Source organism: Martelella sp. AMO21009 (genome assembly GCF_053484295.1).
Genome location: NZ_JBAKFR010000013.1, coordinates 56,879 through 113,143, shown reverse-complemented (window position 1 = coordinate 113,143; position 56,265 = coordinate 56,879). Strand labels below are relative to the sequence as shown.

The window sequence follows — 56,265 nt, the reverse complement described above, 5'->3', positions numbered from 1 at the left end:
CTCGTCGAGCAGCGCTGGAAGGTGCTTGCCGCCTACCGCACCCAAGGCATGCGCCACGAGCGCACCTATTGGCGCAATGGCTGGGTGACGTTACTGCTGAGAGGGTAGCCCCTCTCTTTCGGGAAGGCCGTGAGCCGCGGCGCTTGCTCCTAAACCGCAACCCCGATCGCGCTTTCCCGCACTGACATGCGGGCCTGTCGGCGCTGGGCGCGTTCCTGCTGGGGGGAACAGTGGTAGATTTCGCGGTAGCATTTTGAAAAATGCGAGGCGGAGACGAAACCGCAGGCAACCGCGACATCGACGATCGGCATTGTCGATTGCGCCAGCAGACGGCGGGCGCGATCAAGGCGGATTTCGAGATAGTAGCGCGCCGGGGAGCGGCCCATCTCCTGGCGGTAGAGCCGCTCGATCTGGCGGCGCGACAGGCCGACAGCATCGGCGATCTCGATCAGCGACAGCGGCTCGGCGAGATTGGCCTCCATCAGTTCGATGATCTGCAGCACCTTGCCGTTCTGGACGCCGAGACGGGCGCTGAGCGGCAGGCGCTGGCGCTCGGAGGACAGGCGCACCCGGTCGGTGAGCGCCTGTTCGCAGATCGCGTTGACGAGGCCTTCGCCGAATTCCCGGCCGATCAGGTGCAGGATCATGTCGAGCGAGGCGGTGCCGCCGGCCGACGTATAGATGTTGCGGTCGATCACGAAGAGGTCGGCATGGGCGTCGATTTCCGGCCAGGTTTCGGTAAAGCCCGGCATGTTTTCCCAATGGATCGCGCAGCGGCGGCCCTTGAGCAGGCCGGCGCGGGCCAGAAGGTGGGTTCCCGTGCACATCGCGCCGATGCCGCAGCCGCGATTGTTGAGCTCGCGCAGCCAGGCCTCGAAGGATTTGTTGTAGTAGTCCTCGACGTCGATGCCGGAACAGACCAGCACCAGATCAGGGCGTTTTTCGCCCATCAGGGCGCGGCGCTCGTCGGCGAGCGAGGTATCCGGCTCGACGGCGATGCCGCTTGACGAACAGACTTTCAGCCCGCTGTCGGAGGCGATCCGCCAGCGATAGGCCTCGTAGCCGAGCATCCTGTTTGCGATGCGCAGCGCCTCGATCGCGCTGGTAAAGGGCAGCAGCGAGAATTGCGGAACGAGATAAAAGACAAACGATCTTCCCATGATGGACACCGCCGCGCTGAGAGCCGGATTCGACACTTGAGAAAATACAATTTCCGCAAGAAACCGGGTCGCCAATAGTCTGTTTACGACATTGACACAGACAAATGCGGCGGGAAAGAGCACGACAGTTCGAATGGATCGAATTTTCCGGTCGGCCATGCCCTTTCAGGCATAATGGATATGGCCGACCGGTGGGTCCAGATCGTCTCAGTCATGGCGCCAGTAGCGGTCGTCGGAAAAGATATCCTGGCGCAGATGGGGCGGGATCCGCTTGATGTTCTCCTCAAGCTTCTGCTTGCGGGCAAGCTGATCCTGCAGGTTGGCATATCGTGCGAGCGGGGCCACCAGATGGCGTAATATGATGAACAATCCCATGACTTCTCTCCTTCAAGTGCGGGTCATGAGACAAAGGTAGGCGGATTTGACATTCAATCAAACGAAATGTAATCATAGGTTCAGTCAAAAATATTGATCCAAGAGGCCGCCATGACCCTGAGCCTGCAAACGCCGCTCCCGGTTCTCGACAACGACATTCTGCGCACCTTCGTCGCGATCGCGGAGACCGGCAGCTTTTCCGGAGCCGCCGAGCGGGTGTTCAGAACGCCCTCGGCGGTGTCGATGCAGATCAAGCGGCTGGAAGAGGTTGTCGGAGCCTCTCTGTTTGTGCGCGACTCCCGGTCCGTGCGGCTCACCCGCAGCGGCGAGACGTTGTTGTCCTACGCTAGGCGGATGCTGGCGCTTTCCAATGAGGCGATGTCGCGCTTCCGCCATCCCGACATGCACGGCGTGGTGCGGCTCGGCGCGACAGACGATATCGGCGAGCGCATACTGCCGACCGTGCTCAAGCGCTTTGCCGAGGCGTTTCCGAGCGTGATGGTGGATGTCACTATCGACAACTCGAACGGTCTTGCCCAGCGCCTGCGCGAACAGCGGCTCGACCTTACCCTGCTGAACTCCGGCGACCTTCCGGGCAAGGATGATGATGGCGAACTGATCATGCGCGAAAGGCTGGTCTGGGTCGGCGCGAAATGCGGGACGGCCTATCTCAAGGAGCCGTTGCCGGTGTCGATGTGGGAGCAGAGCTGTTGCTGGCGGCATGAGGCTGTGCGCACGCTCGCCGAGGCCGGCCGGCCTTATCGCGTCGCCTATTTGAGCGCGACCACCATGGTTCAGCGCGCGGCCGTTCTCTCCGATCTCGCCGTTGCGCCGATGGCGGCCTATTACGTCACCGACGATATGGAAGTGCTGGGGCCCGACAAGGGGCTTCCCGAACTCGGCTATTACGATATCCGGCTGAGGTTTTCGGATCAGCGCGGCGAGCTGATCGAGGCGGTGGCGGATGCGATCCGCCATGCCCTGCAGCCGACGCAGCTTGCCAATCGGGTTGCCTGACCTGTCTCAGGGAGTCCAGGTAAGCCCTTAGAAAAGCAGCGCAATCAGGGCTCCGGCCGCGACCACGACAAGGGCGGCGAGCAGGATCGATATCACGCCGGTGATGATGCCTATGATCAGGCCGTAACCATCGCGCTCGGTATCCGACAAGCCGATAATGGCCAGCGCGAAGGCCGGCAGCCAGTTGCCGAATGGGATCGGCATGAACACCACCAGCGACAGCAGGAATGCAAACGCGCCGAGCAGGCGTTCCGACCGCCGGGTTTTCAAAAACCAGTGCCGGGGACGCACCGCGCTTTCGATCCAGCGCAGCCAGGGCAATATCCGCTCTTTGAGCGTCAGAAAGCGCGCGCCGTCAATTGAAAACTGGGCAATCCGCTCCGGCAGCCAGACGCGCTTGCGGCGCGATGCCATCATCTGCCAGCTCACGAGGATCAGCGGTATGCCGAGCACCAGCGTCGCGCCCGGCGGCAGCGGTATCAGGTTGGGCACGGCAAACAGCACCAGAAACGCGCCGAAGGACCGCTCGGCCAGCGCCCCGTCGAGCTGATCCAGACTGACGCGGCCATCCGGCCCCGGCTGGAGGCGGGCGAGAATGGCGGAGAGCTTGTCACTGTCTTCCGTGTGGTCGGTCACCGGCGGTTTCCTCTGCTTGGGCACGGAAGAAGGTAGGGTGGCAATGCGGCTTTTGGAAGTGCTACCGGGCGTCTTCGCGGGGTATGGCGACGCCTGTGGAAATCTCCGCTCTCCCTTGTGGATAACGGTGGGAAGATCTGGGGAGAAACTGTGAAGACTTTTTCGCGGTCGGTGCAGAGGAGGGGATAGTTTCGCTCCCGCAAGCATTGGTCCGGAACACGATGGAGTTCTGAACGTTTAGGGGATATCCGAACGAAAAATCAGGAGTTCGCAATGTTTAAAAGTAAGGTCATCGTCGCTTCCATTCTTCTCGCCATGGGCAGCCTGCTCGCCTCCTGCGGCAACACCATCGAAGGCATGGGTCAGGATACGGCGAACGCCATCGATGCGACGCAGAACGCCGGCCAGTCCGTAGACCGCGCTGCAAGCTATTAATAAAAGTCTTTGATTTCGATGAAAAAACCCGAGCCGTGCGCTCGGGTTTTTTGTTTGCGGAAGGCGGTGTCAGATCGCGTTCTGCCAGCCGTGGTAAAATGCGTGATCCGCCATCACCGGCAGGGGTACAGGGCTGTAGGTCTTTGCCGACCAGTATGCCGCCGTGGCGAAATCGAGGCTGTGGCGCGCGTCGGCAAGGGTCAGCGGCAGCGGCGTCTTGGTGCAGATGGCATTATGGAAACCCTGCATCTGGCCCGCAAAGCCGGTGGGCGGCGGAGCGAACTCGGCCAGCGACTCGTCGATCCGGCGTGCGATTTCGTCATTCGCGGGGATAAAGCGCCACGGCGCGTCCTCGGCCGTGAAGTCGGGCCGGCTGTCGGTCTCGATCACCATGTTCTCGAAGCACAGCCGCATGCGGCTCAGCGGCTCGACGGAGCCGAGTGTTGCCGAGGTGGTGGCGAGCGCGCCGCAATGCAGTTCCACGGTCACGCTGGCGCAATCCTCGACCTCGATGCCGCGGTTGACGCGGGTGGCGATGCGGGCGGACAGCGAGCGCACCGGCCCGAGCAGGTAGAACATCAGGTCGTTGGCGTGGATCGCGTGGTTCATCAGCACCCCGCCGAGCGCATCGTTCCAGTGCCGCCGCCAGTCGTGCTCGTAATAATGCGCGTCGCGCAGCCAGTGCACCTCGCAGGTCGCGACATAGGGCTTGCCGGCAATGCCGGTGGCGATCAGATGCTTGGCCTTCTGGGCGCCGTCATTATAGCGATACTGCATGATCGGCATGACATGGCCGCTGGAGCGCGATTCGGCATCGAGCAGCTCATCGATATCGGCAAGCGAGCCGACCAGCGGCTTTTCGCAGATCACATGCTTGCCGGCCTTGAGCGCCGCGAGCATCAGGGGCTTGTGGGTGCCGGGCGGCGTGCAGACGTCGATCACGTCGATATCGTCCATGCCCAGGATTTCAAGATAGTCGGTCTCGCGCCGCTCAATGCCGAACCGGTCGCCGACCGCGTGGAGGTGTCTGGCGTCTATATCGCATATGGCGGCGACTTCGAAGCGCTCCGGGTTTGGAAGGTAACCGCGGCTGATATGCGTTTGGCCGACGCCCAGGCCGACGACGGCGACTTTGAGTTTTCTCGTCATTCCAATGTCCTGTTATGCATATTTCGGACGTTTGCTTTCAATGCCGTTCCGTGCCTTCGGGCGCGGTCAAAGCCTGACGATCCGGCAGGGCGAGGCGCGCGGCGCTGGCAAGGGTTTCGGGGGCCAAAACAAACTCTGTGCAAGAATCATGCTTCCAGCAGGTAACCGCCAGCATTATCCGTTTTCGCGCTGGCGAAGCTTTGTCACTTTATCGCCATGTTCGGGCACTCATGGCAAGCCCCTTGCGTGATTCGATCAGATGCTAAACGATTTTACAAGTGAGCGAAGGCGGCTAAGTTTTTGACTAAAATCAGTTTTCAATGCCCGGCCTCAGTCAGAAAACCTTCGACCATCGCCCTGTAGCCCGATCCGAAAAGCCGGAAATGCACCAGCGCCGGCCAGAGACTATAGACCGCGCGGCGCGTCTCGAGTCCCGGATCGAGCGCGCCATAACGGGCGTAGAACCGGTCGTCGAGATGGCCGAAAAGATGGGCCATCGCCAGATCGACCTCGCGGTCGCCATAATAGCAGGCCGGGTCGATCAGCGCGGTCACGCGACCGCCCGACGTCATCACATTGCCCGACCAGAGGTCACCATGTAGCAGGGCCGGCGGCGGATTGTCGGGAATGATATCGCCCAATCTGGCTGCGAGGCCTTCGACCCGGCTGGCGAGCGGCGTAGGCAGATCCGCGAGGTTGTTGAGCAGGCGGTTGTCGCGCCAGAAAGCAACCCAGGACGCGGTCTCGTCATTGCGGATGGCGACCTTGCCGAAAGAAAAGTCCGCGTTGAAGCCGTAGGGTCTGTGGACCGGGCGGTGCAGGGCGGTCAGAACCCGCGCCAAATCGTCCTCCGCGTCGGAAAACCCGCTGCGGCCCTCGACCTCCTCCATGATCAGCAATGTATCGTCGGCGGCGATCACGGCGGGCGCGGGCGCGCCGGTCGCCGCGATCAGGCGCAACATCTCGGCTTCCAGCGCCGGCGCGGGGCCGGTTTTCACGATGTAGCTCTGTCCATCGTCCGTCACGGCGCGCATCAGCGCGGAAAGGTCGCCGCTTGAAAAATGAGCGAGTTTGACGCTTTCGACGCCGAGCAGGCGGGCAGTATGGTTTGCAATCTGGTTCATCGTCGTTCCGTGGCTGAGCGCGCTCTGGACGCCGGTGGCGATGCTGTCATAAAAGCAGTCACCGCCGTGCGAAGGCTACGGCAATTTACCCGCGGAGTGCAAGAATGGCGATCGAGGACGTAACAACCCGGCTGAGAAACCCCGAGGCGGCGCAGACCGTCATCGCCATCCTCAAGCAGCAGTTTGGCGACAAGGTGCAGACCGGCGAGGCCTTCCGCGCCCAGCATGCCCACACCACCACCTATCTGCCGGCGCAGCTTCCCGACGCCGTGTTCTTTGCCGAAAGCGCCGAGGACGTGAAGGCGGTGGTCAAGGCCTGCGCCGCCCGCAAGGTGCCGGTGATACCCTTCGGCACGGGCTCCTCGCTGGAGGGGCAGGTGAACGCGCCGGAGGGCGGCATCTCGATCGATTTTTCGCGGATGAACCGCGTGCTGGCGGTCAATGCCGAGGATCTCGACTGCACGGTCGAGCCCGGCATCACCCGCGAGGAGCTGAACGCATATCTGCGCGACACCGGCCTGTTCTTCCCGATCGATCCGGGCGCCAATGCCTCGATCGGCGGCATGGCCTCCACCCGCGCCTCCGGCACCAATGCGGTGCGCTACGGCACGATGAAGGACGTGGTGCTGGCGGTAACCGCGGTGACGGCGGATGGCGAGGAGATCACCACCGCCAGCCGCGCGCGCAAATCCTCGGCGGGTTATGACCTGACGCGGCTTCTCGTCGGCGCGGAGGGCACGCTCGGCGTGATCACTTCGGTGACGCTGAAGCTCGCCGGCATACCGGAAAAGATCGCGGGCGGCGTTTCTTCCTTCGCCACGCTGGAAGATGCCTGCAATGCTGTGATCATGACCATCCAGATGGGCATTCCGGTCGCCCGCATCGAGCTGCTGGATGCGTTGCAGGTCAAGGCCTGCAATGCCTATTCCGGCCTCGATTTTCCCGAAACGCCGCTGCTGCTGCTGGAATTTCACGGCAGCGAGCAGGCGGTCGCCATGCAGTCGGAGCAGTTCGCGGAGATCGCCGCCGAATGCGGTGGTTCGGAATTCGTCTGGACGGCCAATGCCGAAGAGCGCAACCGTCTGTGGAAGGCGCGCCACAACGCCTATTGGGCGGGCAGGGCGTTGAAGCCGGACTATGAGGGCTTTTCCACCGATGTCTGCGTGCCGATCTCGCGCCTTGCAGATTGCGTGCGCGAGACTCAGGAAGATATCGCGGAGCAGGGGATTCTCGCCCCGGTGGTGGGCCATGCCGGCGACGGCAACTTCCACCTTCTGGTTCTGTTCGACAAGGACAAGCCGGGCGAGATCGAGAAGATCGAGGCCTTCACCGTCCGCCTTGCCGAGCGCGCGATCGCCATGGGCGGCACGTCCACCGGCGAGCACGGCGTCGGCCAGGGCAAGAAACGCGTTGTCGGCAAGGAGCTTGGAAGCGCGGTCGCCATGATGCGCGCGATCAAGCAGGCGCTTGACCCGGACAATATCTTCAATCCCGGCAAGATATTCTGATTGCAGGCGTCGCGGATTAACGCGGGAAAAGTGTATATCGCATTCGATCAGAACCGGAGCCCGAACTGGTCTGCCTTTCTACCCTGTGCTAGGTTCTGGCCAATGCGGCCGGAGCCGCAAACGCAAGTGACAGAGGAATAGCAGGTTTGCTGGCACGAATACTGGTTATCATTGGCGCTTTTCTGGTTTTCGTCCTCTGTGTCGCGCTGGTTGCTCCCTATTTCATCGACTGGAGCAGCTTCCGGCGGGAATTCGAGGTGCAGGCGAGCCGGGTGGTCGGCAAGAAGGTCGAAGTGCTCGGCGATGTCGATGTTCGCATCCTGCCGTTTCCGGCCATCACCATGCACGATGTCAGCGTCGGCCGCGATGCCGCCGGCACGCCGCTTGCCACGGCTGAATCATTCTCGATGGATGCGGAACTTGCACCCTTCCTCAGCGGCGAGATGCGCATTTTCAAGATGCAGCTCGAGCGCCCCGTCTTCAATCTCTCGCTTGACGAGGAGGGCGCGCTGGCGTGGACCGATACCGGCGAAAGTTCGATCGCCGCCCGTCGCGTTGTCTTCGAGGATGTCGAGATCAGCGATGGCGAGATCCGCCTTTCCGATGCGGCGAGCGGGCGGGTGCGCAGCCTGACCGATATCGATGCCATGCTTTCCGCCAACGCCATCGAGGGGCCGTGGCGCATGGAAGGGACGGGCGTTCTCGACGGCCGCGCCGGAAGCTTTAGCATCCTCACCGGCCGTCCCGACCCCGAAGCCCGGTCGGTGCGGGTGCGGCTGTCGGCGACGCCTGCGGAGTGGCCGCTGTCTGCGACCATGGAAGGCGATGTCTCGCTTGCGACCGGGGCGCCGGTCTATGCCGGCGACTTCCGCCTTGCCGTGACGAGCGACGGCGAACAGGACGTGCCGCCGCCGCGCGTTGCCGGGAAATTCGAGCTTACAAACAACTCGTTTTCGGTGCCGGAATACCGGCTAGAGGTCGGAACCCGCGTCGATCCCTATGTGATCTCGGGCGAGGGCAATTTCGACACGCGGCCGGGCGGCACCTTCCTGCTGACGGCCAATGGCCAGCAGTTCAATGTCGAGCGGCTTTCCGATTACGACACCAATCTGAAGAAGGGCCGGGTCGCGCCGCCGAGCGCGCGCGAGCGGCTCGACGTGCTGATCGGCTTCATCCGTGACGTGCCGATCCCGCAATTGCCGGGCAAGGTTACGTTCCGCCTGCCGGCGCTGGTCTCCGGCGACACGACCATTCGCTCGATCGTGCTCGACGCCTCTCCGGATGGCGATGGCTGGCGGATCGAAAACGGCTCGGCGATCCTGCCCGGGCGCACCCAGGTGGAGGCGTCCGGTCGCCTCGCCGTCGGCGAGACGACGGATTTTTCGGGCTCGCTTCTGGTTGCCTCGCGCCAGCCGAGCGGGCTTTCGCAATGGCTGACGGGCAAGGTCAGCCCGGAAATCCGCGAACTCGACCGCGCCGGCTTTTCCGCCGATGTGATCCTGACGCCGCAGACCCAGGCGTTCGAAAACCTGCAGATCGTCGCGGGCGATGCCGTGCTGGATGGCACCCTGTCGCGACAGGCGGACGGCGCGGCCACGCCGACGCTCGATTTCGACCTCTCCGGCAATGTCATCGATCTGAACGCGCTGCGCGCCCTTGCCGGGTTGATGGTGGGCGAGGATATCGATACCGGCCTCAGCCAGCACCGCATTCACGCGACACTCAGGGCCGGCGCGGTCAACGCCTTCGACCTCACGGCCAATGTGATCGATACGGACTTCACCTATCAGGCCGGCGCGGTGACGATCGACAGCCTGAAGATCGAAGATCTCGCAGGCGCGGCGATCACGCTTTCGGGACAGGCGCAGACGATGCGGGACATGCCGACCGGCTCCGCCCGCCTGACGCTTTCCGCCGACGACATTACCGATTTCGTGGCGATGCTGCGCCAGCGGGCCGGCGATCACCCGCTGCTGACGATGCTGGGCGATGGCGCGCTCTGGTACAAAGATACCAATCTGGAGGCGGACTTGACCTTCGGGCAGGATGGCACCGCGGTCGCCGCCGTGATCCAGGGCAGCGCCAATGGCAGCCGCATTTCGGGCTCGTGGCGGATGGACTCGCTCCTGGGGCAGGGCGGCATCAGCGGCCAGCTTCAGGCCTCGAACCCGGATGCAGCGGTGCTCTTCGGGCAGGCGGGCCTGATGCCGCTGCCGATCCCGGCGCCGGCGGGCGCGCAGCTGTCGCTTTCCGTCGATCGCGACGGTGCCGAAGGGCCGGCCACCATCGGCTTTCGCGCGGCAAGCGGCGAGACCCGGTTCTCCGCCAGCGGCGAGGCGAGCCTCGCGGCGGGCGATTTCCTGAACGGCCGTTATTCGGTTTCGCTCGAAAGTCCCGATCTGGAACCCTATCTGGCGATGAACGCCTTTGCCGTTCCCGGCACGGCCTTCGGGGTGCCGGTGTCGCTGAAGGCGGCGCTCGATATCGACGAGGAGGCCTATACGCTTTCGGCCATTGACGGAACGCTCGACAATAACGGCGTCGCCGGCCGGCTTTCGCTCGCAAGGGGCGGGCCGGTGGCCTCGCTGGACGGCGCGCTAGCGCTCGACCGGCTCGACATGGCCTGGCTGACGGAGGCCGTGTTCGGGCCCGATTTCACCGATGCCGAGGGCAATCTCTCGGATGTGCCGTTCGACCGCGCCTATTTCGGAACGGCGGAGGCGAGCGTGGACCTGCAGGCGGGCGCCTTCGATATCGGTCTTGCCGAACCGGTGACCGGCATGGGCGGTAAGCTCGACTTCCGCGGCGGCGGGATGGCGCTCAACGGGCTGTCGGGCCGGCTGATGGGCGGCACGCTTTCCGGCGACATGAGGCTCGGCAACACCGACGGCAATGGCTATTTCCAGGCCCAGCTCAATCTTGAGGACGCGACCCTGTCCGACGATCTCTGGGTGGCCGACGGCACCTCCGTCGTCTCCGGTGCGTTCGATCTCGGCCTTGTGGTGGAGACCACCGCCGATACCGCGCGAGGACTGAAATCGCAGGCAAGCGGCTCCGGCATCGTCACGCTGAAGTCGCCGACCTTCAACGGCCTCGCTCTCGGCTTCAGGGACGAGCTTCTCGCCTGGGCGGATGCTCAGGGCACCGAGATCACCAATGAGGCGATCGAGGCGGAAGTGCGCGCGCTGCTCTTTGGCGGCGGCAGCTTCCAGGCGGGCGATATCGCCATTCCGTTTGCGATCACAGACGGAACGCTGCAGGCGCGCAATGTGCTGGTCGATCTGCCCGAGGCCAGCGTCTACGCGGCGATGGAGGCCGATCTGGACACGCGTGATCTCAACGCCGCGCTCGATGTCGCGCTCAAGCTTGGCGACGAGGGCGAGGAGGGTGCAAGGGCCGGCTTCACGATCGGCTTCAATGGTCCGCTCGACGCGCCGGACCGGACGCTTGATCTCACCGAGATCGACAATTATCTGGCGCTGAGGGCGGTCGAGCGCGAACGCGAACGCGTGGAACGCCTGCAGGCCGACATTCTCGAAAAGCAGCGCCTGCGGCGTGAGGCAGCGCTTTACCAGGGACGAGAGGAGGCGCGCGAGCGTCAGCGTCAGGAGGAGGCGGAACGGCAGCGCCGGGAAGAGGAGGCGCGCCGCGCCGCCGAGGCCGCCCGCAACGCCGAGGCGGGTGCCGCCGGTGAGCCTACGGATCAGGCATCGCCGGGCGGCGCCGGCGAGACTGCGCCCGATCAGCCGGTGGAAGCCGCGCCAATTTCCGCCGCGCCGGCAGAGGTCGTTCCCGAAGCGCCGGAGAAGAGCGATTGGGATCGGCTGATCGAATCGATCATCGACGGGGCGGATGAAGTGCGTCAGGAGAGCGCGCCCAGCCCCTGAGCGCTTCCGTCAAAATATCGCCGGTATTGCGGGGCATGTGAGGCGCAAACCGTGCATCGTCGGATTGGCCACGCGCTGGGCAATGTTCTTTTTGCCGCAGCCAGGCGCTATGGATTCGGCAAGGTTGTCACGGTAAAACAATGCGGTAGAGCCACAGTGGGCTGATCGAATGAAGGCAGGCAGGCATGAAAATGGTAAAGCGCAGGTTTTTGATCGGGCTTGGTTGGGTGATGGTGGCGCTTGCCCTTGTCGGCGCGGCCCTGCCCGTAATGCCGACCGTGCCGTTCCTGATCGTTGCCGCCGCCGCCTTCGCCCGGTCCTCTCCGGAGCTTGAGGCAAAGCTGATGAACCATCCGCATTTCGGCCCTCATCTCGGCCGCTGGCGGCGCGAGGGCGCGATCTCGCTACCGGCCAAACTGCTTGCCGTGGCGGCCATGGGCTGCAGCATGGTCTCGGTTCTGCTGTTTGCCGGCGCATGGCCGTGGCTGCAGGCCGGCGTCGCGATCGTGCTCGCCTGTTGCGCGCTTTACGTCCTCACCCGCCCTTCGCCGTCCAGAATGGCTGCAGACGGCTGATCTCCCCGCATTTTAGCTGTTTTCCCGCGCCCTTGCCGCCGGCGCTTTCGACCAGTCCGGCTTGCTGATGCTCTGACGCGGCTTTGAGCCGGCATTGTCGATGCGGGCGAGAACGGCGCGGGCGAGTTCGCGGCCGGCCTGGCTGAAATCCTCGCTCATGGCGATGAGTTCCGGGTTGATCCAGTTCAGGAAATCGGCCGGCTGCTTCGCCACCACGTCGACCTCGCGGCCAAGCGTCAGGTTGCAGTCTCTCAGCGCAGCCATGATCGGAATCGCGCTGCTGCCGCTGCAGGCGATGATGCTGTCGGGCGGATGGCTGGAGCGCAGCGTCGCAAGCACGCCCTTGCGGATGTCGGGCAGGGCGGAATCGGTCGAGATCGATGTCAGCGGCGTCTCCTGCAGGGAGAACTGGCTGAGGCCGCGTTCGAAGCCGGAGCGGAAATACTTGTAATAGGTCAGGTGGCTCGGCGGCTGCAGGCTGACGATCCGCTTGCGGCCGCGCTTCGCCAGCATCTCCACGGCATCGAATGCATAGGCGTCATTGTCGAAATCGTGAAACGGATAGTCGATATCGCCTTCTGTGCGGCCATGGGCGGCAAACGGCATGCCGCGTTCCCGCAACAGCTTGATGCGGGCGTCGTCGGGCTCGATGCGCGAAATGATCACGCCATCGGCCGAGCCGGTGTCGAGGATGTAGCGCACCGGCGCCATCTGATCGTGATGGATCGGCTGCGGCATCAGCACGAGATGATAGGGCGTGTCGGCCAGGATTTCCGAGATGCCGAAGATCATCTGGCCGGCCATACCCATGATTTCCTCTTCCAGGTTGAGGATGAGGGCAATGACATTGGTCTTGCCGGTCCGAAGCCTGACGCCGGCGCGATTCGGCATGTAGCCGAGCTGCTTGGCCACCAGTCGCACCCGCTCCTTGGTATGCTCGGCGATGTCCGGCGCATCCTTCAGCGCGCGCGAAACGGTGGTGACGCCGAGCCCGGTCATATAGGCGATGGTCTTCAACGTCGGCCGGGCGTTCGCGGTCTCGCCTGCGCGGCTCTCTGTTCGGCCTTCTGTGCGGCTTGTCGTCGGTTTCATTGCGTCTCCTCATTCGCCGGCAACCGGACATGATTGCAAACGCGCTTTGCCGCGCGAAACTGGTCGCGCGTCCCGGCTCGTCTGCGTCTCGAGGTTGCACCTCTTCCGCCTCGCCCTGAACAGCCCCGCCTGTCGCCGACACTTATAGCGTCTCCCGGCAATCCATGCGCAAAAAAAAGCGCTGTCTGCCATGCGTCAAGCGGCCTCCTCCCGTCCAGGAAAGGGGATGAGAGCAATGTAGCGCGGCAAGAGCTGAAACGATACAGAAAAGTGTTTCTGGCCCTTCGAGCCCCTGATTTTCAAGGCGTAGGCGCGGTCATGACGCATAGGTCACCACATTGTGTGCATTAGCGAACAAGTGCCGTTTCGCAAGCCGATTTTCTACAAAAAATTCAATTAAAATAGTGATTTGATGGATTCTTTGCATCGCAATAGAGCATGCAGTAGGGGTGCGTAAGATTCCGACTAAAGTCGTACGGAAACAAAAACTTCGACAAAAAGGTTGCCAGCTTCCGGGAATTTGAATACCGTTTTCCGGCAACGTTTCAGTTGGGAGGACAAGATGAAACATGCACTTCTCACCGCAGCACTCGCTGCCGGCGTCGCGATGCCGCTTTCCGCCAGCGCGACCGATCTCGAAGTAACCCATTGGTGGACCTCCGGCGGCGAGGCTGCCGCCGTGAAGGTTCTTGCCGACAATTTCAACGAGACGGGCAATACGTGGGTCGACAGCGCCATCGCCGGTTCCGGCACCACTGCCAACCCGATCATCGTCAGCCGCATTCTCGGCGGCAACCCCATGGGCGCGACCCAGATGAACACCGGCCGCGATGCCGAGGAGCTCATCAAGGCGGGCCTGATGCTCGATCTGACCGAGCTTGCCGAGAAGGAAGACTGGGCCAGCAAGATCCGCCCGGCCAAGCTTCTCGAAGCCTGCGAATATGACGGCCGCATCTATTGCGTTCCGATCAACATCCACTCCTGGCAGTGGATGTGGCTGAACCGCCATGTGTTCGAGGATAACGGTATTCCGGTCCCGACCAACTGGGCCGAGCTGGTGGAAGCCGCGCCGAAGCTTCGCGACGCCGGCGTCGTTCCGCTTGCCACCGGCCAGCCCTGGCAGGTCGACGGCATCCGCAACGTGATGCAGGTCGCCATCGGCGGCGTCGACAACTATCTCGCCGTCAATGGCGACAAGGATCCCGAAGCGGTGATGAGCGATGAGAACCGCGCCATCTGGGAAGCCTTCGCGCAGGCCCGCACCATGGTTGATGATGCATATTCCGGCCGCGACTGGAACGTGGCCACCAATATGGTTATCCAGGGCGATGCCGCGGCCCAGATCATGGGTGACTGGGCGCAGGGCGAGTTCGCTCAGGCCGGCCAGGAAGCCGGCGTCGACTATGATTGCCTGCCGGGCCTCGGCAACAACCCGGTTCTCGATACCGGCGGCGATGCGTTCTACTTCCCGAAGACGGATGACCCGGATATCACAGCCGCCCAGCTCGAGCTCGCCTCCATGCTGGTCTCGCCCGAAACCCAGGTCGAGTTCAATCTGGTCAAGGGCTCGCTGCCGGTGCGCGGCGATGTCGATCTGGAAGCCGCCAATGCCTGCATGAAGAAGGGTATCGAGATTCTCGCCAACCCCGAAAACGTGCTGCCCTCGACCGAGCAGCTGCTCGACTCCGATACGCAGGGTCAGATCACCGACCTCGCGCTCGAATTCTTCTCCTCCGACATGTCGGTCGACGAAGCGATGGAGCGCCAGCAGGAAATCATCGAACAGGCAATGTAATTTGCCCGGTTGAGCGGCGGGGCGGATCTATCCGCTCCGCCTTTCTTTCTGCACCAATCTCGTGAGGGGAGCAGCAATGGCTGATGTCGCTCGCCGTCCCATGGGCCTGTTCAAGAACCTGAACGCCAAGATCGCGGCCATACCGATGATGCTCACCGCGGTGGTCATCTTCATCGGTTGCACCGCCTGGACGGTCATCTATTCATTCACCGATTCAAGGCTTCTGCCGAGCGAGAACTTCGTCGGTTTCGCGCAGTATGATCGCCTGTTCGACACCACGCGCTGGAATGTCGCGATCGTCAACCTGATGATCTATGGCGGGCTGAGCCTGGTCTTCTCTTTCGTCGTGGGCTTCATTCTGGCAACGCTGCTCGACCAGAAGATCCGCTTCGAGAACACCTTTCGGACCATCTTTCTCTATCCCTTCGCGCTTTCCTTCATCGTCACCGGTCTGGTGTGGCAATGGATCCTTGATCCCGGCCTTGGCCTGCCGAAATTTCTCGATGAACTCGGGCTGCCCGGCGGCGACCTCGCGCTGCTCGGCAACAAGCACACGGTGATCTACGCGCTGGTGATCGCCGGCCTGTGGCAGGGCACGGGGCTTGTCATGGTGCTGATGCTGGCGGGGCTTCGCGGCATCGACACCGAGATCTGGAAGGCCTCGAAGATCGACGGCATCCCGGCATGGCGCACCTATATCTTCATCGTCATCCCGATGATGCGCGGCGTATTCGTCACCACGCTGGTGATCGTCGCCTCCGGCATCGTCCGGGTCTACGACCTTGTCGTCGCCATGACCCAAGGGGGACCCGGCTTCGCCTCCGAAGTGCCCGCGAAATATGTCTACGACCTGATGTTCCAGCGCGGCAATATCGGGCAGGGGCTGGCGGCATCCACCGTCATGCTGGTCACTGTGTTCATCATCCTCGTGCCCTGGGCATTGATGGAATTCAGAGGCAAGAAGAGGTAGCAACATGGCTGACATCGCTTTGAACGGACCCGCGGGTCCGCGCCCGAAACGCCGGCTCGCCCCCTCCAGGATCATTCTCTATTCCATCCTGTTCGTGGCCGCGGTCTATTATCTGATCCCGCTTTACGTGATGATCGTGACCTCGCTGAAGGGCATGCCGGAAATCCGCATGGGCAACATCTTCGCTCCGCCGGTGGAAATCACGTTCGAGCCCTGGGTCAAGGCCTGGAGCGGGGCCTGTACCGGGCTTTACTGCGAGGGGATCAGCGTCGGTTTCTGGAACTCGGTCAAGATCACCGTTCCCGGCATCATCATCTCGATCGCGGTCGCCTCGGTGAACGGCTACGCGCTCGCCAACTGGCGCTTCAAGGGCTCGGAATTCTTCTTCACCGTGCTGCTGTTCGGGGCGTTCATCCCCTATCAGGTGATGCTCTATCCGCTGGTGATCATCCTGCGCGAACTGCACCTGTTCTCGACGCTCCCGGGCATCGTGCTGGTGCACACCATTTTCGGCATGCCGATCCTGACACTGTTGTTCCGCAATTATTTCGCCTCGCTGCCGGAAGAGCTGTTCAAGGCGGCCCGCGTCGATGGCGCGGGGTTCTGGCAGATCTTCTTCAAGATCATGCTGCCGATGTCGCTGCCGATCTTCGTCGTCGGCATGATCATCCAGACCACCGGCATCTGGAACGACTTCCTGTTCGGCGTGATCTTTGCCGGTCAGCAGAACTATCCGATGACGGTCCAGCTCAACAACATCGTCAACGCGGTGCAGGGCGTGAAGGAGTATAACGTCAACATGGCGGCGACCCTTCTGACCGGCCTTGTCCCGCTCGCCGTCTATTTCGTTTCCGGACCGCTGTTCGTGCGCGGCATCGCCGCCGGCGCGGTGAAAGGGTAAATGATGAATACCAGTGTTTCCATCAAGGACCTGTCGCTCTCCTTCGGGGCTGTGGACGTCCTCAAGAACCTCGATCTCGATATCCAGGACGGCGAGTTCCTCGTGCTGCTCGGCTCGTCCGGTTGCGGCAAGTCCACGCTGTTGAACTGCATTGCCGGGCTGCTTGACGTCACCGGCGGCCAGATCTTCATCAAGGACAAGAACGTCACCTGGCTGGAGCCGAAGGATCGCGGCATTGGCATGGTGTTCCAGTCCTATGCGCTCTATCCGCAGATGACGGTCGAGAAGAACCTGTCCTTCGGCCTTCAGGTCGCCAAGGTGCCGAAGGCGGAGATCGACAAGCGCGTCAAGCGGGCTTCGGAAATCCTGCAGATCGAGCCGTTGCTGAAGCGCAAGCCCGCCGAGCTTTCCGGCGGCCAGCGCCAGCGTGTCGCGATCGGCCGCGCGCTGGTGCGCGACGTCGATGTGTTCCTGTTTGACGAACCCTTGTCGAACCTCGACGCCAAGCTCAGGTCGGAGTTGCGCGTCGAGATCAAGCGGCTGCACCAGTCCCTTGAAAACACGATGGTTTACGTGACCCACGACCAGATCGAGGCGATGACGCTGGCCGACCGGATCGCAATCATGCGCGGCGGCGTCATCCAGCAGCTCGACGAGCCGACCACGATCTATAACCGCCCCGTCAATCGCTATGTCGCCGGCTTCATCGGCTCGCCGCCGATGAACTTCATGGATGGCGAGCTGCGCCGCGAGAACGGCAAGCCGGTGTTCCGCACCAATGACGTCGATTTCTCGCTCGAAGGCTATGATGCCAATGGCCAACTGCCGGAATCCGGCAAGGTCACGCTCGGCGTCAGGCCGGAACATATCGTCATCGACAAGGCACTGTCGGAGGAAAACCTCGAAGTGCATGAGGCGGTTGTCGACCTTGAGGAGCCGATGGGCGCCGACAGTCTGCTGTGGCTGAAACATGCAGGCCATTTGATCACGGTCAGGGTGAACGGCAATGTTCGCTACAAGGTCGGGCAGAAGATCCGCTTCGCCTTTGATATCCCGCTCGCCTCGGTCTTCGACGCGAAGACCGAATTGCGGCTTTGAAGCAAGGCCGTGATGGGACAGCCCCGCGGCATGAATAACAGGAAGGGCCTGCCGGCCGGATCAATGGCGGCAGCCGGAGGAAACAGATGACAAAACTAGGATTCCAGCTTTACAGCGCGCGCAATTACCAGCCGTTTTCGACCATCTTCAAGAAGCTCGCCGCGGCGGGCTACAGCGAAGTGGAAGGCTACGGCGCGCTTTACGACGATCTCGACCAGGCGGCGCTCGACCGGCTTTCTTCCGATCTGGCGACGATCGGGCTTACAATGCCGACCGGTCACTTCAGCCTCAACATGCTGGAGAACGATCCCGACCGCGTGCTCGAGATCACATCGGCGCTCAAGATGGACAGCGTGTTCTGCCCCTTCCTGATGCCGGATGACCGCCCGACGACGGCCGAAGGCTGGCGCGATTTCGGGGCCCGGCTGGAAAAGGCCGGCGCGCCCATGCGCGAGGCCGGCCTCGTGTTCGGCTGGCACAACCACGATTTCGAATTTGCAGCCCTTGAAGATGGCAGCGTGCCGATGACCCACCTGATGGAAGGCGGTCCGTCGCTTGCCTGGGAGGCCGATATCGCCTGGGTCATCCGCGGTGGGGCCGATCCGCTGCAATGGATCGAGACGTTCAAGGATCGCCTCAGTGCCGTCCATGTCAAGGATATCGCCGAGCCGGGCGAAAACGAGGATGAGGATGGTTGGGCCGATGTCGGCCACGGCACGGTCGACTGGAAGGGTCTGATGGGCGTCCTGAAGCCGCTGCCGATCCGCCACTACATCGTCGAGCATGACAATCCGAACGATATCGACCGGCTTATCGAGCGGTCGATCGCATCCTTCCAGTCTTTCTGAACGAGGCATTCATGACCAGCGAACTTGGTGTCGGCATCCTCGGATGCGGCAATATTTCCGCGACCTATTTTTCTCTCGCGCCGCTGTTTCGCGGCCTGAAGGTGCTCGCCTGCGCCGATATCAATCCGGCGGCGGCAACCGCGCGCGCGGAGGAATACGGTGTGACGGCGCAAAGCGTCGACGAACTGCTCCAGAACGATGAGCTCGACGTCATCGTCAACCTCACCATTCCGGGCGCGCATTACGAAATGTCGAAGCGGATTCTCGAGGCCGGCAAGCATGTCTATTCGGAAAAGCCGCTTGTGCTTTCCGTCGACGAGGGCAAGGAGCTCGGCCGCATTGCCGCCGAGAAGGGTCTTTCGGTTGGCTGCGCGCCGGATACGTTTCTGGGCGGCGCCCATCAGCGCGCCCGCAAATATATCGATGAGGGCGGCATCGGGCGGGTCACCTCCGGCACCTGCCACGTGATGAGCGCTGGCATGGAGATGTGGCATCCCAATCCGGATTTCTTCTTCCTGCCCGGCGGCGGCCCCGTGCTCGATCTCGGCCCCTATTACATCGCCAATCTGATCAACCTGATCGGCCCGGTGAAACAGGTGGCGGCGCTGACCTCGATGGCCAACGAGACCCGCACCATCACCTCCGAGCCGCGTCGCGGCGAGATCATTCCGGTGAAGACGCCGACCAATATCCACGCGCTGCTGGAGTTTCAAAGCGGGGCGACCATCTCGCTTGGCGCAAGCTGGGATGTTTGGGCGCACAGGCACTCCAACATGGAGCTGTATGGAACCGAGGGATCGCTGTTCGTGCCGGACCCCAACTTCTTCGGCGGCAAGGTTGAGGCGGCGGGCCGCGACGGCAAGACCTCCGAGCTCGACAGCCAGGATCACCCGTTCGGCAAGCCCAATCAGGGCGAACGCGCCAATTACCGCACGGCCGGCCTTGCCGATATGGCGGTGGCGCTGATCGAAGGCCGCGACGCCCGCTGCTCGCTCGCCCGCGCGCTGCACGGCGTCGACGTCATGGCCGCGATCCTGAAGTCTGGAGAGACCGGCGCCTTCGTCCCGTTGTCGACGACCTGCACCCAGCCGGCGGCGCTGGATGCGGCGGCGGCCAGGGCGTTGTTGCGGTAGGGCGTGGCGCTTTGCGCCCGGCTTGCCTATAATCGAATCGCAAGAGGCGGCGTTCTGCCGCCTTTTTCATGGCCGGGTCGTACCGGCCCTTCAGGCAGGAGGATATGATGCGCTGGACACCCTCGAAGACCCGCTACGACACGATGCAATATAACCGCTGCGGCGCGTCCGGGCTCAAGCTGCCGGCGATTTCGCTCGGCCTGTGGCACAATTTTGGCGACGATACCGAGCGCGCCCGCAAGGTGGCGATCTGCCAGACGGCCTTTGATGCCGGGATCACCCATTTCGATCTTGCCAATAATTACGGTCCGCCGCCCGGTTCCGCCGAAAAGGCCTTCGGCGATATCCTGCGCAACGAGTTTGCCGGCCTGCGCGACGAGCTGATCATCTCCTCCAAGGCCGGCTATGGCATGTGGGACGGGCCGTATGGCGAGTGGGGCAGCCGCAAGAACCTTCTAGCCTCCTGCGACCAGAGCCTGAAACGGCTCGGCCTCGACTATGTCGATATCTTCTATTCTCACCGCTTCGATCCCGATACGCCGCTGGAGGAGACGATGATGGCGCTCGACCAGATCGTGCGCTCGGGCAGGGCGCTCTATGTGGGAATTTCTTCCTATAATTCAGAACGCACGCGTGAGGCCTACAAGATCCTGAAAGAACTGAAGACGCCCTTCGTCATCCACCAGCCGAGCTATTCGATGATCAATCGCTGGGTCGAGGAGGACGGGCTGCTGGATACGCTTGCGGAACTCGGGCTGGGCTCAATCGTGTTCTCGCCGCTGGCCCAGGGCATGCTGACGTCGAAATATCTGAAGGGCATTCCCGATGACAGCCGGGCGGCGCAGGGCAAATCGCTGCGCCATGAATTCCTGCGCGAGGACACGCTCGACCATATCCGGGCATTGAACGCGATCGCCGAGCGGCGCGGCCAGACGCTGGCGCAGATGGCGCTGGCCTGGGTGCTGCGCGGCGGCCGGGTCACCACAGCGCTGATCGGCGCAAGCCGGCCGCAACAGGTGCTCGATTGCGTGAAGGCCCTCGACAACCCCGATTTCACTGAAGCCGAGCTTGCCGAAATCGACAAATATGCTCGTGAGGCCGACATCAATCTCTGGGCGCGCTCGGCCGAACGCAAGGGCCCGGAGCGGCAGAAATAGCCGGGTCCCGGACCGGCGGACAAAAAAGGCCTGCGGGGGCACTACTCGCCCGCAGGCCACATCGCCCCTGCCATGCGCGCCCGGGGCAATGCCTTCATGGCGGACTTACCCGGCCACAAAGCAGTCGGTGAGGTTGCCGGCGAGGTTTTCCAGAAGCAGGAAATAGAGATCCGGCCCGTCCTCAAGACCCGCGCCGAGCGGATCAAGAACGCCGGTGCGGGCATCCGTGCCCTCGATCACGGTATCGACGATCTTCGGCGGGAATTGCGGTTCGGAGAACACGCAGGCAGCACCCAGTTCGGTCAGCTTGTCGTGAATTTCACGGATGCGCTGTGCGCTCGGCGGGGCTTCGGGACTGACCGTGATCGAACCCGCGGCCTCGACGCCGAAGCGATGGCCGAAATAGTGATAGGCGTCGTGGAAGACGACATAGGGCTTGGCGTTGACGGCATCAATCTGCGCCTGGATATCAGCCGTCAGCCCATCAAGCCGGGCCTCGAGCTTTTCGGCATTGTCGGCATAGATCTCGGCGTTGGCGGGGTCATTTTCCGAAAGCGTTTCCGCCATGGCGGCGGCAAAGGCCTTCGCATTCAGCGGATCGAGCCACATATGCGGATCGACTTCTCCGTGGTGGTGGTCGTCATGATCGGCTTCGTGATCATGGTCTGCATGGTCGTCGTGGTCATGCCCGTCTTCATCATCACCCTCGTGATCATGGCCTTCGTGATCATGGTCATGCGCATCGAAAGCGCCGCCTTCGCGCGGGGCCAGCGTCTCCACGCCGGCGGCGTCTTCCAGTTCCACGATCTCGGCATTGCCGCCGAGCGCGTCGAGCGGCTTGTCGAGAAAATGCTCCAGCGACGGGCCGATCCAGAACACGACGTCGGCATTCTGCAGCGCGCGCGCCTCGGACGGCGTCATGTTGTAGGTGTGCGGCGAGGCGGCGCCCTTCACCAGCAGCGTCGTTTCGGTCGCCGTTCCCGCGGTAAGCGCGGCCGTCAGCGAATAGAGCGGCTTGATCGACGTCACGACCTTGAGGGCATCTTCTGCCGCTGCGGTCTGGGCGAGGGCCATCGCGGCCGTCGTGAGGAGAAGCAGGCGGGACGTTTTCATGAGATCCTCATTATTTTCGAAGGCGGGTAGCCCGGGGATTGCAGTTCTACGTAATGTTATTACATCAATTGCGTTACGCTATAACGTATGCCATAGACGCGGACAAGACGGAGTTTTGAAAAAATGCATTCGAATGACCTTCTGGTCTCGCTCGACAATGCCGGGCTCCACCGCAATGGAAGGTGGCTCGTGCGCGGCGTGGGCTTCAGCGTGCGCCGCGGCGAGATCGTCACCCTGATCGGGCCGAACGGCGCGGGCAAATCCACAAGCGCGCGGATGGCGCTCGGGGTTCTCGCGCCCGATGAGGGCCGCGTCGAGCGCGCCGGTGGCCTGACCATCGGCTATGTGCCGCAGAAGCTCGCCATCGATCATTCCCTGCCGCTGACGGTGCGGCGGTTGATGACCCTGACCGGGCCGCTTCCGCCCGACGCGATCGCCGAAGCGCTGGAGGAGGTCGGCATCGCCCATCTCGCAAAGGCCGAGGTCCAGACCCTTTCCGGCGGCGAGTTTCAGCGCGCGCTGCTGGCGCGCGCGATTGCCCGCAAGCCCGATCTGTTGGTGCTGGACGAGCCGGTGCAGGGCGTCGATCATGCCGGCGAGATCGCGCTCTACGCCCTGATCTCGCACATCCGGGAGCGCCAGGGCTGCGGCATATTGATGATCTCGCACGACCTGCATGTGGTGATGGCGCGGACCGATACGGTCGTCTGCCTCAACGGCCATGTCTGCTGCACCGGCACGCCGGAGGCCGTGAGCGGCAGCGAGGCCTATCAGTCGCTGCTCGGCGCCCGCGGCGATGGCGCGCTCGCGCTCTACCGCCATGATCACGACCACACCCATCTGCCCGATGGCAAGGTGCGCCATGCCGATGGCTCGGTCACCGAACATTGCCATCCCGATGACGGCCATCATCACGAGGCGCAGGAACATGCTTGACGATTTCTTCGTGCGCGCGCTGGTCGCCGGCATCGGCGTTGCGCTGATGGCAGGCCCGCTCGGCTGCTTCATCATCTGGCGCAAGATGGCCTATTTCGGCGACACCATGGCGCATTCGGCGCTGCTTGGCGTGGCGCTGTCGCTGCTTTTCACGGTCAACCTGACGCTCAGCGTGTTCGTGGTGGCCACCATCGTTTCGGTGATGCTGATCATGCTGGAGCGGCGGCGGGCGCTGTCCACCGACAGCCTGCTCGGCATTCTCGCCCATTCGACGCTCGCCATCGGCCTGGTGATCGTCTCGTTCCTGACCTGGATAAGGGTCGATCTTATAAGCTTCCTGTTCGGCGACATCCTTTCGGTGACGCGCGCCGATATCGCCACGATCTGGCTCGGCGGGCTGGTGGTGGTCGCGGCCGTGGCGGGCCTGTGGCGACCGCTTTTGGCAGCCACGGTCTCGCCGGAGATCGCGCAGGCGGAAGGCATGCGGCCGGAAACGGTGCGCTTCATCTTCATGCTGCTGATGGCGCTGGTGATCGCGATCGCGATGAAGATCGTCGGCATCATGCTGATCACCTCGCTGCTGATCGTGCCCGCCGCCACCGCGCGCCGGTTCGCGCGGACCCCGGAGATGATGGCGGTGTTCGCATCGCTGATCGGGGTTGTGAGCGTGGTGGCAGGATTATATTCCTCGCTCTATTATGACACGCCGTCCGGTCCGTCGATCGTTGTGGCCGCCATGCTGATCTTTTTGGTGACGCTGGTGCCTGAAGCGGCAAGGCGGCCGCGATGAAAACGAGGGACGATATGAAAAGGCCGGATGAAAAGCTGACCCGCAACCAGGCGCTGGTGTTCGACTGCCTCAGCGGCAGCGAAGCGCCGATCAGCGCCTATACCATTCTGGACCGGCTGCGCGATCAGGGCTTCAAGGCGCCGTTGCAGGTCTACCGCGCGCTTGAAAAACTCACCGAGGCCGGGCTGGTCCACCGGCTGGAGAGCCTGAATGCCTATGTCGCCTGCGCTCATCCGCATCAGGATTGCAGTCATCACGGCATGACGGCCTTCGCGATATGCGAGGGCTGCGGCGCGGTGATCGAGTTTCATGCCCACGATATCGAGGACGCGCTTGGCCGGGTTGCGCGTTCGAAAGGGTTCCGGCCCGGCGCGATGACGGTGGAAATGCGGGGGCTATGCGCCGCCTGCGCTGCCGGCGAGGCATGAAGCCGTCTATGCGGGTTCAGTTTCGCAGGGCGGCCTTTGCGGCGTTGTCGGCAAATTCCGGAGCGGGATCCATCGAGAGGTCGACCTGCGTGCAGTTGCGGCCCGCGCGCTTGGCGGCATAGAGCGCCCGATCGGCCCTGATCAGAAGATTGCGCGAATCGTGCTGGGTCGTCGCGGGGTGCTCGACGGCGATGCCGATGCTGACCGACAGCCGCTTGCTCGGACTCGATGCGTGCGGGATGGCGAGTTCTGCAATGGCCTCGTGAATCCGCGCGCTGAGGGCAAGGGCCTCGTCTTCGTCGCCGTTCGGCAGCACCAGTGCGAACTCCTCGCCGCCGAAGCGGGCGGGAAGATCCTCGTCGGACCGGGTCGATGCCTTGAGCGCGGCGGCAACCCGTTTCAAACATTCGTCTCCGGCGGGATGGCCATAGGTATCGTTATAGCCCTTGAAGTGATCGATATCGATCATCAGCATGCTCAGCGGCTGGTCCGCCTCCGCCGCTGCCGTCCAGCTCTGCTTCAGGAAATCGTCAAACAGGCGGCGGTTGGCGAGCGCCGTAAGGGCGTCCGTGTTCGAGATATCGTTGAGCGAGCGATACTTGGCATAGAGCGCGTCGGCATAGACCTTTTCCCGCAGATAGAGGAGGAACACCTTGCGCTCGACCGACTCGATGCGATAGCTCGCGAGCAAGGTGAGCAGGCTTGTCACGCCGAGAAAGATCAGGGGAGAGGCCTTTTCCATCGGCAGCAGTGTCGGCAGCGGAAGAATGAAGAAGGCGGCGATGGCGAAGTTGACCGACGCGGCAACCACGGCCTGAGAGGTGCGCAGCGGCAGCGCGATATTGCCGACGATGGCCAGCAGAATAAAAGTGTACGGCTCGAATTCCACGATCGGGTTCCCGGGCGTCGTCAGCATCAGCCCGGTGCCGATCGCAGAGACCGCGACGCCGAAAACCGAAATCCAGCCAGGTAGGCGGGTGTCGAGATCGCGCATGACCAGAACTGTTAGCGCTGACAGCAAGACCAGAACAACGCCGGTTCGGATCAGGGTCATGCGGCGCAGCAATTCATCCCGATAAATCAGATCGATAAAGGCAAAACCTGCGATCACGAGGATGCCGATCGCGCCCGCCCAGACGAGTTGGCGGTGGCGGCTGCGATGCATCTCCTCCACGAAGCGGCGCTCGAGCGGGCGCGTGAAGCGGAGCAGCACACCCCGTTTTCTCAGGTTGAGTTCAATCTGCTCGTCGAGCAACTGATCCGTGCTCGACAAGCTCGCTACGCGTCGCAGCATCATGGCGTTCGAAACTCCGCCGGCTCGAGATCGCGGCTGTAGCGCTTCCAGTTGGCGACGTAGTTCTCGGCTGACTGGCGAAGCCCGGCGATCGCTTTCTCGTCGAGTTCGCGCAAGACGCGCGCCGGCGAGCCGACGATCAGGCTGTTGTCGGGGAACGATTTTCCCTCTGTCACCAGCGCATTCGCGCCGACCAGCGAGTTGCGGCCGATCGTCGCGCCGTTCAGGATCGTGGCCCCCATGCCGACAAGACTGTTGTCGCCGATGGTGCAGCCATGGAGGATCGCGCGATGGCCGATGGTGCAGCCTTCGCCGATGGTGGTCGGGAAGCCCATGTCGGTATGGATGACCACGCCATCCTGGACATTGCTGCCCCTGCCGATGGTGATCGGCTCGTTGTCGCCGCGCAGCACGGCTGCAAACCAGATGCCGACGTCCTCGCCGACGATGATGTCGCCGATCACCGACGCGTCGGGAGCGATCCAGAATCTGCCTTCGGGCGGCAACTGCGGCTTTCTATCGGCAAGGTTGTAAAGGGGCACGTGCATCTCCTTTCAAAGGCAAACAGACACTATATCAGATCACCTCGAATGCAAGGTCTCCAACGCGTTCGATGCTACACGCGATACGATCACCCCGCTCAACCGGGCCGACGCCAGCCGGCGTACCCGTCAGAATGATGTCGCCGGACGCAAGGCGCACATATCGGGACAATTCGGCGATGATTTCCGCGGTTTTCCAGATCATCTGCGCGAGATCGCCGTGCTGGACCCGCGCGCCGTTGCGAAAGAGGCTGATAGCGCCGCGATCGGGATGGCCGATTTCGGCGGCGGGCGCGATTGCGCAGACGGGTGCGGAATCCTCGAAGGCTTTGGCCATTTCCCAGGGCCTCGATTTCGCCTTGGCCTCGTCCTGAATGTCACGCCGGGTGAAATCCACCGCGACGCCATAACCGTATACACAATCCAGGGCTTGCTCGACGTCGATATCGGAGCCGCCGCTTTTCAGGGCAACAAAACATTCCACCTCATGGTGGACGTTTCGCGACAGGGCGGGGTAGGGAAAGGGTCTGCCGCCAGGGACGAGATTGTCGGGGTTCTTCTGGAAGAAGAACGGCGCTTCGCGGCCGGGATCATGGCCCATCTCCACCGCGTGTGCGGCATAATTGCGACCGACGCAATAGACCCGGCGAACGGGAAAAGTGCTTTCACTGCCTCTGACGGGCAGGATCACGGCGGGCGGAAAGGGAATGACGGTTGACGACATGGATGCTTGTCCTGAAAGCGAGAGCCACGGCAGGTGCGTTTTGACGTCAGCCCGGATTGAAGGTTCTTGCCGGTTGGCGCCGGAGAGGCCACAAAGTAGGAAGTGTTATCGCGTCGGTCCAGTGTTAACCCTATCAACTTGTCGGCATATGGGTATATATCGGCCATTCCTCGCTCTCACGGCGCCCTGGAGCGAACCGCGCGCCTTGTCGTTGAAACTCGACGCCCGTGCTTCCGCGGGTTCGAAGGTTGAAGAAAGGCCTGGCGGTTCAGGACGCAATGCTTGAAAATCTGGAAATCATCATCGCCATGCTGGAAAAGGTCGGCATGGCGGCCCTCATCGTCCTGGCCTATCGGGTGATCCGCTACGCGCGCTTCTCGATCGTCCGTTCATCGCTCGCGACCGGGCTGTTGTTCGGCTTCGGGGCAGTGGTCACGATGGTCGATCCGCTGGAGGTTATGCCGGGCGTCATCGTGGATATCCGGGTGGTCATGGTTGCCCTCGCGGCGCTTTTCGGCGGTCCGCTCGCCGCCTTGGTGGCTTCGGTCGTGACCATCGCGATGCGAATTTACATCGGCGGCGCCGGTGCACTTGCGGGCTGCGTCAGCATCGCGCTTGCCGCGGTGGTCGGCCTTGTCTATGCGCGCCTCAGCGGCGGACGGCGCGATGCTCTCGGTCTTGCCGTTCTGGGACTTTTGCTGTCGCTCACTCTGGTCGCGGGCGTTTTCGCGCCTGTGCCGGTGATATCGTCGACAACACCGGCGCTCGTCATCCGCAATCTGCTCGGAACCATGATCCTCGGCTATCTGCTTGCCATGGAGGAACGGCGCGAGGCTGAATATCGCGCCTACAAGCGCGAGGCGGAGCGCGATCCGCTCACGGGGCTCAAGAACAGGCGGGCGCTCGAGGCGTTCGACCAGCGGCGCGCCACCGAAGAGGAGCGGCCTCCGTTCGCCGTTCTGATGATCGATATCGATCGGTTCAAATCCCTGAATGACGTTTACGGTCACGCCTTCGGAGACGTGGTTCTGCGACGGCTTGCCGAGATCGTCCGCGGACGCATGCGCGGCTTCGATCTTGTGGTGCGCTATGGCGGAGAGGAATTCTGCGTGGTGGTCAAGGAGGCGACGCTGCACAATGCCCGGCGCATCGCGGAGGATATCAGGCTCCAGATCATGGAAGAGCGCTTCCAGGCGGCGACCGAGGAGGTCGGCGTGACGGTCAGCGTCGGGGTCGCCGAAGCGAACGCCTCGGCCATCTCGGTGTTCAGGGTGATCGAGCGTGCCGACAAGGCGCTCTATGATGCCAAGAACGGCGGCCGCAACCGCGTGTGCACCTATCGACCGGAAACTGATCGCAGGCAGAAGACCCGTTCGGCCTGAGGCTCAACCCGGAATACGAGAAAAGCCCCGTAGCCGGGGCTTTCCGATTTGCTATGCCTTGCGGCCGATTCAGACCGCGCCGCTGCCCCAGGGGCCGTGATGGATGTCGAGGCCGTCGAGACGGTCGAAACCATGGGCGCCGAAGAAATCCCGCTGCGCCTGAATCAGGTTGGCAGTCCCGCGCGACTGGCGATAGGCATCGAAATAGGTGAGCGCCGAGGCAAGGCCCGGAACCGGAAGGCCGGCGGCGGTGGCCGCCGATACGATCCGGCGCAGCGACGGCATGCACTCATTGACCATCTCGGAGAAGGCCGGCGTCACGATCAGATTGGCGACATCCGGGGTATCGGAGAAAGCCTTGGTGATCTCGTCCAGGAACTGCGAGCGGATGATGCAGCCGGCGCGCCAGATGCGGGCGATTTCCGGCATCGGCAGGTTCCAGCCATATTCCTCGGAGGCCGAGGCCATCACATCAAAGCCCTGGGCGTAAGCCGCGATCTTGGCGGCGAACAGCGCCAGTTCGAGATCGCGGTTGAGCCAGGGGCCGGCTTCGATGCCGAAGGAAAGCTCTTCCTTGTTGAACATCGGTTCGGCCGCCGCGCGTTCGCCGCGCATGGCGGAGATGCAGCGGGCGGCAACGGCCGCCTCGATCACGGTGGCGGGCACGGCAAGCTGCTGGGCCTCGATTGCCGACCAGCGGCCGGTGCCCTTCTGGCCGGCGGCATCGACGATCACGTCCGGCATCGGCTTGCCGGTTTCGGGATCGCTGGCGCGCAGGACCTTCTCGGTGATCTCGATCAGGAAGGAATTCAGCCGGCCTTTGTTCCATTCGCCGAAGATGTTGGCGATATCGTTGGCATCCATGCCGCAGCCATCGCGCAGGATGCCATAGATTTCGGCGATCATCTGCATGTCGGCATATTCGATGCCGTTATGGATGGTCTTGACGAAATGGCCGGCACCATCGGGGCCAAGCCAGGCGCAGCAGGGGTCGTTGTCGAATTTGGCGGAGATCGAGGTCAGCACCTTCTCGACGCGCTTGTAGCTGTCCTCGGTGCCCCCGACCATGATCGAGGGGCCGTGGCGCGCGCCTTCCTCGCCACCCGACACGCCCATGCCGATGAAGGTCAGGCCGGTGCCGTCGAGTTCCTTGAAGCGGCGGCGGGTGTCGTGGAAATTGGCGTTGCCGGCGTCGATGATGATGTCGCCCTTGCCGAGATAGGGGCGCAGCTTTTCCATTTCCTCGTCAACGGGATCGCCGGCCTTGATCATGATGATGATCGGACGCGGCGGGCGGATGGCCGCGACGAAATCCGAAAGCGTCTCGGTGGGGACGATGTTCTTCTGCAGCTCGCCCGCTCCGGCGTAGAACGCGCGGGTCTTGTCGGCCGTGCGGTTATAGACCGCGATCCTGTTGCCCTTCTCGGCAATGTTGAGGGCGAGGTTGGAGCCCATCACTCCGAGCCCGATCAATCCGATTTCTGCTTTTTCCAAGACATCACCTCTTGTCTTTGGCGCATCATGTGGATTGCCGTGGGCAATGATGCGCAATTTCGAAAACCCGGATAGCCTTCAACTGCGCCGGGGAGTGCGCGGCAAACCGGGGTTGGCCTTTTGTGGCACCGCGACGGGCAAACGGCAAGACGTGGCGGCGCAAATCCGGCGCTTTTCGCCGGGCGGCCGAAAAGTTTTGCCGTTCTGTCACAAAGCGTAGACGCGAAAACGCCGGGTTAGCGTTTGGCGGTCAGCGCGGAGAAATCGAACAGCGACGGATCGAGCAGATGCGAGGGATTGACGCTTGAAAGCGCCCGCAGCATCACGTCCTTGCGGCCGGGCATGCGCGCTTCCATGTCGGCCAGCATCTCTTTCATGGCATTCCGCTCCAGTCCGTCCTGCGAGCCGCAGAGATCGCAGGGGATAATCGGAAACCGCATGGCTTCGGCAAACCGGGCGAGATCGTCCTCGGCGGCGTAGGCGAGCGGGCGCAGCACCATCAGGTCGCCCTCGTCGTTCAGGAGTTTCGCCGGCATGGTGGCGAGTTTGCCGCCGTGGAACAGGTTCATGAAGAAGGTTTCGAGAATATCCTCGCGATGGTGGCCGAGCACCAGTGCATCGCAGCCTTCCTCGCGCGCGATGCGGTAGAGATTGCCGCGCCTCAGTCGCGAACAGAGCGCGCAATAGGTTGAGCCGGGCGCAAGCTTCTCGGTCACGATCGAATAGGTGTCGCGATATTCGATCCGGTGCGGAACGCCGATCTTCGTGAGGTAATCCGGCAGGACGTGCTTGGGAAAATTCGGCTGGCCCTGATCGAGATTGCAGGCGATGATGTCGACCGGCAGCAGGCCGCGCCATTTCAGCTCCAGCAGAACGGCGAGCAGGCCGTAGCTGTCCTTGCCGCCAGACAACGCCACCAGCCAGCGCTTCTGGTCCTTCAGCATGTCGAAATCGGCAATCGCCTGGCGCACCTGCCGAAGTAGCCGCTTGCGCAGCTTGGAAAAGCCGACGGAGGAGGGCGCATCGGCAAACAATGCCTGGAAGGCATCGGGCAGGGTGTCGTCGGCCAGTTCGTTCATCGTCGCTCCGGGCGCTTGGTTTGCCATGGGAATGCCTGTTTACGCCGAAAGGATCAACCCGCAAAAACCGACCAGCCGGTGCGCGCGGCCAGCATTTCCAGCGCGACGGAACCGAGCGCGGGGTTGCCGGTGGCATCCAGCCCCGGCGACCACACCGCCATCGAGGCCTTGCCGGGCGCGACCGCCAGAATGCCGCCGCCGACGCCGGACTTGCCGGGCAGGCCGACCCGGAAGGCGAAATCGCCGGAGCCGTCATAATGGCCGCATGTCAGCATCAGCGCGTTGATGCGGCGCGCCCTTCGCGGCGAGACCACGGAAAAGCCCGTCAGCGGATTGGTGCCGTGATTGGCAAGGTAAAGCCCGGCATGGGCAAGCTGTGCGCAGTTCATCATCAGCGCACATTGATGGAAGTAGACGCCGAGCACGTGATCGACCGGGTGGTGGATATTCTTGAAGCCGCGCATGAAATTGGCGAGCGCGAAATTGCGATAACCCGTGCGCTGTTCCGATTGCGCGACCTTCTCGTCGATCGAAAGCGTCTCGTCATTGGCGATGAAATGCATGAAGCGCAGGAATTCGCCGATCGCCTCTCGCGGGGCGTGGCCGGCGAGCACGATATCGGTGACCACGATCGCGCCGGCATTGATGAACGGATTGCGCGGAATGCCGTGCTCGTGCTCAAGCTGGACAATGGAATTGAATGCGGAGCCCGAGGGCTCGCGCCCGACCCGCTTCCAGATTGCCTCGCCTATCTTGCCGAGCGCCAGCGTCAGCATGAACACCTTGGAAATGCTCTGGATCGAAAACTGCGTCTCGGCGTCGCCCGCAAGGTAGGTCTTGCCGTCGACGGTGGTGATGGCAATGCCGAACTGATTGGGGTCGACCTTAGCGAGTTCGGGAATGTAATCCGCCACCTGGCCTTCGCCGGCGCGCGGCTGGAGCTCGCGCACGATATCGTCAGCAATGGTCTGCAGGTTCATGTCGGTCATCTCCCTTCAGAGCATTTCATGATCGATGACGCCATCCGATCCTCGCGCTAGGGCGGCAGGACCGCTGCATAGAGAAATCGGCGTCCGCGGTAAACGCCGATTTTCCCCGTAGTGTAGTGGAATTCACCGCTGGATGAGAAGCCGCTCGGGCTCAAATGAATTTCCGATATATCGTATCTTGCAATTTCCTCCAGAAATTATATCATTAGATATATCGTAAATAATAGGAGCGCTCATGATGAGACAATTTGAAGAACATCGGTCGCACGATCCCCGCGCAGGGTTTCGCGAATATATGATGATGGCGCGCGGCGGCGGCGGTTTCGGCCGCGGCGGCTTTGGTGGGCCGTTCGGTTTCGGCGACGGCGACGGTCCCGGCAGACCGGGCCGCTTTCTCGGGCAGGGGCAGATCCGCCTTCTCGTTCTCCACCTGATCGGCGAGGAGCCCCGCCATGGCTACGAAATCATCAAGGCCATCGAGGAAATGAGCGGCGGTTTCTATGCGCCGAGCCCCGGCGTGATCTATCCGACACTCTCTTTCCTTGAGGAAGGCGGCTATGTGGCGGCCACCGAGGACGGAAACAAGAAGCGCTATGCGATCACGGAGGAGGGCAGCGCCTATCTCGCCGAAAACATGTTCGAGGCGTCCATGGCGTTGAAGGCGCTGTCGGCGATCGGCGACAAGATGAAGCGGCAGAAAGAGCGGCACAAGGCCGAAGTCGGCCCCGAACTGCCGCGAAGCGTCGATGTCGCGATGCTGAACCTGCGCGAGGTGATCGCCCGAAAGCTGGATGATGACCCCGCCGCAACCAGCGAGATCGTCCGCTCCCTCCTGGAGTTCACGGCGCGCTACGAATAGTCTTCGCGGAATTTCGATATAACGAAAGATATAACCCGGCGCTCTCGTCGGGTTCAGTTTGCTGAGAAACTGCTCCCACATTCCGGGTCATCCTCGGGCTCGACCCGAGGATCCAGGCCGCCCGGCAAAGTCTCGTTATAAACTCCTGCAAATTCAGTGACTTAAACCGCCTGGATGCTCGGATCAAGTCCGAGCATGACCCAAGAACCAAGGGCCGACGACACACGATGGTCAGAGCTTGATGCTTTGTCAGTAGTACGAACCCGGCGCTCTCGCCGGGTTATTGCCTCAAGTGGCGAATTCTAAAACCGCCGCGCCAATTCCAGAAGCTCGGCATCCGACAGCGGCGCGATTTCGCTTTCATAGGTGGAGACCGGCGAGAAGCCGAATTGCTGGTAGAGCTGAAGCGCGCGCGGGTGATCGAGATTGTTGGTCTCGGTGATCACCTTTTCCGGCTGGTCGGCCCAGATTGCCTTCAGGGCCTGAAGCAGGAACCACTTGCCGACGCCGAAGCCGAGTGCCCGTTCGAACAGGCCGAAATGCACAAGTCGCGTAACGGTGTCGTCCTCGCGATGGTATTCGTAAAAGCCGGCCGGCGCGCCCTCCAAATAGAAGACGGTCACGGTGGTGCGGTCATTGTGGATGGTAGCGGCCAGATCCTCGTCGCTCATGCGCACCCGGTCGACCCATTCCCAGCGGGTGCCGACCTGGCGGTAAAGGAAGCGGTAATAGGCAAGCGGGATTTCCGGCACCCGCATCAGCGCGATATGAAGGTTCGATGGCGCCAGCATATGGGCCTTCGGCGCAACGGTCATCTCAAGCCGGGTGACGTGAACCGGGATCAGTGCTGTCGTCTTTTTCGTCATCGCGCTCAGGCCTTTCCGGTCGCGACGGGCGTATCATCGCGGCTGCCCCATTCCGACCACGAGCCGTCATAAAGCGTATTGTCCGTGTGGTCGAGCGTTTCGAGCGCGAGCGTGATGATGGCGGCGGTGACGCCGGAGCCGCAGGTGGTGACCACCGGTTTCGAAAGGTCGATGCCGGCCTCTTCAAACATCGCGTAAAGCTCTTCGGGCGACTTGAACCGGCCGTTTTTCGCGAAGGAAGATGATGGCAGGCTTTTCGCGCCCGGCATATGGCCGGATCGCATGCCCGCGCGCGGTTCCGGCTCCGCCGCCTCGAACCGGGCGGCGCTGCGCGCGTCGGCGATCTGCCGGCTTCCGGAGGCGACGATTTCGCGCATGTCCGCAAACGAGGTCACGCGCTGTGGCCTGGCGTCGAGCGTGAACTTGGCCGGCGCGGGCGAGGGGGCGCCGGCTTCCTGGATGCGACCCTCGCTGCGCCAGCCGTCGAGACCGCCATCGAGAACGTAGACGTCGCTCGCCCCCATCATCCGCAGCATCCACCACAGGCGCGGGGCCGCCAGATAGCCCGGTCCGTCATAGACCACGATGGTGTGATCGCTGCCGACGCCGAGCGCTTCCATCTCGGCCGCAAAGACGTCCGGCGCAGGCAGGGTGTGCGGCAGGCCGGAGGAGGTATCGGCAATCGCATCGTGATCGAAAAACACCGCGCCCGGCAGGTGGCCGGCCAGGTATTCGGCCTTCGGATCGCGGTTGTGGGCCGGCAGGTACCAGGAGGCGTCGATGACGGAAAAACCGGGCTTGCCCAGCCTTTCCTCGACCCATTCCGGCGAAACGATAAAATTCATCTGGCGACACTCCTCATGCGATGATTCTATGCGACGGCCTAAGCATCAAACCGTATCCGAAAACGGCGGTTCTCGCGGCCCTTCTTTTCGATCTTGCCGATATGGACGCCGCCGACCTCGCCGGTGGAGCGCACATGGGTGCCGCCGCAGGGCTGGCTGTCCACGCTGGCATCAGCGCCGATCGCGATCAGCGAGATCCGGCCCATACCCATCGGCGGGCGGACATTCTTCGATTTCACGATGTCGGGATTGGCGGCCAGATCCTCATCCGTGATCCACTGGACATAGACCGGGTGGTCTTCCGCGACCAGCTTCATCATTGCCGCGGTGACGGCGTCCTTGTCGATCGTCTCGGACATGTCGAAATCGACGCGCGATTCGTCCTCGCCAACGGCAGCGCCGGTGATCGGATAGGGACAGACGACGGAAAGCAGGTGGCAGGCGGTGTGCATGCGCATCAGCTTCAGCCGCCGCGGCCAGTCGATTTCGATGCGGAGGCTTTCGCCGACGGCGGGAGTCGCCTCGCCCTCGGCTGGTACATGCAGGATGATGTCCTTGGTCTCGCCGTGACGGGTGACGGCAAGCGCGATTGCCGAGCCGTCGGCGCGCCGGGCGACGCCGGTATCCCCCGGCTGGCCGCCGGAGGTTGCGTAAAAACAGGTGCGGTCGGTCTCGAACGTGCCGTCCTCATGCACTGTCGTGACCACCGCATCGCAACTCGTCAGGGTGAAATCGTTGCGGTAGAGAGCATCAACAGGCATGGGTTACTTTCTATTCAAACGGAGCGGCAATCTCCGTTTTCCGGGTCAGCCATTGCGGCAGCGGCAGCCCTTTATCCTTCAGGAATTCCGGGTTGAAAAGCTTCGACTGATACCGGTTGCCATAGTCGCACAATATGGTGACGATGGTGTGGCCGGGGCCGAGCTCGCGCGCCAGGCGAATGGCGCCCGCTATATTGATGCCCGATGAGCCGCCGAGGCACAAGCCCTCATCCGTCACCAGATCGAATATCAACGGCAACGCCTCGCTGTCGGAAACGCGGTAGGCAAAATCCGGCGTAAAGCCTTCCAGATTGGCGGTGATGCGGCCCTGACCGATGCCCTCGGTGATCGAGCCGCCCTCGCTCTTCAGCTCGCCATGGGCATAGAATTCGTAAAGTGCGGCCCCTTCCGGGTCGGCGATGCCGATCTTGATATCCTTGTTCTTTGCCTTGAGACCCATCGCGGTGCCGGCAAGCGTGCCGCCGGAGCCGACCGCGCAGATGAAGCCGTCAACCTTGCCGTCGGTGTCGCGCCAGATTTCCTGGGCCGTGGTCTCGATATGGGCGTTGCGGTTGGCGACATTGTCGAACTGGTTGGCCCAGATCGCGCCGTTCGGGTTTTCCCTTGCGAGCTGTTCGGCAAGCCGGCCGGAAAGCTTCACGTAGTTGTTGGGGTCGCGGTAGGGCTTGGCCGGAACTTCCACAAGTTCCGCGCCGAGAAGCCGCAGCGCGTCCTTCTTCTCCTCAGCCTGGGTCTCGGGGATCACGATCACGGTCTTGTAGCCGAGCGCGTTGGCGACCATGGTGAGGCCGATGCCGGTATTGCCGGCGGTGCCTTCCACGATCGTGCCGCCGGGCTTCAGCAGGCCGCGCTTCTCGGCATCGCGGATGATGTAGAGTGCCGCGCGGTCTTTGACAGACTGGCCGGGGTTCAGGAACTCGGCCTTACCGAGGATCGTGCAGCCCGTCGCCTCCGAGGCGGCGCGAAGCTTCACCAGCGGCGTGTTGCCGATCAGGTCGATGACGGAGGAATGCGTGGTCATGATCTCGCTTTCGATTTTTTCGTACTTGTGCCGCCGGGGTGGCCATTTGCCAAGGATTTCATTTTCGCGAAGAGGGGGATTGGCGCAAAGCCGTTTCAATCCTTGATCGCTTCGAAGGCGGAAAGTGCGCGTTTGCGCGCGGCCTTGTGGTCGACCAGCGGCTTGGGGTAGGTCTCGCCAAGTGTTACGCCTGCGCCCTTCAGCACATCGTCAGGCGCGTCGAACGGGGCATGAATGTGTTTCTTCGGCATATCCTTCAGTTCAGGCACATAGGCGCGGACATAATCGCCGGCCGGATCGAACTTTTCGCCTTGGAGGGTGGGGTTGAAGATCCGGAAGAACGGGGCCGCGTCCGCTCCCGAGCCCGCAACCCATTGCCAGTTCGCAGCGTTGGAGGCGGGATCGGCATCCACAAGCGTATCCCGAAACCATTTCTCGCCGCGCCGCCAGTCGATCATCAGGTCCTTGATCAGGAAGGACGCCGCGATCATGCGCACGCGGTTATGCATGTATCCTTCCTTCCAGAGCTGACGCATGCCGGCATCGACGATCGGATAACCGGTCTGGCCTTTGGTCCAGGCAACAAACGCATCCTCGTCATCCTTCCAGGCGAAGTCATCGAAGCGTTCATTCCAGTTCTTCTCTGCAAGATCGGGTGCGTGAAACAGGAGGTGATGGCAGAAATCGCGCCAGACGAGCTCCTGTAGGAATTTCTTCCTGTTTTCCGCGGATATCGATTTTGCGGCATTGACGCGGTGCCAGATCGTCGCCGGCGAAATCTCGCCGAGCGCCAGATGCGGGGAGAGCATCGAGGTCGCCTGGCGGTCCGGCCGGTCGCGCTTCTCGGCGTAATCCTGCACGACATCGTCAATGAAATGGTCGAGGCGCTCGATCGCGCCTTCCTCGCCCGGCTCCCAAATCTCGGAAAAACCTGCCGCCCAGTCAGGCTTGGCCTCGTAGAGCTTCCAGTCCTTCAGTTTCTCGGATTTGATTTTTTTCGATATGCCCTCAAGGCTTTTCGGGGCATCGACCGGGTCGGGCACATGCTGATCCGCCGAAAACGCCTTCCAGAACGGGGTATAGACCTTGTAGGGACCGCCCGACTTGGTCTTGAAATTCGAAGGCTCGTGCAGGATCTGGCCGGCAAAGCTTTTGACCGTGATCCCGTCATCGTCCAGCGCCTTTTTTATCGCCTTGTCGGCGCGGATACCTCCGGTGCTGTAGCGCCGGTTCCAGAACACGGCCTCGGCGCCGGTCTCCTCGATCAGCGCGCGCAACACCTTCAGCGGCTCGCCGCTTCTCAAAATCAGCGGCGCGCCGAGATCGTCATAGCACCCCGACAGTTTCTCCAGCGAGCGCTCCAGCCACCAGGCCTGCGCCGCGCCAAGCGGGCCGTTGCCGTTATCCTCGCGGATATAGACCGGCACCACCGGCCGGCCATCTTCCAAGGCGGCGGCAAGCGCGCGGTTGTCTGAAAGGCGCAGATCGTTGCGGATCCAATAGATTGCCGGTTTCGCCATTGTCCCTCGTCATCCGTTTGTTCCGCGGATGATGTAGGGCGCTGACTGCGGATGGCAAAGGCCGTCATGCAAAGCGCTACGGGCTCAGTCGATGAACTCGACCGTTGTGCCCGGTGATACCATGTGTGCGAGTTCGTTCGCATCCCAGTTGGTCAGCCGCACGCAGCCATGGCTCGAGGTCTTGCCGATCTTGCTGGGGTCCGGCGTGCCGTGAATGCCATAGCTCGGCTTAGACAGCGCGATCCAGACATTGCCGACGGGCCCGTTGGGGCCGGGGTTGATCGTCAGCACCTGGTTGTTGTCGCCCTGCTTGAAGTTCTTGTGAGGGTTATAGGTGTAGTTCGGATCGATCGCGATCCGGTCCACCGACACCGTGCCGGAAGGCGAGGGGGTGTCCGCCGAACCGATCGTGGCCGGATAGGCGGCGACCAGCACGCCCTCGGCGTCATAGGCGCGGAGCTGCTTCAGGGCCTTGTCGGCGAGGATTTTCGTGACCTTGGTCTTGTCCGGCTTGCCGACGCTCGTGACCTTGATCGTGGTGCCGGGCCGCGAGAAATCGGCATCCGGGTTCATCTTCTTCAGAAAACCCTCGTCCATGTGGAATTTCTCGGCCAGCATTTCAGAGACCGATGTATAGGACATCTCCGGCAGTTCCGCCTTTTCGGCGTAGTCGGACGGAATGGCCGCGACATAGGGGCCGGCGGCATCCGTCGCGGTGATGGTATAAGTGGTAAACGGCAGTCCGCCGTCCAGCGACAGCGCCTGCATGATCTTTTCGCTGTCGGCGACGGGATCGAGCCGCTCGCCGATGGCTTCGGCATAGGCGTCCAGCGCCTTCCTGACATTGTCGCCCATCAGCCCGTCGATCACGCCCGGCGAAAAGCCCTTGCGATCGAGAAACACCTGGGTCGCGACGACGTTCATATCCGGCTTCGACGACGTCCTGGCAACCGGGGGGCTGGTGTCCGGGCGATCGGGCGTCACGGTTTGCGGCGCCGAAGGGAAATCATTGGCGGGCGGCGGAGGGTAGGCGCTCTGGTCGCCGAAATCGCGGCTCCAGCGGGCGCGACCATTCGTGCCGAACGGTCGCTCGCCCCAATTGCCGCCGCGCTGCCAGCCCTGGTCGAAGCCCTGCTGGGTATCGTAGCCGGCATTTTCCCGGCGGTATTCGTCGGCATAGAATTCCGTCGCCACAAGGTTCCCATAAGCGTCGAGCAGGATCTGGCGGCCATTGGCGTCGCGGCTCAAGACCACGCTGCCGGCTTCCGGCACATAGTCGAGCATTGCGCCATCGGGCGCGATCAGCAGAATCTGCCGGCCATCCCTGTAGAGCGGCTCGTGCGCCTGGGCCGGCGTAACGGCGGATGCCGCCGCCAGCGCCAGACAGAAGGGAATGGTGTACAATCTCGCTTTTCGCATGTCTTCGACCGTGTGAGCGTTATAATCGGCAAAATCCTTGCCGGATTCGTTTTGGGATGGATTCAAAGCCCTGAAGGATGAACGTCGGCTGAACCGGCAGGTTTCATTATCTTGCAAACGTGGTTAAATTTGGTTTTATGACGGACGCATCATGATCGATTTCAGCATTCCCGACGGCCCGGCTTTTCAACTCGATCCGACATCGGTTCTCGATATCGGAGGCTGCGTTGTTGCGGGCGTCGACATCGCGCCGAAACGGGCAATCCCGGATGATGGCGATCCGCGCATCGACCACTCGCTGGAAGGCTTTCTGTTCACCTGCGGGCCCGAGCATATCCGTCATCCCGAACCGGTGGAGGGCGAGGAAGGGCGGTTCTATCCGCTGCACGGCTCCGCCTCCGCCAATGCGGCGGTGGTCAAATCGCTGGAGACAGGAGCGGGCGGCGCGGAATGCGTTGCCGCGATCCCGGTGAAGACCGCCAATGGCGGCGAGATGCTGATCGAGCGCCGCTGGACGCTGGAGGCCGCGACCGGCGAACTGAGCCTTACCGATACCGTGATCAACCGCTCCGACCGGCCGCTGCCGATCATGATGATGTATCATATCAATTTCGGCGCGAAGCATTTCGATGACGGGGTGCGGCTTGAAAGCACCTCGCTGCCCGAGGGCGCGCTGCCCTGGCGGTTCGGCGAGGGCGATCACGGCATCTTCTGCGTGCCGGCGGAAAGCGGCGAAGATGGCTGGTCGACAACGCGGCTTGGCCCGATCGCGGCGCTTGGCGGGCGCTCCTTCGTGCTTTCCGTCGACACGGCGACGCTGCCCTATCTGCAGGTCTGGCGCAATCAGGAGGCGCCGGCGCATATTCTCGGCATCGAGCCGGTTTCCCACCGCTGGACCTCGCGGCGCAAACTTGCCGAAGCCGGCGAGCTGGAGCCGGTTGAGCCGGGCGGCTCGAAGCGGTTTGCCCTCCGCATCCGTTTCGAATAACCAGACCCTCCGCCGACTTGCAAATCGTCAAAATCTTCTTAGTTTCTGCGTAGCAACGCAACAGGGATACCGTCATGAATATCCGCCCGATCGATGAGTTTTATGCCGTCAGCCCGCAGATCACGCCGGACCAGATCGCCGAGATCAAGGCGGCCGGGTTCAAGTCCATCGTCTGCAACCGGCCGGACGGCGAGGAGCCGGGCCAGCCGACATTTGCCGAGATCAAGCAGGCCGCCGAGGATGCCGGTCTTTATTTCGCCCATGTGCCCGTCGGCGGCATGGGGCTGACGCCCGAGGCCGTGACCGGCATGGTCGACGCGCTGGACGACATGGAAAAGCCGGTGCTGGCCTATTGCCGCTCGGGCGCGCGCTCGACCCGGATCTATGAGGAAGCCAAGCGCCTTCGCGGCTGAGTTTCGATAATCAGGGCGGTCCCGTCGGGCCGCCTTTTATTTCTGCATGCAAAAGAAAGTGAATGCGATGACGGTTAAACGTATAAAGCCCGGCCCCCTGATGTCCGGCGCGGTTGTCCACGGCAACACGGTCTATCTTTCCGGCCAGACCGGCGAAGGCCCCGATGTAACGACGCAGGCGAAGGAATGCCTCGCCAAGGTCGACGCGCTTCTGGCCGAGGCCGGGACCGACAAGTCGAAGATCCTGCAGACCCTGATTTACCTTAAGGATATGGGGCATTTTGCCGAGATGAACGCCGTGTGGAAAGACTGGGTCGATCCGGCAAACACCCCGGCGCGCGCCACCAGCCAGGCCGAACTGGCCGCGCCGCATATCCTCGTCGAGTTCACCGTGGTCGCCGCGCTCGACTGATCCGCAGCGCCGTTGCCGCCGGCATGGCCTGGGATGCATCCAGGCCATTTTTCTGTGACTTGTATTAAAACTGTTCAGCAGTCGGCTATTCTGCGACGGTTCCAACCTTGGGAGGTCGGGGGACATGAAAATCAGGGCAGCATTAATCGCAATAACGATCGTGGCGGCTGCGACGACGCCGACGATGGCGCGCGGAACCGCGGCGATCCTGGCCGTCAGCTGGCAGCCGGCCTTCTGCGAAGGCCATCAGGACAGGCCCGAATGCAAGAGCCAGAGGGAAAGCCGCTATGATGCCGGCCATTTCTCGCTGCACGGGCTCTGGCCGCTCGGCGAAAACTATTGCGGCGTTGCCGCAGACGTTCGCGCGACTGATGAAAACGGCAACTGGAATGCTTTGCCGGCGCTCACGCTGAGTGATGGTCTGCGTAAATCGTTGGCGAAGGTAATGCCGGGGACGCAATCCGATCTCCAGCGCCACGAATGGGTGAAGCATGGCACCTGCACCAGATTCACGCCGGAAAACTACTTCCAGACGTCCGTCGATCTGCTTGAGCAATTGAATGGTTCGGAGGTCGCCAAGCTGTTTCAGGCGAATATCGGCACGGAACTCTCCGCCGACGAGATTGCCAAGGCCTTTGACAGCGCATTCGGGCGTGGCGCGAAGAATCGCATCAAGATCAGCTGCGTTGCCGATGGAGATCGTCAGTTGATCGACGAGATTACGATCGGCCTTTCCGACAAATATGCGCCGGGGACATCTCTGGAAGACCTAATACAGGGCGCCGGAAGGACCGCGATCGGTTGCGACAGCGGGATCGTCGACCCCGCCGGACTGCAATAATTCGTCAGAGCGTGCGCTGCTGGGCGCGCGCATCGTCTTCCTTGTCGGTGCTGCGCAGATGGCGTTGTTTCGGGCGGATGGCGTTGCGCACCCGCTTGATGCCCTCGACTGAGAGCGCGATATTGCCGGCGACCGCGATTTCCTCGCGCATATAGACCTCGCCGGTCAGCCGGGCCTCTTCGCCCTTGACGGTGACGTGGACTTCCGTGGCATCGAGCAGGCCGGAGGAGGCCAGTTCGCTGGCTATCTCATCCTCCCTGCGGGCGTCGGGATTCCATTCCTCGGTGTCTTCAACCGGATCGCCGTAGAAAGCCGCTTTTTTCAGTACCATTGTCGCTTCCTTCCCAAATGCCGTTTCAATTCTCAAGCCTTAAACGTCTGACGCGGACGATTGTTCATTTCATGACGTCTTTGTGACGGCGGCGGCAATTCCGGAAGGCGCATTGTTTCCGAAGCCGGTTTCGCATACATAGCGGCCCAAGCATCCAATTGACGGGAAGCAGGAAAGATATGGCACGACAGTTCATCTACCACATGGCCGGGCTCAAGAAGGCCTATGGCGCCAAGAAAATACTCGAAGACATCCATCTGTCGTTCTATCCGGACGCCAAGATCGGCATTCTCGGCCCGAACGGCGCGGGTAAGTCGACCGTCTTGAAGATCATGGCCGGTCTCGACAAGGAATGGACGGGCGAAGCCTGGCTCGCCGAAGGCGCGACGCTCGGCTACCTGCCGCAGGAGCCGCAGCTCGATCCGACAAAGACCGTGTTCGAAAACGTGATGGAAGGCGTGGCCCACAAGAAGGCGATCGTCGACCGCTACAACGAACTGATGATGAACTATTCCGACGAGACCGCGGACGAGGGCGCGCGCCTTCAGGACGAGATCGACGCGCAGAACCTCTGGGATCTGGAAAACCAGGTCGAGATGGCAATGGACGCGCTGCGCTGCCCGCCCGGCGACGCCAATGTCGAAAACCTCTCCGGCGGTGAAAAGCGCCGCGTCGCGCTCTGCCAGCTTCTGCTGCGCCAGCCCGACCTGCTGCTCCTCGACGAGCCGACCAACCATCTCGACGCCGAGACCATCGCCTGGCTTGAAAAGCACCTGCGCGAATATCCCGGCGCGATCCTGATGGTCACCCATGACCGCTACTTCCTCGATAACGTCACCGGCTGGATCCTCGAGCTCGACCGCGGCCGCGGCATTCCCTATGAGGGCAACTACTCGGCCTATCTGCAAGCCAAGGCCAAGCGTCTGGCGCAGGAGGCCCGCGAAGAGGGCAGCCGCCAGAAGGCGCTGTCGCGCGAGCAGGAATGGATTGCGTCCAGCCCCAAGGCCCGTCAGGCCAAGTCGAAGGCCCGTATCCGCGCCTATGACGAACTGGTGGCGTCCGCCGAAAACCGTCGTCCCGGCGATGCGCAGATCATCATTCCGGTCGGCGAGCGTCTCGGCAATGTCGTGATCGAGGCCGAGAACCTGTCGAAGGCCTATGATGGCCGCGTGCTGTTCGAGGACCTGTCGTTCAAGCTGCCGCCCGGCGGCATTGTCGGCGTCATCGGCCCGAACGGTGCCGGTAAATCGACGCTGTTCAAGCTGATCACCGGCCAGGAAAAGCCCGATACCGGCGATATCCGCATCGGCGAGACCGTCGATCTCGGCTATGTCGACCAGAGCCGCGATTCGCTTGATGGCAGCAAGAATGTCTGGGAAGAGATTTCCGGTGGCAGCGACATCATCAAGCTCGGCAAATTCGAGATGAACTCGCGCGCCTATTGCGGCGCCTTCAACTTCAAGGGCGGCGACCAGCAGCAGAAGGTCGGAAACCTCTCCGGCGGCCAGCGCAACCGCGTCCATCTCGCCAAGATGCTGAAGTCCGGCTCCAACGTCCTCCTCCTCGACGAACCGACCAATGACCTCGACACCGAGACGCTGGGCGCGCTGGAAGACGCGCTGGAAAACTTCGCCGGCTGCGCCGTCGTCATCAGCCATGACCGCATGTTCCTCGACCGCCTCGCCACCCACATCCTCGCCTTCGAGGGCGACAGCCACGTGGAATGGTTCGAGGGCAACTTCGAAGACTACGAGGCCGACAAGATCAGAAGGCTGGGGCCGGAAAGCGTCAATCCGAAACGGGTGACGTATAAGCGGCTGACGCGGTAGTTATCAACGGCTTTGCGGCATTGACGTTCGTTGCCGCAAAGCCCCCAAGTCTTCTCGCCCCGGAGGGGAGAGATGTCGCGAAAGCGACAGTGAGGGGGGAGCATATCCCCGCGAACACCCTCACGGCTTGAAATGCCGCGCCACCCTCACTGCCCCTGTCGGGGCATCTCTCCCGCCAGCGGGAGAGAGTATGGGGAGTAAGCCGCTCTGCTTCAGACAACACGCCTGCTCGTACGAGCAAGCGGTCCTCGCAGCCAATCCGCTCACATCTCCAGCCGCTTCCGCTGCCGTCCCGCGATATCCTGCACGAATTGCCACGCCACGCGGCCGGAGCGGCCGCCGCGGGTGGTGGCCCAGGTCAGCGCCTCGGCGTGGAGGGTTTCGGGGGTGCCTTCGAGGCCGAAATGGGCGGCGTAGCCGTCGATCATTGCCAGATAATCGTCCTGCGAGCATTTGTGGAAGCCGAGCCAGAGGCCGAAGCGATCCGACAACGAAACCTTTTCCTCGATCGCCTCTGACGGGTTGATCGCGGTCGAGCGCTCGTTTTCGATCATGTCGCGCGGCATCAAATGGCGGCGGTTGGAGGTGGCGTAGAGCAGCACGTTTTCCGGCCGCCCCTCGACCCCGCCATCGAGCGCCGCCTTCAGCGATTTATAGGCCGCGTCATCGTGATCGAAGGAGAGGTCGTCGGAAAACAGCAGGAAGCGGTGGGACGACCCCTTGATGATCTCGAGCAGGTCGCCGAGCGTGCCGACATCCTCGCGGTAGAGCTCCACCAGCTTGAGCGGCAGTTTGTGCTCGGCGACGATGGCGGCGTGAACAGCCTTCACCAGCGAGGATTTGCCCATGCCGCGCGCCCCCCACAAGAGCGCGTTGTTGGCCGGAAAGCCCTCGGCGAAGCGCAGCGTGTTTTCAAACAGGATGTCGCGGACATGATCGACGCCGCGGATCAGCGACAGATCGACGCGGCTGGGGCGCCCGACCGGCGCGAGGTAAAGCTGTTCCGGCTTCCAGACGAAGCAATCGGCGGCGTCGAGATCGTTTTCGCGCGGCTGCGGGCCGGACAGGCGCTCCAGCGCATTGGCGATCCGCGTTACCTCTGCAAGGAGCCTGTCTGTCGTCTCGGTGTTCACGTTGTTCTCCTATGCTATCCGTCATTGCCGCCCAGATTTCCGGTTTCGGGGGCCGATGCAAGGTCGATTCCTGGGCAAAATGGCCACTAAAGCGCAAAAAGCATCGGTGTTTCATAGGCTATTGTTGCATTGAACGGCGCTCCGACTATATACCGGCGACACGTTTGCGGGGGTGGGCCCCGTCTTGACGCCGGGCGTGGCCCTGGTTCTGGTTTGAGGAGTTTTGAACACGATGTTTAGCACGGCTTACGCCCAGGCGGCAGGCGCCGCGGGTCCGTTCGGTTCCGGCATGGAAATGATCTTCCTGTTCGTGCCGCTGATGGCGATCTGGTATTTCCTGCTGATCCGGCCGCAGCGCCGCCAGGCCAAAAAGCGCCAGGAAACGCTGGCCGCCATCCGCCGCGGCGATCAGGTCGTCACCGGCGGCGGCATTGTCGGCAAGGTGGTCAAGGTCATCGACGACAACGAGCTTGAAGTGGAGATCGCCGACGGCGTGCGCATCCGCATCATGCGCGCCTACGTCTCCGACGTGCGCGTCAAGGGCGAGCCGGTGAAGACCGAAGACGCCAAGTCCTGATTTCATTACGGCCGAACCGTGAAAAAGCCCGGTTCGGCCGTAATTCTATTGCATGCCTTCGGCCCGAGCGCCGAAACAGAGGCGGGACCTTCCGGGTTGCCGCCTGCTTCGTGAAACCGACGAACCGAGACCTTCATGCTGTATTTTTCCCGTTGGAAGACCTTCTTCATCTGGCTAGTCGTTGCGGTGGGCATCGTCATCGCTTTGCCGAATATCTTCAGCGACCAGCAACTGTCGAAGCTCCCGGGATGGATGCCGGACAGCAAGATCACGCTCGGCCTCGACCTTCAGGGCGGCTCCTACATCATGCTGCAGGTCGATCGGGATGATATCGTCACCGACCGACTGAACACGTTGGTGGACGATGTGCGCGCCGATCTGCGCGAGGCACAGGTGCGCTATACCGGCCTTTCCGGCACGGGCGACAGCGCCCAGGTGCGGATCACCGATCCGGCGCAGTATGTGGAAGCCGAAACCGCGCTCGAGCCGCTTGCCGAATATGTCAATGCCGGCACGCTCAACGGCGGCACCTTCCAGGAAGTCACGATGGATGATGACGGCAACGGCCTCATCCGCCTGACGCTGACCGAACAGGGTATCGATTACCGCATGCGCTCGGCCGTCGAGCAGTCGATCGAGGTGATCCGTCGCCGCGTTGACGAACTCGGCACCACCGAGCCGCTGATCCAGCGCCAGGGCGACGACCGCATCATCGTGCAGGTGCCCGGCCTTGACGATCCGCAGCGCCTGAAGGCGCTCTTGAACAAGACCGCGAAACTGACCTTCCACATGGTCGACACCACGACCTCGGCGCAGGACGCGATCGAGGGCCGGCCGCCGGCGGGCACCGAAGTGCTCTACTCGATGGACGATCCGCCGGTCCCCTACGTGATCGAGAAGCGCGCGCTGATCTCTGGCGAGGACTTGGTCGACGCCAAGGCCGCCTTCGACCAGCGCACGAATGAGCCGGTGGTCAATTTCCGCTTCGATTCGCGCGGCGCCCAGCGCTTCGCTCAGGCGACCCAGCAGAATGTCGGCCGCCCCTTCGCGATCGTGCTCGACGACCAGATCGTTTCCGCGCCGGTGATCAATGAGCCGATCCTTGGCGGGTCGGGCCAGATTTCGGGCAATTTCACGGTTCAGGGCGCGAACGACCTTGCCGTGCTGCTGCGCGCCGGTGCGTTGCCGGCAACGCTGACGGTGGTTGAAGAACGCACGGTCGGGCCGAGCCTCGGCGCCGATTCGATCCGCGCCGGCGTCATGGCATCGGTCATCGGCGCTGCCGCCGTGGTCGTCTTCATGGTCGCCTTCTATGGGATGTTCGGTCTTGTCGCGAACATCGCCCTGTTCTTCAACATCGTGTTGCTGTTGGCGCTCCTGAGCGTCATCGGGGCAACGCTGACCCTGCCGGGCATTGCCGGCATCGTGCTGACGATCGGCATGGCGGTGGACTCCAACGTGCTGATCTATGAGCGCATTCGAGAGGAGCGCCGCAATGGCCGCAGCATCGTGCAGGCGGTGGATGCCGGCTTCTCGCGCGCCTTCGGCACCATCATCGACGCCAACCTGACGACGCTGATTGCCGCCGTCATCCTGTTCTTCCTCGGCTCGGGTCCGGTGCGCGGCTTCGCGGTGACGCTGGCGATCGGCATCATCACCACGATCTTCAGCGCCTTCTATCTGACGCGCTGGATGATTGCCGAATGGGTTCGCCGCAAGCGCCCGAAGGAACTGCCGAAGGGCATCCGCACCGGCATGTTCGACGGCATCAATTTCTCGTTCATGAACTTCCGCCGGGTCACCTTCATCATTTCCGTGGTGCTGGTCATCGCCTCGGTCGTCGGCTTCGGCACCAAGGGTATGAATCTCGGCATCGACTTCACCGGCGGTTCGGTGGTCCAGGTTGAAGCGAAGTCCGGGCCCGCGAATCTCTCCGAAATTCGCACCACGCTGAACGAGCTGAACATCGGCGCGGTTCAGGCGCAGGGCTTCGGCTCCGACAAGGACGTGCTGATCCGCATTCCGGCGCAGGATGGCGGCGCGAATGCCGAGCAGAGTGCGATCACGAAGATCCGCTCCGCGCTGGAAAGCGACTACACCTTCTCGCGCGTCGAGGTGGTCGGTCCTGTCGTTTCAGGTGAACTGAGCCGTTCGGCAACCATCGGCGTGCTCGCCTCGCTGATCGCGATCCTGATGTATATCTGGTTCCGCTTCGAGTGGCAGTTCGCCGTCGGCGCGATCATCGCGACAGCGCATGACGTGATACTGACCATCGGCGTATTCGTGCTGACGGGGGTCGAGTTCAACCTCACCAGTATCGCGGCGGTGCTGACCATCGTCGGCTATTCGCTGAACGATACGGTGGTGGTCTATGACCGCGTCCGCGAAAATCTGAGGCGCTATCAGAAGATGCCGCTGCCGGAACTGATCGATATCTCGATCAACCACACGCTGTCGCGCACCATCCTGACCGCCGTGACGACGATGCTGGCGCTGGCTGCCCTCTACGTCTTCGGCGGCGAGGTGATCCGCTCCTTCACCTTCGCGATGCTGTTTGGCGTGGCGATCGGCACCTTCTCCTCGATCTATATCGCGGCCCCCGTGCTGATTGCCTTCAAGCTGCGCCCCGACACCTTCAACAAGAAGGACGAGGGCGCGCCCGAGGAGCAGGGCACGGTGGAGACGATCTGACGATATGGCGCGCGGCATCGAAATACGCGAGGCGCATTTTCCCGGTCGCGCGCCGATCGACACCTACGGCAATGGCGGGTTTCGCTTTGCCGACATGTCGCATCGCGGCTCGCTGCTGTGCCTGCCATCCGGCATTCACGGCTGGGATGTGACGTCACCGCAGGAGATGGCGGTGGAGACGTTCGAGCGGGTGCTGGCCGAAGCGGACGGCATCGAGGTTCTGCTGGTCGGCACGGGGCTTGATCTGTCGCTGCTGCCGCGCCCGTTGAAGGAGGCGCTCAAGGAACGCGGCATCGTCGCCGATCCGATGAATACGGGTGCGGCGGTGCGCACCTACAACATCCTGCTGGAAGAATCCCGCGCGGTGGCCGCGGCGCTGATCGCGGTATAGTTTCAAGCGGCGGCACCCCTGATACCGGAGAAACCATTGGCCGAAGCAAAACAAGGGCCGGATCCGCTGCTCGCCGAGCTTCGCGAGGCCGATCGCGATCGCTATCTCGCGGTGCTGCTTTCGCCTGCCGAACACCGGTCAGCGCTGACGGCGCTCTATCTGTTCAATGCCGAACTGGCGCGGGTGCGCGAGCGGATCAGCGAGCCGCTGCCGGGCGAGGTGCGCCTGCAATACTGGCGCGACCTGCTGGAAGGCAGCGGCCATGGCGAGAGCCAGCGCAACCCACTTGCTGCCCGGCTGCTACAGACGCTTGAGGCATACCGCCTGCCGGCCGCCCCGCTGATCGGCATGAGCGAGGCGCGGATATTCGATCTCTATGACGATCCGATGGGCAGTCTTTCCGATTTCGAGGGCTATGCCGGCGAAACCGCCTCAGCCCTGATCCAGCTTGCAAGCCTGGTGCTCGACAGCGAGAAGGCCGCCGCTTCGTCCACCGCCGCCGGCCATGCCGGCGTGGCGCAGGCGGTGGCGGGTTCGCTGCTCCTGATGAGCCGCCATCGCGCCAACGGCCAGGTCTTTATTCCGACCGAAATCCTGTCGGCGACCGGGCTCGACCGCGAATCATTCCTGATCGCCAGCGATCGCGACCGGGTGGGCAACGCGATCCGCGCGTTTGCCGGGTTCGGGCGGTCCCATCTGGAGAAATTCGAGGCGGAGGGCCCGGTTGCCAGGGAAATCGCGCCCGCCTATCTGCCCATAGCGAGCTGCAAGAACATTCTTGTAAAGGCCGAGCGTTTGGGTGAAAATGTGCTCGATAACTCAATCCAGCCGCCACAGTGGAAGAGACAGTTCGCGATGATGCGCTCTTTGCTGTTTCGTAAGTTTTGATTTATATAACGCGTCGACCTTGGGTTCTCCTGCCGGTTTCGGGCACAGGCTTTCAACCATTCAGCACTTCCGTCCGGAGGGCAGGGCGCGCGTGATGCAGCAGCAGAGGAAGTGGGCGCATGGAAACTTGGATATGGGTCGCAATCGCCATTGCAGCCGTCGTCGCAGCCTATTATTTCCTGCTCCGTCCCAAGAGCCAGCCCGCCGCCTCGGATGTTTCGGTCGACGAGACCTATAAGTGGGCGGCGAGCGAATTCAGGCGCAGCTATCCCGATGAAAAGGTGGCGACCGTGATCGGCGACAAGGAGATGGAAACCTTCTTCCTCCGGCTCGCCGATGGCAAGGTCGGCATATACCGCTCGCGGCGCGGCAAGGGTCAGGCCATCATCGTGGTGCAGAGCGACTACCGGCTTCGGGCGCTGCCGGAGGCGAATGGCCTTCAGGTGGATTATCCCGAGGCGGATTTCTTCAGCGGCAATTACCTGTTCCAGACCGAACAGGATGCCGCCGACGTTTCCACATGGATGCTCAACGCCCGCTGAGACCCGGCGGGCTGCCTCTCAGCTCTCAAGCCACACCTTGCACGCCGTGAGCGCGCGCGTTGCCATGAGCTGCTTCTTGACGCTGGATTTCGCCTTGCCGCGCGGCTTCTTGCCGGTCTCGGGATCGATCAGCGCGCCGGGTTCGAGTTCCGGAAACAGGCCGAAATTGACGTTCATCGGCTGGAACGAGCGCTTGCCGCCTTCCTCCTGATGGGCAAGATGCCCGCCGGTGACATGGCCGAGCAGCGCGCCAAGCGCCGTTTCTGGCGGCGGAGCGACCGGCGATTTGCCAAGCCGTTCGGCAGCGGCGAAACGGCCGGCGAGCAGGCCGATGCCGGCGCTTTCCACATAGCCCTCGCAGCCGGTGATCTGGCCGGCGAAACGCAGACCCGGCCGGCCCTTCAGCACCAGCGTGCCGTCGAGCAGCACCGGCGAATTCAGATAGGTGTTGCGGTGGAGACCGCCGAGCCGGGCGAATTCGGCCTCGGCAAGGCCGGGGATCATCTGCAGCACGTCCTTTTGCGCGCCGTACCGCAGCTTGGTCTGGAAGCCGACCATGTTGTAGAGCGTGCCGAGCGCATTGTCCTGGCGAAGCTGGACGACGGCGTAGGGCTTGACCTCAGGATTGTGCGCATTGGTGAGGCCCATCGGCTTCATGGGGCCGTGACGCAGGGTCTCACGGCCGCGCTCGGCCATCACCTCGATCGGCAGGCAGCCGTCGAAATAGGGCGTGCCCTCCCATTCGCGGAAATCGGTCTTGTCGCCTGCGATCAACGCATCGATGAAGGCGTTGTACTGAGCCTCATCCATCGGGCAGTTGATGTAGTCCTTGCCCGTGCCGCCGGGCCCGACCTTGTCGTAGCGCGACTGGAACCAGCAGATGTCCATGTCGATTGTGTCGCGATAGACGATCGGGGCAATCGCGTCGAAGAAGGCAAGCGCCTCGCTGCCGGTTCTCTCCTGAATGGCTTCCGCGAGCGCCGGCGCGGTCAGCGGTCCCGTCGCAATAATCGCCTGGTCCCATTCCTCCGGCGGCAGCGCCGCGACTTCCTCGCGCACGATGGTGACCAGCGGATGGTCGGTCAGCATCGCGGTCACGGCGGCGGAAAAGCCGTCGCGATCGACCGCCAGCGCGCCGCCGGCCGGCACCTGGTGGGTATCCGCCGAGGCCATGACCAGCGATCCGGCAAGGCGCATTTCCGCATGGATCACGCCCACGGCATTGCTGGTGGCGTCGTCGGAGCGGAAGGAATTGGAGCAGACCAGTTCGGCAAGCCCGTCGGTCTTGTGGGCGGCGGTCTCGCGCACGCCGCGCATTTCGTGCAGGATGACCGGGATGCCGGCATTGGCGATCTGCCAGGCGGCTTCGGAACCGGCAAGGCCGCCGCCGATGACATGAATGGGTTTGTGCTCGGACATCTGTGCCTCAATCGTTTTGCTATTTCGGGCCGTCAGGGCGCGCGCCGTGGCGCGGCTTCGAATGCCCTTGCACATGCCAGATGCCGCCGTCGCCGTCGAGGTCCGGCGGGCAGAAATCGCGGGAAGCGCCGGGCGGAAAATTCTTGTCCCCCGTCAAACACGCGACATCTTTTATGAGGTAGGCTGTTGAAAGGCGCTTTGCAATTGTCAAACTATTGGAAGGGAAGCAATGCCCGACGGATTTCGGCTGCCGGCGCAAGGCTGCGTCAAACCTGACGGGCTATCCGATTTAAAAAGCTTTGCCGCAGTGCGACAAAAACTTGACTTATATCATGTCGCGGGCGGCGGGGTTGCGGGATACCGATAGCGGTTCAGAATGACCTTCCACTTGAAAGGGGAAATCGACATGGAACAGATTACGCCTGATGCCACTCGGAATATTCTCGGGCAGGACGAGCTCGATCTGATGAACAGATACTGGCAGGCGGCCAACTACCTGTCGGTCGGCCAGATCTATCTGATGGACAATCCCCTCTTGAAAGCGCCGCTTGAGCCTGAACATGTCAAGCCGCGCCTGCTTGGTCACTGGGGCACGACGCCCGGCCTCAACTTCATCTATGTGCACCTCAACCGCATCATCAAGGAGCATGATGCGGATGTGATCTATATCTGCGGCCCCGGTCATGGCGGGCCCGGCCTTGTCGCCAACGCCTATCTTGATGGCACCTATACCGAGGTCTATCCGGAGATCACTGAGGACGAAGAGGGGATGCAGAAGCTGTTCAAGCAGTTCTCCTTCCCCGGCGGCATTCCGAGCCATGTTGCGCCGGAAACGCCCGGTTCGATCCACGAGGGCGGCGAGCTCGGCTATGCGCTGGTCCATGCCTATGGCGCGGCCTATGACAATCCCGATCTGATCGTCGCCTGCGTCGTCGGCGATGGCGAGGCCGAGACCGGTCCGCTCGCGGCCTCGTGGCACTCGAACAAGTTCCTGAACCCGATCGTTGACGGCGCGGTGCTGCCGATCCTGCACCTGAACGGCTACAAGATTGCCAATCCCACCGTGCTCGCGCGTATGAAGAAATCGGACCTGACCGATCTCTTCACCGGCTATGGCTACGAGCCTTTCTATGTCGAGGGCGACTACCCGGAATACATGCATCAGCGCATGGCCGAGGTGATGGAGGATTGCTACGCCCGCATCCGCGAAATACAGGAGACGGCGCGGGCCGACGGCACGGTCTACGAGATGCCGCGCTGGCCGATGATCATTCTGCGCAGCCCCAAGGGCTGGACCGGGCCGAAATTCGTCGACAACAAGAAGGTCGAGAATTTCTGGCGCGCCCACCAGGTGCCGATCGCCGAAGCGCGCAAGAACGGCGAGCACCGCGCCGAGCTGGAAGAATGGATGCGCGGTTATGCGCCGGAGACGCTGTTTGACGAAAACGGCCGCCTCGTGCCGGAACTGAAGGCGCTCGCGCCCGCCGGCGATCGCCGGATGAGCGCCAACCCGCATACCAATGGCGGCCTCCTGCGCAAGGAGCTGAACATGCCCGACTTCCGGGCGCTCGCCATTGATGTGAAACAGCCCGGCGAGGTGATGGCCTCGGCCACCAAGCATCTCGGCATGCTGCTTGCGGAGGTGATGAAGCTCAACAAGGACGAGCGCAATTTCCGCCTGATGGGCCCGGACGAGACCGCCTCGAACCGGCTTCAGGACGTGTTCACCACGACCGATCGCGTCTGGATGGCCGATATCCTCGAATATGACGAGGGCATTGCCCGCGATGGCCGGGTCATGGAAGTGCTGAGCGAGCATCTGTGCCAGGGCTGGCTGGAAGGCTATCTGCTGACCGGGCGTCACGGCCTGTTCTCGTGCTACGAAGCCTTCATTCACATCATCGATTCGATGTTCAACCAGCACGCCAAATGGCTGAAGACCACGCGGACGATGGAATGGCGCAAGCCGATCTCGTCGCTGAACTATCTCCTGACCTCGCATGTCTGGCGTCAGGACCATAACGGCTTCAGCCATCAGGATCCGGGCTTCGTCGACCACGTCGTCAACAAGAAGGCGGATGTGGTGCGGACCTATTTCCCGCCGGATGCCAACACGCTGCTGTGGGTCGGCGACCACATCCTGCGCACCTATAACCGCGTCAATGTGGTTGTCGCGGGCAAGCAGCCGAGCCCGCAATGGCTGTCGATCGAGGAAGCGATCGTGCATTGCGAGGCCGGTCTTGGCGAATGGCGCTGGGCCAGCAATGTGCCGGAAGGCGAGGAGCCCGATGTGGTGATGGCCGCGGCCGGCGACGTGCCGACCCTGGAAATGATGGCCGCCGTCGACCTTCTGCGCCAGAAGCTGCCGGAAATGAAGGTGAAAGTGGTCAACGTCGTCGACCTGATGGCGCTGCAGCCGAAGGAAGAGCATCCGCACGGGTTGCGCGATGCCGATTTCGACGCGATCTTCACCGAGAACAAGCCGGTGATCTTCGCCTATCACGGCTACCCGTGGCTGATTCATCGCCTGGCCTATCGCCGCCACAACCACAACAACATCCATGTGCGCGGTTATGTGGAAGAGGGGACCACGACGACGCCGTTCGACATGGTTGTCCTCAACCGCCTCGACCGCTACCATCTGGCCATCGATGCGATCGAGCGGGCCGGCGGGTTCGGCGAGCGGGGTGCTGCGGCGATCAACTACCTGAACGACATGCGCGCCAGGCATCACGATTATGTACGTGAGCACGGCGAGGACATGCCGGAGATCGCCGACTGGAAATGGCCCTATCCCAGGGGCTGATCCGGGGACCAGACAACACGCATGCCGCCGCCGCAACAGGCGGCGGTGTGCGGCACATTATGGAAAGTCATTATGAACGGCAGCATCCTGGCGCTGAACGCCGGTTCCTCCAGCCTGAAATTCCGTCTTTACGAGGTGCATGGCGAGCAGTTTTCGCTGATCCTGCGCGGCCAGTTCGACGGGCTCAACGCCACCCCGCATCTGACGGTCAAGGAGGCGAGCGGCAAGGAGATCGCCGATCTCGATCTTGAGCTCGAAGACAATATGCGCGAGGACATGCTGTCGCGCATCTTCGAGATCATTTCACCCTATACCGTCAACAACCCGCTGCGCGCCGTCGGCCATCGCGTGCTGCATGGCGGCGAGCGATTCTCGGCGCCGGTGCTGCTGGACGATGCCGTGCTCGACTATCTGGAAACGCTGATTCCGATGGGGCCGCTGCACCAGCCGGCCAATCTCGCCTCGGTCAAGCTGTTCCGCAAGATCCGGCCCGACCTGCCGCAGGTCGCCTGTTTCGACACCGCCTTTCACGTCAATATCGACGAGCGCGCCGCGCGCTATCCGATCCCCCGCCGCTATGGCGACAAGGGCTATCGCCGCTTCGGCTTTCACGGGCTGTCCTACACCTATATCGCGGAGCGTATTCACCAGATTTCCGATTACCTGGCGCGCAAGCGCAGCGTGGTGGCGCATCTCGGTAACGGCTCCAGCCTGTGCGCCATGCGCAACGGCAAGGCCGTCGACACCACGATGGGCATGACCCCGCTTGGCGGGCTGATGATGGGCACGCGCTCCGGCACGGTGGACCCCGGCCTTGTGCTGGCGCTGATCGAGACGGAGGGGCTTTCGCCGGCCGATCTGAAACACATGCTCTATTACGATTCCGGCCTGCTGGGCGTCTCCGGCATCTCGCCGGACCTGCGCGACCTGCTTGCAAGCGATGATCCGCACGCCGCCCAGGCGATCGCGCTCTACGTGTTTTCCGCCACCCGCGAAATAGCCTCGATGGCGGCGAGCATGGAGGGCATGGACGCGCTGGTGTTCACCGCCGGCATCGGCGAGAATTCCGCGGTCATGCGCAAAATGATCTGCGACCGGCTGGCCTGGATCGGGGTGACGCTCGATGAGGAGGCCAACGAGAAGAACGCGGCCATCATCTCCGCGCCTGAAAGCCGGATCGAGGTGTGGATCATTCCCACCGATGAGGAAGTGGTTCTGGCCAAGCAGACCGCGAAGGTGATCGGGGAAGGGGAGCACGGCGACGCGGCTGCGTGATTGCCGCTGCGCGTCGACATAGCCGGAGGCACGCAGCTGTTTGCCTGCTCCAGCGGACCCACACGGGTCATGCTCGGACTTGATGCGAGCATCCAGGCGGCTTAAGGCATTGGTCTATAAGGAAATTTTGCTGGCGCCCGTCGTATTTCCTGGATCCTCGGGTCAAGCCCAAGGATGACGCGGAGCGTGGGGAGTGGCTTGTCGACACACCGAGGGCGCTGGCGGACGCCTTCCTCTTTATGACGTCAGAAGCCGCCCGCTGGAGGCTACTTGGCGACAGGGCTTGAACCCTGTTGCCTGTGCGCTCTCAGCCGTCGTTGGCCGAGTTCAGATTTTCCGGCCGGATGCCGGTGCATGGGCCGATCTGCTGTTTCAGCCGGACGCCGGGGCCGAAGCCGCCTTCGCCATCCTCGATGAAGACCACGCCTTGTGTCTCGAAGGCCTTTTCCAGTTTGTCGGCGATGGCGAGATCGCGCTCGGCCGCGTCGTCCTCCGCCTGCAACAAAAGGTCGCGGTCAATGCCGGTCATGGCGGCGGCCTGGTCGTGCGAGAGGCCGAGGAGCGCGCGGGCGGCGCGGATTTGGTGGGGTGTCGTCATCGAAGCCTTCCGTGATGTTCAGATAGTCTCTTACCATGTCCAATGTGCCAAATCTTCGGCGGTTCCGCGCAATCCGCAATAATTATCGCGGCGTTCATTTGCGGTTTGCCGGCGGGCCCGCCATCCATTTGATGATGAACATTGCCGGGATGATCCACAGAAGTCCGGTGAGGATGAAATAGATCAGG

At 62.5% G+C, this 56,265-nt stretch carries 54 protein-coding genes (2 of these 54 only partly in view); 30 read left to right on the top strand and 24 right to left on the bottom strand.

The window, feature by feature from the left end; genetic code table 11:
* A protein-coding gene (locus tag V6766_RS15280) for a 50S ribosomal protein L11 methyltransferase (protein WP_448467846.1) crosses the window boundary here: on the top strand, positions 1–108 show its end. 774 nt of this gene lie to the left of the window's left edge; 108 of the gene's 882 nt are visible here — the last part of the coding sequence; its start codon lies beyond the left edge, outside the window; it ends in the stop codon at positions 106–108.
* Positions 109–149: 41 nt separating this feature from the next.
* Here V6766_RS15280 and V6766_RS15275 read toward each other — a convergent pair whose 3' ends face one another.
* The gene (locus V6766_RS15275) at positions 150–1,160 is read right to left on the bottom strand and encodes a GlxA family transcriptional regulator (RefSeq protein WP_448467844.1); all 1,011 of its coding nucleotides are present in this window, start codon (positions 1,158–1,160) and stop codon (positions 150–152) included.
* Positions 1,161–1,367: 207 nt separating this feature from the next.
* Positions 1,368–1,535 carry a hypothetical protein gene (locus V6766_RS15270; protein WP_448467842.1) on the bottom strand — a complete coding sequence of 56 codons (168 nt, stop codon included), beginning with the start codon at positions 1,533–1,535 and terminating at the stop codon, positions 1,368–1,370.
* 111 nt (positions 1,536–1,646) lie between these two features.
* Between V6766_RS15270 and V6766_RS15265 the strand changes: the two genes are divergently transcribed.
* Entirely contained in the window at positions 1,647–2,552 is a 906-nt protein-coding gene (locus V6766_RS15265) for a LysR family transcriptional regulator (RefSeq protein ID WP_448467840.1), read from the top strand.
* Between the two features lie 27 nt (positions 2,553–2,579).
* Here the strand turns inward: V6766_RS15265 and V6766_RS15260 are convergent, their stop codons facing one another.
* Complete coding sequence (locus V6766_RS15260) at positions 2,580–3,188, bottom strand: exopolysaccharide biosynthesis protein (RefSeq protein WP_448467838.1); 609 nt, start codon at positions 3,186–3,188, stop codon at positions 2,580–2,582.
* Between the two features lie 315 nt (positions 3,189–3,503).
* Here V6766_RS15260 and V6766_RS15255 point away from each other — a divergent pair, with 315 nt between their 5' ends.
* Entirely contained in the window at positions 3,504–3,623 is a 120-nt protein-coding gene (locus tag V6766_RS15255) for an entericidin domain-containing protein (protein WP_085986587.1), read from the top strand.
* Positions 3,624–3,692: 69 nt separating this feature from the next.
* On the opposite strand, the gene V6766_RS15250 is transcribed toward V6766_RS15255, so the two are convergent.
* Together V6766_RS15250 and V6766_RS15245 are read right to left on the bottom strand one after the other, a co-directional pair.
* Entirely contained in the window at positions 3,693–4,772 is a 1,080-nt protein-coding gene (locus V6766_RS15250; protein WP_448467831.1) for a Gfo/Idh/MocA family protein, read from the bottom strand.
* Between the two features lie 317 nt (positions 4,773–5,089).
* Entirely contained in the window at positions 5,090–5,896 is an 807-nt protein-coding gene (locus V6766_RS15245; protein WP_448467829.1) for a fructosamine kinase family protein, read from the bottom strand.
* 104 nt (positions 5,897–6,000) lie between these two features.
* Here V6766_RS15245 and V6766_RS15240 point away from each other — a divergent pair, with 104 nt between their 5' ends.
* From V6766_RS15240 to V6766_RS15230, 3 genes are all read left to right on the top strand, one after another.
* Positions 6,001–7,404 carry an FAD-binding oxidoreductase gene (locus tag V6766_RS15240; protein ID WP_448467827.1) on the top strand — a complete coding sequence of 468 codons (1,404 nt, stop codon included), beginning with the start codon at positions 6,001–6,003 and terminating at the stop codon, positions 7,402–7,404.
* A 146-nt stretch (positions 7,405–7,550) separates the two neighbouring features.
* A complete protein-coding gene (locus V6766_RS15235) occupies positions 7,551–11,291 on the top strand; it encodes an AsmA family protein (RefSeq protein WP_448467825.1) in 3,741 nt (1,246 codons plus the stop codon).
* A 185-nt stretch (positions 11,292–11,476) separates the two neighbouring features.
* Positions 11,477–11,866, top strand: coding sequence for a YbaN family protein (locus tag V6766_RS15230; RefSeq protein WP_448467824.1), 390 nt, complete (start codon positions 11,477–11,479; stop codon positions 11,864–11,866).
* Between the two features lie 12 nt (positions 11,867–11,878).
* On the opposite strand, the gene V6766_RS15225 is transcribed toward V6766_RS15230, so the two are convergent.
* A complete protein-coding gene (locus V6766_RS15225; protein WP_448467822.1) occupies positions 11,879–12,958 on the bottom strand; it encodes a LacI family transcriptional regulator in 1,080 nt (359 codons plus the stop codon).
* A 562-nt stretch (positions 12,959–13,520) separates the two neighbouring features.
* Between V6766_RS15225 and V6766_RS15220 the strand changes: the two genes are divergently transcribed.
* From V6766_RS15220 to mgrA, 7 genes are all read left to right on the top strand, one after another.
* Complete coding sequence (locus tag V6766_RS15220) at positions 13,521–14,753, top strand: ABC transporter substrate-binding protein (RefSeq protein ID WP_448467820.1); 1,233 nt, start codon at positions 13,521–13,523, stop codon at positions 14,751–14,753.
* Positions 14,754–14,829: 76 nt separating this feature from the next.
* Positions 14,830–15,723 carry a carbohydrate ABC transporter permease gene (locus V6766_RS15215; RefSeq protein WP_448467818.1) on the top strand — a complete coding sequence of 298 codons (894 nt, stop codon included), beginning with the start codon at positions 14,830–14,832 and terminating at the stop codon, positions 15,721–15,723.
* Between the two features lie 4 nt (positions 15,724–15,727).
* On the top strand, positions 15,728–16,624 hold the full coding sequence (locus tag V6766_RS15210) for a carbohydrate ABC transporter permease (RefSeq protein WP_230718428.1): 897 nt from the start codon (positions 15,728–15,730) through the stop codon (positions 16,622–16,624).
* 3 nt (positions 16,625–16,627) lie between these two features.
* Positions 16,628–17,722 carry an ABC transporter ATP-binding protein gene (locus V6766_RS15205; protein ID WP_448467858.1) on the top strand — a complete coding sequence of 365 codons (1,095 nt, stop codon included), beginning with the start codon at positions 16,628–16,630 and terminating at the stop codon, positions 17,720–17,722.
* A gap of 86 nt (positions 17,723–17,808) precedes the next feature.
* A complete protein-coding gene (locus V6766_RS15200; RefSeq protein WP_448467816.1) occupies positions 17,809–18,570 on the top strand; it encodes a sugar phosphate isomerase/epimerase family protein in 762 nt (253 codons plus the stop codon).
* Between the two features lie 11 nt (positions 18,571–18,581).
* The gene (locus V6766_RS15195; RefSeq protein ID WP_448467814.1) at positions 18,582–19,703 is read left to right on the top strand and encodes a Gfo/Idh/MocA family protein; all 1,122 of its coding nucleotides are present in this window, start codon (positions 18,582–18,584) and stop codon (positions 19,701–19,703) included.
* 107 nt (positions 19,704–19,810) lie between these two features.
* Positions 19,811–20,860 (top strand): L-glyceraldehyde 3-phosphate reductase, encoded by a 1,050-nt coding sequence (gene mgrA, locus V6766_RS15190; protein WP_448467812.1) that lies wholly within the window; start codon positions 19,811–19,813, stop codon positions 20,858–20,860.
* Positions 20,861–20,965: 105 nt separating this feature from the next.
* Here the strand turns inward: mgrA and V6766_RS15185 are convergent, their stop codons facing one another.
* A complete protein-coding gene (locus tag V6766_RS15185) occupies positions 20,966–21,973 on the bottom strand; it encodes a zinc ABC transporter substrate-binding protein (RefSeq protein ID WP_448467810.1) in 1,008 nt (335 codons plus the stop codon).
* A gap of 123 nt (positions 21,974–22,096) precedes the next feature.
* On the opposite strand from V6766_RS15185, the gene V6766_RS15180 reads away from it, so the two are divergent.
* From V6766_RS15180 to V6766_RS15170, 3 genes are read left to right on the top strand one after another with little or no spacing between them, the layout of a single operon-like run.
* Complete coding sequence (locus V6766_RS15180; RefSeq protein ID WP_448467808.1) at positions 22,097–22,909, top strand: ATP-binding cassette domain-containing protein; 813 nt, start codon at positions 22,097–22,099, stop codon at positions 22,907–22,909.
* A complete protein-coding gene (znuB, locus tag V6766_RS15175) occupies positions 22,902–23,699 on the top strand; it encodes a zinc ABC transporter permease subunit ZnuB (RefSeq protein WP_448428297.1) in 798 nt (265 codons plus the stop codon). The genes V6766_RS15180 and znuB overlap by 8 nt, the downstream gene beginning before the upstream one ends.
* Positions 23,700–23,713: 14 nt before the next feature.
* Positions 23,714–24,127 carry a Fur family transcriptional regulator gene (locus V6766_RS15170; protein WP_448467806.1) on the top strand — a complete coding sequence of 138 codons (414 nt, stop codon included), beginning with the start codon at positions 23,714–23,716 and terminating at the stop codon, positions 24,125–24,127.
* 16 nt (positions 24,128–24,143) lie between these two features.
* Here V6766_RS15170 and V6766_RS15165 read toward each other — a convergent pair whose 3' ends face one another.
* The 3 genes from V6766_RS15165 to V6766_RS15155 are packed head-to-tail and all read right to left on the bottom strand — an operon-like array spanning position 24,144 to position 26,687.
* Complete coding sequence (locus V6766_RS15165; RefSeq protein ID WP_448467804.1) at positions 24,144–25,424, bottom strand: diguanylate cyclase; 1,281 nt, start codon at positions 25,422–25,424, stop codon at positions 24,144–24,146.
* Complete coding sequence (locus V6766_RS15160) at positions 25,421–25,963, bottom strand: gamma carbonic anhydrase family protein (RefSeq protein ID WP_448467802.1); 543 nt, start codon at positions 25,961–25,963, stop codon at positions 25,421–25,423. The genes V6766_RS15165 and V6766_RS15160 overlap by 4 nt, the downstream gene beginning before the upstream one ends.
* A gap of 34 nt (positions 25,964–25,997) precedes the next feature.
* Positions 25,998–26,687 (bottom strand): fumarylacetoacetate hydrolase family protein, encoded by a 690-nt coding sequence (locus V6766_RS15155; protein ID WP_448467800.1) that lies wholly within the window; start codon positions 26,685–26,687, stop codon positions 25,998–26,000.
* Positions 26,688–26,965: 278 nt separating this feature from the next.
* Here V6766_RS15155 and V6766_RS15150 point away from each other — a divergent pair, with 278 nt between their 5' ends.
* On the top strand, positions 26,966–28,069 hold the full coding sequence (locus V6766_RS15150; RefSeq protein WP_448467798.1) for a GGDEF domain-containing protein: 1,104 nt from the start codon (positions 26,966–26,968) through the stop codon (positions 28,067–28,069).
* Positions 28,070–28,138: 69 nt separating this feature from the next.
* Here the strand turns inward: V6766_RS15150 and gndA are convergent, their stop codons facing one another.
* The 3 genes from gndA to V6766_RS15135 all read right to left on the bottom strand — a co-directional run bounded on the left by gndA (position 28,139) and on the right by V6766_RS15135 (position 31,631).
* Positions 28,139–29,563 carry an NADP-dependent phosphogluconate dehydrogenase gene (gene gndA / locus V6766_RS15145; protein ID WP_448428309.1) on the bottom strand — a complete coding sequence of 475 codons (1,425 nt, stop codon included), beginning with the start codon at positions 29,561–29,563 and terminating at the stop codon, positions 28,139–28,141.
* A 236-nt stretch (positions 29,564–29,799) separates the two neighbouring features.
* Positions 29,800–30,642 carry a tRNA 2-thiocytidine(32) synthetase TtcA gene (ttcA, locus tag V6766_RS15140; RefSeq protein WP_448467796.1) on the bottom strand — a complete coding sequence of 281 codons (843 nt, stop codon included), beginning with the start codon at positions 30,640–30,642 and terminating at the stop codon, positions 29,800–29,802.
* 53 nt (positions 30,643–30,695) lie between these two features.
* Complete coding sequence (locus V6766_RS15135) at positions 30,696–31,631, bottom strand: glutaminase (protein WP_448467794.1); 936 nt, start codon at positions 31,629–31,631, stop codon at positions 30,696–30,698.
* A gap of 235 nt (positions 31,632–31,866) precedes the next feature.
* Between V6766_RS15135 and V6766_RS15130 the strand changes: the two genes are divergently transcribed.
* Positions 31,867–32,490, top strand: a complete 624-nt coding sequence (locus V6766_RS15130) for a PadR family transcriptional regulator (RefSeq protein WP_448467792.1) — start codon at positions 31,867–31,869, stop codon at positions 32,488–32,490.
* A gap of 302 nt (positions 32,491–32,792) precedes the next feature.
* On the opposite strand, the gene V6766_RS15125 is transcribed toward V6766_RS15130, so the two are convergent.
* The 6 genes from V6766_RS15125 to V6766_RS15100 form a co-directional block, all read right to left on the bottom strand.
* The gene (locus V6766_RS15125; RefSeq protein WP_448467790.1) at positions 32,793–33,356 is read right to left on the bottom strand and encodes a GNAT family N-acetyltransferase; all 564 of its coding nucleotides are present in this window, start codon (positions 33,354–33,356) and stop codon (positions 32,793–32,795) included.
* Positions 33,357–33,361: 5 nt separating this feature from the next.
* Complete coding sequence (gene sseA / locus V6766_RS15120) at positions 33,362–34,201, bottom strand: 3-mercaptopyruvate sulfurtransferase (RefSeq protein ID WP_448467788.1); 840 nt, start codon at positions 34,199–34,201, stop codon at positions 33,362–33,364.
* A gap of 38 nt (positions 34,202–34,239) precedes the next feature.
* Complete coding sequence (locus V6766_RS15115; RefSeq protein WP_448467786.1) at positions 34,240–34,962, bottom strand: alanyl-tRNA editing protein; 723 nt, start codon at positions 34,960–34,962, stop codon at positions 34,240–34,242.
* A 10-nt stretch (positions 34,963–34,972) separates the two neighbouring features.
* Positions 34,973–36,004 (bottom strand): cysteine synthase A, encoded by a 1,032-nt coding sequence (locus V6766_RS15110; RefSeq protein WP_448467784.1) that lies wholly within the window; start codon positions 36,002–36,004, stop codon positions 34,973–34,975.
* Positions 36,005–36,099: 95 nt separating this feature from the next.
* Positions 36,100–37,524, bottom strand: coding sequence for a cryptochrome/photolyase family protein (locus V6766_RS15105; protein WP_448467782.1), 1,425 nt, complete (start codon positions 37,522–37,524; stop codon positions 36,100–36,102).
* Positions 37,525–37,608: 84 nt separating this feature from the next.
* The gene (locus V6766_RS15100) at positions 37,609–38,943 is read right to left on the bottom strand and encodes a L,D-transpeptidase (RefSeq protein ID WP_448467780.1); all 1,335 of its coding nucleotides are present in this window, start codon (positions 38,941–38,943) and stop codon (positions 37,609–37,611) included.
* 151 nt (positions 38,944–39,094) lie between these two features.
* Here V6766_RS15100 and V6766_RS15095 point away from each other — a divergent pair, with 151 nt between their 5' ends.
* The 4 genes from V6766_RS15095 to V6766_RS15080 all read left to right on the top strand — a co-directional run bounded on the left by V6766_RS15095 (position 39,095) and on the right by V6766_RS15080 (position 41,597).
* Positions 39,095–39,931 (top strand): DUF4432 family protein, encoded by an 837-nt coding sequence (locus V6766_RS15095; protein ID WP_448467778.1) that lies wholly within the window; start codon positions 39,095–39,097, stop codon positions 39,929–39,931.
* Positions 39,932–40,005: 74 nt separating this feature from the next.
* The gene (locus V6766_RS15090; RefSeq protein ID WP_018066946.1) at positions 40,006–40,344 is read left to right on the top strand and encodes a TIGR01244 family sulfur transferase; all 339 of its coding nucleotides are present in this window, start codon (positions 40,006–40,008) and stop codon (positions 40,342–40,344) included.
* Between the two features lie 67 nt (positions 40,345–40,411).
* On the top strand, positions 40,412–40,756 hold the full coding sequence (locus V6766_RS15085) for a RidA family protein (protein WP_448467776.1): 345 nt from the start codon (positions 40,412–40,414) through the stop codon (positions 40,754–40,756).
* A gap of 124 nt (positions 40,757–40,880) precedes the next feature.
* Positions 40,881–41,597 (top strand): ribonuclease T2 family protein, encoded by a 717-nt coding sequence (locus V6766_RS15080; protein ID WP_448467774.1) that lies wholly within the window; start codon positions 40,881–40,883, stop codon positions 41,595–41,597.
* A gap of 4 nt (positions 41,598–41,601) precedes the next feature.
* On the opposite strand, the gene V6766_RS15075 is transcribed toward V6766_RS15080, so the two are convergent.
* Positions 41,602–41,928 carry a BON domain-containing protein gene (locus tag V6766_RS15075; protein ID WP_448467772.1) on the bottom strand — a complete coding sequence of 109 codons (327 nt, stop codon included), beginning with the start codon at positions 41,926–41,928 and terminating at the stop codon, positions 41,602–41,604.
* A 179-nt stretch (positions 41,929–42,107) separates the two neighbouring features.
* On the opposite strand from V6766_RS15075, the gene ettA reads away from it, so the two are divergent.
* Positions 42,108–43,757, top strand: a complete 1,650-nt coding sequence (gene ettA, locus V6766_RS15070) for an energy-dependent translational throttle protein EttA (RefSeq protein ID WP_448467770.1) — start codon at positions 42,108–42,110, stop codon at positions 43,755–43,757.
* Positions 43,758–44,020: 263 nt separating this feature from the next.
* On the opposite strand, the gene V6766_RS15065 is transcribed toward ettA, so the two are convergent.
* Entirely contained in the window at positions 44,021–44,890 is an 870-nt protein-coding gene (locus tag V6766_RS15065) for an ATP-binding protein (RefSeq protein WP_448467768.1), read from the bottom strand.
* A 232-nt stretch (positions 44,891–45,122) separates the two neighbouring features.
* On the opposite strand from V6766_RS15065, the gene yajC reads away from it, so the two are divergent.
* The 5 genes from yajC to V6766_RS15040 all read left to right on the top strand — a co-directional run bounded on the left by yajC (position 45,123) and on the right by V6766_RS15040 (position 49,979).
* A complete protein-coding gene (yajC, locus tag V6766_RS15060) occupies positions 45,123–45,467 on the top strand; it encodes a preprotein translocase subunit YajC (RefSeq protein ID WP_448428339.1) in 345 nt (114 codons plus the stop codon).
* A gap of 135 nt (positions 45,468–45,602) precedes the next feature.
* The gene (gene secDF / locus V6766_RS15055; RefSeq protein ID WP_448428341.1) at positions 45,603–48,158 is read left to right on the top strand and encodes a protein translocase subunit SecDF; all 2,556 of its coding nucleotides are present in this window, start codon (positions 45,603–45,605) and stop codon (positions 48,156–48,158) included.
* 4 nt (positions 48,159–48,162) lie between these two features.
* Positions 48,163–48,549 (top strand): Mth938-like domain-containing protein, encoded by a 387-nt coding sequence (locus V6766_RS15050; protein WP_018066955.1) that lies wholly within the window; start codon positions 48,163–48,165, stop codon positions 48,547–48,549.
* Positions 48,550–48,585: 36 nt separating this feature from the next.
* Positions 48,586–49,437, top strand: coding sequence for a phytoene/squalene synthase family protein (locus V6766_RS15045; RefSeq protein ID WP_448467766.1), 852 nt, complete (start codon positions 48,586–48,588; stop codon positions 49,435–49,437).
* A 119-nt stretch (positions 49,438–49,556) separates the two neighbouring features.
* Positions 49,557–49,979: a hypothetical protein gene (locus V6766_RS15040; protein ID WP_448467764.1), complete on the top strand. Its 423-nt coding sequence runs from the start codon at positions 49,557–49,559 to the stop codon at positions 49,977–49,979.
* An 18-nt stretch (positions 49,980–49,997) separates the two neighbouring features.
* On the opposite strand, the gene trmFO is transcribed toward V6766_RS15040, so the two are convergent.
* Positions 49,998–51,398, bottom strand: a complete 1,401-nt coding sequence (gene trmFO / locus V6766_RS15035) for a methylenetetrahydrofolate--tRNA-(uracil(54)-C(5))-methyltransferase (FADH(2)-oxidizing) TrmFO (protein ID WP_448467762.1) — start codon at positions 51,396–51,398, stop codon at positions 49,998–50,000.
* 406 nt (positions 51,399–51,804) lie between these two features.
* On the opposite strand from trmFO, the gene V6766_RS15030 reads away from it, so the two are divergent.
* On the top strand, positions 51,805–54,204 hold the full coding sequence (locus V6766_RS15030) for a phosphoketolase family protein (protein WP_448467760.1): 2,400 nt from the start codon (positions 51,805–51,807) through the stop codon (positions 54,202–54,204).
* Positions 54,205–54,276: 72 nt separating this feature from the next.
* Entirely contained in the window at positions 54,277–55,479 is a 1,203-nt protein-coding gene (locus tag V6766_RS15025) for an acetate/propionate family kinase (RefSeq protein ID WP_448467757.1), read from the top strand.
* 307 nt (positions 55,480–55,786) lie between these two features.
* Here the strand turns inward: V6766_RS15025 and V6766_RS15020 are convergent, their stop codons facing one another.
* Together V6766_RS15020 and V6766_RS15015 are read right to left on the bottom strand one after the other, a co-directional pair.
* On the bottom strand, positions 55,787–56,077 hold the full coding sequence (locus V6766_RS15020; protein ID WP_448467755.1) for a helix-turn-helix domain-containing protein: 291 nt from the start codon (positions 56,075–56,077) through the stop codon (positions 55,787–55,789).
* 94 nt (positions 56,078–56,171) lie between these two features.
* Positions 56,172–56,265 carry the end of a DUF2842 domain-containing protein gene (locus V6766_RS15015; protein WP_448428358.1) on the bottom strand. It continues 122 nt past the right edge of the window, so only the last 94 of its 216 coding nucleotides appear in the window; its start codon lies off the right edge, out of view; the stop codon is at positions 56,172–56,174.

Excerpts from the sequence above, each read along its gene's own strand:
- V6766_RS15275 (WP_448467844.1), bottom strand. The coding sequence starts at position 1,160 with ATGGGAAGATCGTTTGTCTTTTATCTCGTTCCGCAATTCTCGCTGCTG.
- V6766_RS15270 (WP_448467842.1), bottom strand. The coding sequence starts at position 1,535 with ATGGGATTGTTCATCATATTACGCCATCTGGTGGCCCCGCTCGCACGA.
- V6766_RS15265 (WP_448467840.1), top strand. The coding sequence starts at position 1,647 with ATGACCCTGAGCCTGCAAACGCCGCTCCCGGTTCTCGACAACGACATT.
- V6766_RS15255 (WP_085986587.1), top strand. The coding sequence starts at position 3,504 with ATGGGCAGCCTGCTCGCCTCCTGCGGCAACACCATCGAAGGCATGGGT.
- V6766_RS15250 (WP_448467831.1), bottom strand. The coding sequence starts at position 4,772 with ATGACGAGAAAACTCAAAGTCGCCGTCGTCGGCCTGGGCGTCGGCCAA.
- V6766_RS15245 (WP_448467829.1), bottom strand. The coding sequence starts at position 5,896 with ATGAACCAGATTGCAAACCATACTGCCCGCCTGCTCGGCGTCGAAAGC.
- V6766_RS15240 (WP_448467827.1), top strand. The coding sequence starts at position 6,001 with ATGGCGATCGAGGACGTAACAACCCGGCTGAGAAACCCCGAGGCGGCG.
- V6766_RS15230 (WP_448467824.1), top strand. The coding sequence starts at position 11,477 with ATGAAAATGGTAAAGCGCAGGTTTTTGATCGGGCTTGGTTGGGTGATG.
- V6766_RS15225 (WP_448467822.1), bottom strand. The coding sequence starts at position 12,958 with ATGAAACCGACGACAAGCCGCACAGAAGGCCGAACAGAGAGCCGCGCA.
- V6766_RS15220 (WP_448467820.1), top strand. The coding sequence starts at position 13,521 with ATGAAACATGCACTTCTCACCGCAGCACTCGCTGCCGGCGTCGCGATG.
- V6766_RS15215 (WP_448467818.1), top strand. The coding sequence starts at position 14,830 with ATGGCTGATGTCGCTCGCCGTCCCATGGGCCTGTTCAAGAACCTGAAC.
- V6766_RS15210 (WP_230718428.1), top strand. The coding sequence starts at position 15,728 with ATGGCTGACATCGCTTTGAACGGACCCGCGGGTCCGCGCCCGAAACGC.
- V6766_RS15205 (WP_448467858.1), top strand. The coding sequence starts at position 16,628 with ATGAATACCAGTGTTTCCATCAAGGACCTGTCGCTCTCCTTCGGGGCT.
- V6766_RS15200 (WP_448467816.1), top strand. The coding sequence starts at position 17,809 with ATGACAAAACTAGGATTCCAGCTTTACAGCGCGCGCAATTACCAGCCG.
- V6766_RS15195 (WP_448467814.1), top strand. The coding sequence starts at position 18,582 with ATGACCAGCGAACTTGGTGTCGGCATCCTCGGATGCGGCAATATTTCC.
- mgrA (WP_448467812.1), top strand. The coding sequence starts at position 19,811 with ATGCGCTGGACACCCTCGAAGACCCGCTACGACACGATGCAATATAAC.
- V6766_RS15185 (WP_448467810.1), bottom strand. The coding sequence starts at position 21,973 with ATGAAAACGTCCCGCCTGCTTCTCCTCACGACGGCCGCGATGGCCCTC.
- V6766_RS15180 (WP_448467808.1), top strand. The coding sequence starts at position 22,097 with ATGCATTCGAATGACCTTCTGGTCTCGCTCGACAATGCCGGGCTCCAC.
- znuB (WP_448428297.1), top strand. The coding sequence starts at position 22,902 with ATGCTTGACGATTTCTTCGTGCGCGCGCTGGTCGCCGGCATCGGCGTT.
- V6766_RS15170 (WP_448467806.1), top strand. The coding sequence starts at position 23,714 with ATGAAAAGGCCGGATGAAAAGCTGACCCGCAACCAGGCGCTGGTGTTC.
- V6766_RS15165 (WP_448467804.1), bottom strand. The coding sequence starts at position 25,424 with ATGATGCTGCGACGCGTAGCGAGCTTGTCGAGCACGGATCAGTTGCTC.
- V6766_RS15155 (WP_448467800.1), bottom strand. The coding sequence starts at position 26,687 with ATGTCGTCAACCGTCATTCCCTTTCCGCCCGCCGTGATCCTGCCCGTC.
- V6766_RS15150 (WP_448467798.1), top strand. The coding sequence starts at position 26,966 with ATGCTTGAAAATCTGGAAATCATCATCGCCATGCTGGAAAAGGTCGGC.
- ttcA (WP_448467796.1), bottom strand. The coding sequence starts at position 30,642 with ATGAACGAACTGGCCGACGACACCCTGCCCGATGCCTTCCAGGCATTG.
- V6766_RS15135 (WP_448467794.1), bottom strand. The coding sequence starts at position 31,631 with ATGACCGACATGAACCTGCAGACCATTGCTGACGATATCGTGCGCGAG.
- V6766_RS15130 (WP_448467792.1), top strand. The coding sequence starts at position 31,867 with ATGATGAGACAATTTGAAGAACATCGGTCGCACGATCCCCGCGCAGGG.
- V6766_RS15125 (WP_448467790.1), bottom strand. The coding sequence starts at position 33,356 with ATGACGAAAAAGACGACAGCACTGATCCCGGTTCACGTCACCCGGCTT.
- sseA (WP_448467788.1), bottom strand. The coding sequence starts at position 34,201 with ATGAATTTTATCGTTTCGCCGGAATGGGTCGAGGAAAGGCTGGGCAAG.
- V6766_RS15115 (WP_448467786.1), bottom strand. The coding sequence starts at position 34,962 with ATGCCTGTTGATGCTCTCTACCGCAACGATTTCACCCTGACGAGTTGC.
- V6766_RS15110 (WP_448467784.1), bottom strand. The coding sequence starts at position 36,004 with ATGACCACGCATTCCTCCGTCATCGACCTGATCGGCAACACGCCGCTG.
- V6766_RS15105 (WP_448467782.1), bottom strand. The coding sequence starts at position 37,524 with ATGGCGAAACCGGCAATCTATTGGATCCGCAACGATCTGCGCCTTTCA.
- V6766_RS15100 (WP_448467780.1), bottom strand. The coding sequence starts at position 38,943 with ATGCGAAAAGCGAGATTGTACACCATTCCCTTCTGTCTGGCGCTGGCG.
- V6766_RS15095 (WP_448467778.1), top strand. The coding sequence starts at position 39,095 with ATGATCGATTTCAGCATTCCCGACGGCCCGGCTTTTCAACTCGATCCG.
- V6766_RS15090 (WP_018066946.1), top strand. The coding sequence starts at position 40,006 with ATGAATATCCGCCCGATCGATGAGTTTTATGCCGTCAGCCCGCAGATC.
- V6766_RS15085 (WP_448467776.1), top strand. The coding sequence starts at position 40,412 with ATGACGGTTAAACGTATAAAGCCCGGCCCCCTGATGTCCGGCGCGGTT.
- V6766_RS15080 (WP_448467774.1), top strand. The coding sequence starts at position 40,881 with ATGAAAATCAGGGCAGCATTAATCGCAATAACGATCGTGGCGGCTGCG.
- V6766_RS15075 (WP_448467772.1), bottom strand. The coding sequence starts at position 41,928 with ATGGTACTGAAAAAAGCGGCTTTCTACGGCGATCCGGTTGAAGACACC.
- ettA (WP_448467770.1), top strand. The coding sequence starts at position 42,108 with ATGGCACGACAGTTCATCTACCACATGGCCGGGCTCAAGAAGGCCTAT.
- yajC (WP_448428339.1), top strand. The coding sequence starts at position 45,123 with ATGTTTAGCACGGCTTACGCCCAGGCGGCAGGCGCCGCGGGTCCGTTC.
- secDF (WP_448428341.1), top strand. The coding sequence starts at position 45,603 with ATGCTGTATTTTTCCCGTTGGAAGACCTTCTTCATCTGGCTAGTCGTT.
- V6766_RS15050 (WP_018066955.1), top strand. The coding sequence starts at position 48,163 with ATGGCGCGCGGCATCGAAATACGCGAGGCGCATTTTCCCGGTCGCGCG.
- V6766_RS15040 (WP_448467764.1), top strand. The coding sequence starts at position 49,557 with ATGGAAACTTGGATATGGGTCGCAATCGCCATTGCAGCCGTCGTCGCA.
- trmFO (WP_448467762.1), bottom strand. The coding sequence starts at position 51,398 with ATGTCCGAGCACAAACCCATTCATGTCATCGGCGGCGGCCTTGCCGGT.
- V6766_RS15030 (WP_448467760.1), top strand. The coding sequence starts at position 51,805 with ATGGAACAGATTACGCCTGATGCCACTCGGAATATTCTCGGGCAGGAC.
- V6766_RS15025 (WP_448467757.1), top strand. The coding sequence starts at position 54,277 with ATGAACGGCAGCATCCTGGCGCTGAACGCCGGTTCCTCCAGCCTGAAA.
- V6766_RS15020 (WP_448467755.1), bottom strand. The coding sequence starts at position 56,077 with ATGACGACACCCCACCAAATCCGCGCCGCCCGCGCGCTCCTCGGCCTC.